Source organism: Anaerosalibacter bizertensis (assembly GCF_009696605.1).
Taxonomy (GTDB): Bacteria; Bacillota; Clostridia; order Tissierellales; family Sporanaerobacteraceae; genus Anaerosalibacter; species Anaerosalibacter bizertensis.
In genome coordinates, this window is the sequence record NZ_VULR01000001.1 from 230,686 (window position 1) to 287,527 (window position 56,842).

A 56,842-nucleotide genomic window follows, 5' to 3' on the forward strand; every position below is an offset into this window, starting at 1 on the left:
TAAGTTTTAATGCACCCTGTACTGTTTCTTCTCGTTGATAAGGATGTATATTTACAAATCCGTCTAATCTTGCCATATCTTCATTGATCTTTGGATTATATTTCATAGTACAAGAACCTAATGGATAGAAACCTGTGTCTACTCCATAATTTTTGTTTGCTAGATTTGTATAATGTCTAATTATATCTACTTCGCTTACTTCTGGAAAATCTATTTCTTTTTCATTTAAATATTCTTCAGGAATAAGTTCTTTCAAATCTATTTCTTCCACGTCTATTTCTGGAAGTTTATAGGCAGTCCTTCCTTCTTTTGAAAGTTCAAATATTAATTTATCATACTCTCTCATATTATCCCCTCCAATACACTTGCTAATGTATCTATCTCTTTTTTAGTCCTCTTTTCTGTCACACAGTATAATACTCCATTTTCATATTGGGGATAACTATTTTCTAGAATAAATCCACCTAAAATATTTTCTTTTAATAATTCATCATTTATTTTTTCACCCGATACATTACTAGTTATCGCAAACTCTTTAAAGAAAGGTTTGTCAAATAGTGGTTTATACTTTCCTGTAGCTGTAATTTTATCATAAGCATAGTGGGCCTTGGTTATACTTTGAGTTGCTACTTCTCTAAGTCCTTTTTTACCTAAGGTCACCATATACACTACACTTGCCAATACATTTAAACCTTGATTTGTACATATATTTGATGTTGCCTTGTCTCTTCTTATGTGCTGTTCTCTAGCCTGAAGTGTAAGAACAAAGGCCCTCTTTCCATCTACATCTGTAGACTGGCCAACGATTCTTCCTGGCAATTTTCTCATATGTTTTTTCTTAGTTGCTATAAATCCCAAATAAGGTCCTCCATAACTTAGTGGAATACCTAATGATTGTCCTTCTCCTACTACTATATCGGCTCCTAATTCTCCAGGAGATTTCAATATTCCTAAAGATATAGGATCTACACTTACAACAAGCATAGTCTTCTTTACACTATGAGTTATCCCTTCTACAGCTTCTATATCTTCAATTATTCCAAAGAAGTTTGGACTTTGAACTATAACTGCTGCAGTATTTTCATTTATCTTTTCTTCTAACTGTTGTAAATTTGTAGTTCCATCTAATTCATCTATCTCAATTAATTTTAAACCTTGTACATGAGCATAAGTCTCTAATACTCTTCTGGAATCAGGGTGTACAGTTTTAGAAACAATTATTTCATCTTTTCTCGTTATATTAGATGCCATAATAGAAGCTTCTCCCAGAGCTGAGCCTCCATCATATAAAGAAGCATTTGACACATCCATACCAGTTAAATTTGATATGAGTGTCTGATATTCAAAAATATATTGTAAGGTTCCTTGGCTTATTTCTGCTTGATATGGAGTATAAGAAGTATAAAATTCGCTTTTAGATATGATATGGTCTACTATTGAAGGTATATAGTGGTCATAGGCTCCTGCGCCTAAAAAACATGTAAGATCGTTTATGGTTTTATTTTGTGTAGCAAGATTTATAAGATATTTCTTTACTTCTATTTCTGACATAGATTTGTTTAAATTTAATTCTCTATTAAGTTTTACTTCTTCTGGAATATCGTTAAATAGTTCTTCTATAGAGTTAACCCCTATAGATTCGAGCATTTTTCTTTCATCATCATTGGTATTAGGAATGTATGGATACATACCTATACCTCCTCTTCTAAGAACTTTTCATATTCTTCATGATCCATTAATTCATCAAGTTGTGACTTGTCTTCTAATTCTACTAAGATCATCCAGTTTTCATAAGGATCTTCATTTACAAGACTTGGATCATCTTCTAACTCTTCATTTATCTCCAATACTCTTCCATCAACGGGTATATAGATATCTGCTGCAGCTTTAACAGATTCTACAACTGCAAATGAATCTTCCATTTCAAACTCATCATCTATATCTGGCAATTCTACATATACTATATCGCCTAATGAGTCTTGAGCATAATCTGTAACCCCTATATAAGCTTTATCTCCTTCTACTTTTATCCATTCATGATCCTTTGTGTAAAGTAAACCTTCTAAAACTTTCATAATATATACCTCCCCTTATCTTTTATAAAATCTTTTATTTATTATTTCAGCCTTAACAGGCTTCTTTCTTATAAGTATTTCAATTTCATTTCCAAGTTTTGCTTCACTGGAATCTATTAAAGCCATGCCTATATTTTTCTTCAATGTAGGTGAAAAATATCCAGTAGTTACATGACCTATTTTATTTCCATTTTTGTAAACTTCATATTCCTCTCTTGGAACCCCTCTTCCTTTTAATTCAAACCCAACTACTTTTCTTTTTAGGTTTTCATTTTGTTTAACTAGAGCTTCTTTGCCTATAAAATCTTCTTTGTCCAATTTAACAAAAAACTTTTGATCTCCTTCTAGTGGTGAAATAGTTTCTGATATTTCATGGCCATACAATGGAAGACCAGCTTCAAATCTTAAAGTATCTCTACAGCCTAATCCAGCGGGTGCTACTCCATATTTTTCTCCCACTTCTAATATACTATTCCATACTTTTTTTATACCTTCTAGTGAAGTATATATTTCAAATCCATCTTCTCCTGTATAACCTGTTCTAGAAACTAAACATTTTGTATCTGCTACTAATATGTCTTTTTTAAAGTAAAAAGGCTTTATTTCTGATAAATCTTCTTCTGTTAATTCACTAAGTATTTTCTCTGCTAATGGCCCTTGAAGTGCAACCTCTCCTATTTTTTCAGAAACGTTTTCAAGTATTATATTATATCCTTCTTTATTATCAATCATCCATTTAAAATCTTTATCTGTATTAGCTGCATTTGGAACTAACATGTATTCATCTTCATCAATTTTATAAACTAAAAGATCATCAACTACTCCTCCATCTGGATAACACATGAAAGTATACATTATCTGTTGTTTTTTTAGTTTTGATAAGTCGTTGGTAAAAATATGTTGTAAGTACTCTAAAGCTTCTTTTCCCTTTACTATAATTTCCCCCATATGAGTAACATCAAATATACCTGCTTTGCTCCTAACTGCCTCATGCTCTTTCATAATGCCCGCATACTGTACTGGTAGAGCCCAACCTGCATAGTCTACCACTTTCCCCCCAAGTTTTATGTGCTCATCATATAAAGGGGTCTTTTTTAATTCCATACATTCCAACTCCTTTCTTGTGGATATATATATATGCATATTGTATTTTTATTACATATATGCATATTGTGTATTTATTACCCTTTTAATTTAATAATAAACATTTTTTTATAAATAGGAAGCTAGTCCTAAATTCCTATTTATATCTATTTTCTATCTAAATTTATATTCTTTATTTCAAATATATTTATAGAACCATCTTCATTTTTTTCAAAAGCCTTTTTCCCATATTTATCTAATTCATTTTTATCTTTTGGTGCATGATGTAAACTTGCAGGTCCTGAAATACATCCACCCTCACAAGCCATTCCTTCTATAAAGTTTCCATTTAATCTATTTACTTTTGCCATTTTTAAAGCCTTATCGCAGTCCTTTATTCCATTACATTTTACTGGTTTTAATTCAATATCTATTTCTTCTGATTCAATTACATGCTCAACTGCTTCTGTAACTCCTCCACTTCTAGCAAATATTCTTCCATAATAAGAAGCATTATTTAGTTTTCCATCATTACATTTATTCAGATCTATTTCCAAAGCATCAAGCATAGCTGCTAATTCTTCAAAAGTTAATACATAGTCTATATCATCTTTCAGTTCATCTTCCATTGCCTCAGCTTTTTTAGATACACAAGGCCCTATGAAAACTACTCTAGCCTTTGGATCCATTTGTTTTATAAATCTTGATGTGGCTATCATAGGTGAAACAGTATTTGATATTTTATCTTCTAATTGTGGATAATTTTTCTTTATATAAGATACAAAAGCAGGGCAACATGATGTAGTAACTATATTCTTTTCTTCTATAGTCTCTGCAACCTCTTTAGCCTCATGAAGTGCAACCATATCTGCACCTAAAGCAACTTCTAATACATCATAAAATCCTAATTTCTTGATTCCACAAATAACTTGTTCAATATCTGCATAGGTAAATTGACTAGCTATTGCTGGTGCTATAGTTGCATATACATGAATATCTTTATTTTTCTTAGCCTCTTTCAACAGATCTATAACATCTGTAATATAAGATTTATCCATTATAGCTCCAAAAGGACATTGTATAATACAAGCTCCACACTGAATACATTTTTCATTATCTATAACAGCTTTTCTTGTATCATCAAAGGATATAGCTCCTGCACTACAAGCCCTTCTACAAGGTCTAATAACATCTGCTATAGCATTATAAGGACATGCTTGTTTACATCTTCCACATTCAATGCATTTATCTTGATCTATATAAGCCCTTCCACCTACATGATAAATAGCCCCTCTTGGACAAGCTTCTGAACATCTATGTGCAAGACAACCCCTACAAGCTTCCGTTATAAAAAATCTATTTATTGGACATTTGTCACAAGCTACATCTATAACTTCAATTATATTTTTATTCTCCCTATCCCCCCCCATAGCCAACTTAATTCGGTCCTTTGTTATTTCCCTCTCCTTATATATACAACATCTTGTACGTGGTTCTGGTCCTGGATCTACTATGAAAGGAATAGTATCAGCCTTGTCTTCTAAAGTTCCTTCCATGCTCAATCTAGCCACTTCTCTCAAAACTTCATATTTAATAAGCTGAACATCACTTTCAAATTTCCTAGTATCACTCATTATACTTAATCACCCCTTATTCTATTATTTTTATTGGTTTATTATTTGAATTCTTTTATAAATAGTATTGGAGTTTGATATGATTTGTCATTTTGAAAAGTAGTTTTGTATAAAATTTGAAATATTGATTTTATATTGCCTTTATAATAAGTATACAATTATGTTATTTTTTTATCAATTATAAATTGGTTTTTATTTATTAAATATATTTAATTTATCTTTAAATCTTATTGATCTACGTTTAGATTTTCAATTTCATTGAAATATCTTATTATTCCTGAATATATAGCCCAAGCAATTTTTTCTTGATATTTATCATTTTGAAGTAACTTCTCTTCATCTGGATTTGATAAAAAACCACATTCTATTAATATAGAAGGTACTTCTACTTCCCTTAGCAAATAAATATTTTCCTTTGATTGTGGAATTCTTTTATTATTCTCATCTAACACTTTTCTAAGTTCATCTTGAACTATATAAGCTAATTTTTTGCTTTTTTCACAACCTTCTTTGTAAAAAGTTTGAGCACCATAGTATTTAGATTGAGGAAAACTATTAAGATGTATTGTTAAGAAAATATCACAATTATTTTTATCTATTATCTTTTTTCTATTTCTTAAATCTTCATTTTTCTTTTCTTTAATTGTTTTAGATTCCTCCGTATAAAGTCCACTATTATCATTTCTAGTTATAACAACTATTCCTCCACTTTGTTCTATTATTCTTTTCAACTTTAAGCCAATAGCTAAATTTATTTCACTTTCACTTACTCCACTTTTCCCTGAAGCTCCTGAATCTATACCACCATGGCCTGGATCTATTCCTATTATTTTATTTCCTATTGGTAAATAGGTTGGAATAACTAAACTACTTATTACAAATTTTGATATTATTAATCCAATAAATATAGCCAATATAATGTATAGATATTCTTTCCTTATATATATAACTTTCATTACAATTCCCTCCTTTACATTCAAAATATATTGGCTTATATTTGTCCATATTACAAAAAACAAAAAACACTGGATTTTCCAGTGTTTTTGTATAATATATTGACTATCTCTTTGAAAATTGTGGTGCTTTCCTAGCTTTCTTAAGACCATATTTCTTTCTTTCTTTCATTCTTTGGTCTCTTGTTAAGAAACCTTCTTTCTTTAATACTGGTCTTAGTTCTCCATCAGATTCTAATAAAGCTCTAGCTATGCCATGTCTTATTGCACCAGCTTGACCAGTATATCCGCCACCATGTACATTTACAAACACATCATATTTATCTGATGTTTCAGTAACAGTTAGAGGTTCTCTAACAATAACTTTCAATGTATCATAATCAAAATATTCATCTAAATCTCTTTTATTAACAACTATTTTTCCAGAGCCAGGAACTAATCTAACCCTAGCAATAGCATTTTTTCTTCTTCCTGTTCCAAGATATTGTACTTTAGCCACTTACAATCCTCCTTTCCTCAAAAACTAGAATTCATAAACTTCAGGTTTTTGAGCTTCATGATTATGTTCAGGTCCACTATATACTTTTAATTTTCTAAACATTTGTCTGCCTAAACTATTCTTTGGAAGCATACCTTTAACTGCCAATTCAATAACCTTTTCAGGTTTTTCTCTTAGCATTCTATCATAAGATATCTCTCTTAATCCACCTGGATGTCCAGTATGGTATTTGTAACTTTTTTGTTGTAGTTTTTTCCCAGTTAAAACAATCTTGTCTGCATTTATTACAATTACATAATCACCAGTATCTACATGAGGTGTATATATAGGTTTATTTTTTCCACTAAGTATTTTACTTACTTCAGTTGCTAATCTTCCTAATACTTTTCCTTCAGCGTCTATTACATACCATTTTCTTTCAACTTCATTTGGTTTTGCCATGTAGCTTTTCATCAATTTCCCTCCTTACTACAGAGTTGTATAGTATTTATATGATAAAATCCGGGGCTAGTGGATTTTAAATTCAAACACTCTTATATATTTTAATACAAGGAGCCTAGTGTGTCAAGAATTATAGTCATATTAATAGCAAACTTTTTCTAAATATAATCCTTCAGGTGGTGCAGTATGTCCTGCACTTTTTCTATCCCTTGATTTTAATATATTAATAATATCATGTGGGCTTATCTTTCCAATTCCTATATCTACTAGTGTACCTACTATAATTCTTACCATATTATATAAAAAACCATCTCCATAGATTTCAAAAACAATAATATTATTGTAGGTGTTTAAAGAAGCATAATAAATGCTCCTAACAGTATCTTCTACATTACTTCCTGAAGCCATAAAAGCTGCAAAATCATGTTTACCTATAAAATAATCCTTAGCTTCATTCATCTTTTCAAAATCAAGCTTATACGGCACATAATAGGTGTAATTTCTTAAAAGAGGAGATTTAATAGGAGCATTGTATATTAAATATTTATACTTTTTGCCTAAAGCGTCATATCTTGAATGAAAGGACTTTTCTACCTCTTTTGACTCTATTATGGCGATATCTTCTGGAAGATATCTATTTATAGCATATTTAAATTTTGTACCTGGAATTGAAGAATCTGTAATAAAGTTAGCTACTTGTCCTTTCCCATGTACTCCACTGTCTGTTCTACCAGCACCTATTATTGTGATTTTTTCACCTATAGCATTTGCAATGGCTTTTTCTATTTCCTCTTGAATTGTATTTGCATTAGGCTGCCTTTGCCATCCAGAATAATTTGTTCCATCATATTCAATTGTCAATTTAATATTTTTCATATGTATCCCTCTATATATATCTAGTAGATATTAAGAAACCAAAAAATATTGTCATTATAATCATAGCAATATAATCTATTCTTTCAATTTTAATTTCATTGAGCCTTGTTCTATGTTCTCCACCTCTATAACATCTAGCTTCCATTGCCATAGCAAGTTCATCTGCTCTTCTAAAAGAGTTTACAAATAAGGGAACTAATAAGGGAACCAAGTTTTTTGCCCTATTTAGTATATTTCCACTTTCAAAATCAGCACCACGAGCCATTTGAGCTTTCATTATTTTATCTGTTTCTTCTAATAGCGTAGGAATAAACCTTAAAGCGATAGTCATCATCATAGCCAATTCATGTGCAGGCAACCCTATAACCTTTAGTGGATTTAATAATTTTTCAATACCATCTGTCAATGATATAGGGGAAGTAGTCAATGTAAGTAATGAAGTCCCCATTATTAAAAATATTAGCCTAAGAGCCATAAATATAGCTTGGTTTAAACCTTCTCTAGTCACCTCTAGAGGTCCTATATTAAATAACACTACACCTTTAGTCATAAATACATTTATAACAAAAGTAATTATTAAAATGAATCTCAACGGTTTTAAACCCTTAAGCACATATTTAAATGGTACTTCTGAAAGTTTAATTGTAGTTAATATAAAACCAAGAATAAATATATATGGATAAAATTTATTTATAAAAAATAAAGAAATTATAAAAACAAATGTAATTAATATCTTTACTCTTGGATCTAGTTTGTGAACAATTGTATCTCCTGGGAAAAATTGTCCTATAGTTATATCTTTAAGCATTGTCTTTTCTCCTTAAATATTTTAATAATTCTACTTTAGCTTCCTCTATGGTTAAAATATCATCTGACACTGGATTGCCTTTTGACTTGAATTTTCTCATGAAATCAGTTACTTGTGGAATTCCAAGTCCTAACTTTTCTAACTCTTTTCCATTTTTAAATACTTCTCTAGGAGTTCCTTCCATGGCTATTTGTCCACCGCTCATTACTACAATTTTATTCACTAACTTAGCTATATCTTCCATGCTATGAGAAACTAATATAATGGTTATTCCTTCTTTTTTATATAGGTTTTGGATTTCTCCTAATATCTCATCCCTACCCTTAGGATCTAATCCTGCTGTAGGTTCGTCTAATATTAAAACTTTTGGCTCCATAGCTACTACCCCGGCTATAGCCACCCTTCTTTTTTGCCCTCCACTTAATTCAAATGGAGATCTATCTCTCATGTTTTCAAAATCTAAACCTACCAATTCCATAGCTTTCTTAACTCTACTGTCAATTTCTCCTTCATCCAATCCTAGATTCCTAGGACCAAAAGCTATATCTTTGTACACTGTTTCTTCGAACAATTGATATTCTGGATACTGAAAGACTAGTCCTACCTCTTGTCTTACAGTTCTAAGTTTAGTTTCTTTAGCAGTTATATCTAGTCCATCAATAATAATCTTACCTTTTGTAGGTCTTATAAGGCCATTTAAATGTTGAACAAGAGTAGATTTTCCAGAACCAGTATGCCCTATTAGTCCTACAAAGTCTCCATTTTCTATCTCCAAATTTATGTTATCTAATGCTTTAGTTTCAAAGGGACTCTCTGGATTGTATACATAACTTAAATTTTCAATTTTAATTATCATAAGGCCATCACCAATTCTTCAACAGTTAATATATCGCTAGGTATATCTATACCTTCTTTTCTCAATTCATAAGCAAGCTCTGTTACTTGAGGTACATCTAAACCGATTTCTTTCATTTCTTTAACTTTACTAAATACTTCTCTTGGAGTTCCTTCCATAATAATTTGTCCTTTTTCCATTACTACAATTCTATCAGCTTCTACTGCTTCTTCCATATAGTGAGTTATATGAACAATAGTTTTATTTTGCTCTTTATTTAACTTTTTTATAGTATCCATAACTTCTTTCCTACCTATTGGATCTAACATAGCAGTAGGTTCATCTAATATAATACAATCTGGATTCATAGCAAGAACTCCTGCTATAGCTATACGCTGTTTTTGTCCTCCTGAGAGTAAATGTGGAGCATGTTTTTTATATTTGCTCATTTCTACGATTTCTAAAGCCTGGTCTACTCTTTGTCGTATTTCTTTAGGATCTATTCCTTGATTTTCAGGTCCAAAGGCAACATCTTCCTCTACTATAGTGGCAACTAATTGATTGTCTGGATTTTGAAAAACCATACCTGCACTCTGTCTTATATCCCAAAGTTTTTCTTCATTCTTAGTGTCCATTCCCTTTACATAAACATTTCCACTAGTAGGCAATAAAAGTGCATTCATAAGTTTAGCCAATGTAGATTTTCCCGAACCATTATGCCCCAATACTACTAGAAATTCCCCTCTATTTACTGTTAAGTTTACATCCTTAAGAGCCGTAAAACCTTGTTCATCTATAGTTGAATACTTATAAGTAGCATTTTCGATATTTATCATTTCATTCGACATTATTACCCCTCATTTTTTATATATTTCCATTACTAATAATAACACAAGGAATTTTAAGAATCAATGAAATTAAATAAGTTAGATAGTTAAAAGGGACTAAGTTATAAAACTTAATCCCCCACTATCTACAATAATTCTATTATCGCCATTTCTGCACCGTCTCCTCTTCGTGGACCCATCTTTAAAACCCTTGTATATCCACCATTTCTTTCAGAGTATTTTGGTGCAATTTCATCAAACAACTTTGTTACTACATCTTCGTCATATATATATGCTAAAACTTGTCTTCTCGCATGTAAATCTCCTCTTTTTGCAAGAGTGATCATTTTTTCAGCCATTCTTTGTGTTTCTTTTGCTCTAGCATGTGTAGTTTCAATTCTACCATAAGCTAACAATTTAGTCACTTGATTTCTTAGCATCGCTTTTCTGTGATCTGTAGGGCGACTAAGTTTTCTTAATTGAGCCATCCTATTATCCCTCCTTCACTCCTTGTTACTCATCGCTTTTTCTAAGGCTTAATTCTAAATCAGCTAATTTATTTTTAACTTCTTCAAGGGATTTCTTACCCAAATTTCTTACTTTCATCATGTCTTCTTCAGTTCTCTGAGTTAATTCATCTACTGTATTTATTCCTGCTCTCTTCAAGCAATTATAACTTCTTACTGAAAGATCTAATTCTTCTACAGTCATTTCTAAAACTTTTTCTTTCTTGTCTTCTTCTTTTTCAACCATTATTTCTACATCATTTACATGTTCAGTCAAATCTATAAATAGATTTAAGTGTTCAGTAAGTATTTTTGCACCAAGGGATGTTGCTTCGTCTGCTTTTATAGTTCCATTAGTCCATACTTCCAATATAAGTTTATCATAGTCTGTTATTTGACCAACCCTTGTATCTTCTACAGTAAAATTAACTTTTTTTACTGGGGTAAATAGTGAGTCTACTGGAAGCATTCCTATTGGTTGTTCTTCTTTTTTATTTCTCTCAGCAGTTACATAGCCTCTACCTTTTACCATTTCTAATTCCATATAAAGTTCTCCATCTTCATTTACAGTAGCGATATGAAGATCTTTATTCAATATCTCTACATCTGGATCAGTTATTATATCTCCAGCAGTAATTTCCATTGGGCCTTTAGCCTCTATTCTCAATATTACTGGCTCGTCAGAGTACATCTTGGCTGCAATATCTTTGATATTTAATATTATTTCTGGAACATCTTCAAATACTCCTGGAATAGTACTAAACTCATGAAGAACTCCTTGAATCTTAATTGATGATACAGCTGCACCAGGTAATGAAGAAAGAAGTACCCTTCTAAGGCAGTTGCCTAGGGTAGTTCCATACCCTCTTTCCAATGGTTCTAAAACAAATTTGCCATAACTATCATCTTCACTCAATTCAACTATTTCTATTTTAGGCTTTTCAATTTCTATCATTAACAATAACCCTCCCCATATTTAAATATTTCAAGATTCCGAGGGCAACTGATTCTAAATAATAAATCATTATTTGGAATACAACTCAACTATTAAGTGTTCTTGAATTGGTAAATCTATTTCTTCTCTTGATGGTTCAGATACTATTCTACCCTTTAATTCTTCAGGACTTACTTGAATCCATTTTACAGTAGTACCTCTATGTTCTTCTACCATTTCTTTAAATCTTGAACTACTTTTACTTTTTCCTTTAACTTCTATTTCATCTCCTACTTTAGTTAAATAGGATGGTATATCAACTTTTTTACCATTTATAGTAAAATGTCCATGAGTAACAAGTTGTCTTGCTTCTGCTCTAGATGCAGCGTAACCCATTCTATAAACTACATTATCAAGTCTGGATTCTAATATTTTAAGCAAGTTTTCACCTGTAATTCCTTTCATCTTATCTGCCATGTTGAAATACTTCAACATTTGTGATTCTTGTATACCATAATATCTACGAACTTTTTGTTTTTCTCTTAATTGTAGTCCATACTCAGTTAATTTCTTTCTTGATTGTCCATGTTGACCTGGAGCATAATTTCTCTTTGCTACAGGACATTTATCCGTATAACATTTATCTCCTTTTAGATAAAGTTTTTGTCCTTCTCTACGACATAATCTGCAAACAGGACCTGTATATCTTGACATTCTCTATGCACCTCCTATTGATTAAACTCTTCTACGTTTTGGTGGTCTACAACCATTATGTGGTATTGGTGTTACATCTTTAATTAAATTAACTTCCAATCCTGTTGCTTGAAGAGAACGAATAGCTGCTTCCCTTCCAGCACCTGGTCCTTTAACGTATACTTCTACAGTTTTAAGACCATGTTCCATAGCTTTCTTTGCTGCTTCTTCGGCAGCTTGTTGTGCTGCAAAAGGAGTAGATTTTCTTGAACCTCTAAATCCTAATTGTCCAGCACTTGCCCAAGAAAGAACATTTCCTTGAGTGTCTGTAAGTGTTACTACTGTATTATTAAAAGTAGATTGAATATGAGCTTGACCTCTCTCTATATTCTTACGTTCTTTTTTTCTTCTTACACGAGTCTTAGCACCTTTTTTAGTTGCCACTTAAAATCCCTCCTTTTACTATCTACTCTTCTTACTTGCTACCTTACGTGGACCTTTTCTAGTTCTTGCATTAGTCTTTGTATTTTGTCCTCTAACTGGCAGCCCTCTTTTATGTCTAATTCCTCTATAACAATTGATTTCTTTAAGTCTCTTAACATTCATTGCTATTTCTCTTCTTAGATCACCTTCAACAGCATATTCATCAACAATACTTCTTAACTTAGCTATTTCTGATTCAGTTAAATCTTTAACCCTAGTGTTTCTATCTACGCCTGCTTTTTCTAATATTTCATTAGCTCTTGATCTACCTATACCAAATATATAAGTTAAACCAATTTCAACTCTTTTATCCCTTGGTAAGTCAACACCAGCAATTCTAGCCATTAATGTTCACACCTCCTAATATACTCCTATATAAAATTTCTAACAAGTAGCTGCATTACTATCAATATACTTTCCTTTAATTCTATATCAAAAATTATCCTTGTCTTTGCTTATGTTTTGGATTTTGGCAAATAACCATTACTTTTCCTTTTCTTCTTATGATCTTACATTTTTCACACATCTTCTTAACTGATGGTCTTACCTTCATTCCAATCCCTCCTATGCTACTTTTTTCGCCATGTAATTCTCCCTCTTGTCAAATCATAAGGTGACAGCTCAACAGTAACCTTATCTCCTGGAAGTATCCTTATAAAATTCATTCTTAGTTTACCAGATATATGAGCAAGTATTTCATGCCCATTTTCTAGTTCTACTTTAAAAATAGCGTTTGGTAGAGCATCTGTTACTGTACCCTCTACCTCTATAATATCTTTTTTAGACATTAAGTTATCGAACCTCCTGTTCAACAAACCAAAATTTATAATTTTATCTTGAAAGGTTCTAATAATTTCCTTATATAAGCGTTGTTTATTTTGGTTCCATTTTCAATTTTTTCTTTTAGTTCTGGAACTATTGTATTATAAATAATTAAATGTTTAACTTTCTTCTTCTTTGGATTATCCAGTTTTCTAATATCTCCATCTACAACATATAGATATTTATCATCAATTATATCCAAAACTAAAAATATATTACCTTTATCTCGACCAGCTCTTGACTTAACCACCTGACCAACGGTTATGTCGCTAGTTGAATCCATTTACTTCACCTCTTTATGGGCTTTTGTAAGCTGTCTTGTCAATCGGAGAAAGGCAGAGCCTTTCTCAACATATAACTATTCTAAAGATTTGACAATATCTTTAAATACATCTTCAATGGCTTGCTTACCGTCTACACTAAATATTATACCCTTTTTAGTATAGTAATCTACTAGTGGTTTAGTTTCTTTTAAGTAAACCTCTATACGGTTAGCAACAGTTTTTTCTGTATCATCATCTCTTTGATAAAGTTCTCCACCGCATACGTCACATTCTTCTTCTTTTTTTGGAGGGTTAAACTCTATATGATAAGTTGCACCACAATTTTTACAAATTCTTCTTCCTACTGCTCTTTTTATTAGTTCATCACTTTCTACATCAATATTAATTACATGGTCTAATTTTAATTCCATCTTTGTAAGTTCTTCATCTAATGCCTCTGCTTGTTTCACTGTTCTTGGAAAACCATCTAAAAGAAAACCATCTTTACAATCATCTTCCAATAACCTATCTTTTACAATTGAAACAACAAGTTCATCTGGAACCAATTGTCCTTTATCCATATAAGCTTTTGCTTTTTTCCCAAGTTCCGTACCTTTTTTTATATTTGCTCTAAAAATATCTCCCGTAGATATATGGGGAATATTATATTTTTTAATAATAGCTGAAGCCTGAGTTCCTTTTCCTGCTCCAGGTGGCCCTAACAACACCAACCTCAAGAAAATCATCTCCTAAAATTATTTTAAAAATCCTTCGTAATGTCTCATAAGCATTTGAGCTTCTATTTGCTTTACAGTTTCTAATACAACACCTACAACTATAATTAAAGCTGTTCCACCAAAGTTTACATTTAATTTAAATATAGATGATAAAATTATTGGTAGTGAAGCTATAGCAGCTAACGATATTGCTCCAACAAATGTAAGCCTCGAAACAACTTTATTTAAGTATTCCGATGTTGGTCTTCCAGGTCTAATTCCTGGAATAAATCCACCATATTGTTGTAAGTTTTGTGCATATTCTACTGTATTAAACTGTATTGCAGTATAAAAATAAGTAAAGAATATTATTAGAAGAATATTTAATATAGAATATACCCATGCTCCAACAGCACCACCAGGGGTTAAATACTTAGTTATCCAAGCTGATGGCTCTCCTCTAAACATAAGTGCTAATGTTTGAGGAAATGCTAAAAGAGATGTAGCAAAAATAACTGGTATAACTCCTGCCATTGACACTTTGATAGGAATATGTGTACTTTGTCCTCCATACATTTTTCTTCCAACAACTCTCTTTGCATATTGAACTGGAATCCTTCTTTCTCCTTCTTGCAATAGTATAACTACTCCAATAATAACTATTGCAAATACAACAAATAATATCAGCCCAATTATACTTATTGATCCTGCTTTATATAAGCCTATCATCTTTTTTATCTCACTAGGTATTCTTGAAATAATACCTACAAATATAATTAAGGAAATTCCATTTCCTATTCCTTTGTCAGTAATTTGCTCTCCAAGCCACATTAAAAATGCAGTACCTGCTGTTAAAGTAATAATTACTATTGCTACAGGTAAAAAACTCTTTGAAATTAGAGCTCCATTAAAGAAACCTATTGTTATACCTATTGCTTGAATTAAAGCTAGTATAACTGTACCATAACGAGTCATTTGTGCTATTTTCTTTCTACCCTCTTCTCCTTCTTTAGCCATTTCTTCAAGACGAGGAATAGCTATTGTTAGAAGTTGTATAATAATAGAAGCTGTTACATAAGGGTAGATATTTAGTGCAAATATACTAAACTGACTGAAAGATCCTCCGGCCATCATATCTAAAAACTCTAACACTCCACCTTGAGATTTTTCAAATATTTCTTTTATTACTGCCTTATCCATTCCAGGTACAGGTATACTAGATCCTAATCTAAATACAAGAAGCATAAACAAGGTGAATATGATTTTCTTCCTAATATCCGGAACTCTCCATGCATTTTTGAGCGTTGAAAGCATCTAGATCACCTCTACCTTTCCCCCTGCAGCCTCTATTTTTTTAGCAGCAGATTTGCTAAACTTATGAGCTTTAACGGTAAGTTTTTTATCTAAATCTCCATCCCCTAGTATTTTAACTCCATCATTTAACTTTTTAATTAATCCTTCCTCTAATAATAATTCTGGTGTTATAACAGTATTTTCATCAAATCTATTTAAATCTACAATATTTATAATTGAATATTTTGTTGCAAAAATATTTGTAAAACCTCTCTTTGGAAGTCTTCTATACAAAGGCATTTGACCACCTTCAAATCCTGGTCTCACGCCACCACCTGAACGAGCTTTTTGTCCTTTATGTCCTTTCCCAGAAGTTTTTCCTAGACCTGAACCATATCCTCTTCCTACTCTCTTTGGTGATCTGCTTTTTGCACCTTCACTAGGTTTTAGATCATGTAGTTTCATAGGTACACCTCCTCTTATCTTCAATATCGATACTATTCTACTACCTCAACCATATGTTTTACTTTTTCAATCATACCTCTAATTTGAGGAGTATCTTCTTTTTCTATAACTTGACCAACCTTTTTTAGTCCAAGAGCTTCTACTGTTCTTCTTTGAGCTTCTGTTTTACCAATATAGCTCTTAGCCAATTTGATTTTAATTTTAGCCATATTTACTCCCCCCTAACCTATTATTTCATCTACTGATTTTCCTCTTAATTTTGCTACATCTTCTACTTCTTTAAGTTCTTTTAAACCTTGCATAGTCGCATTTACTATGTTTCTAGGGTTACTTGTTCCTAAAGATTTAGTTCTTATGTCTCTAATACCTGCTAACTCACATACAGCACGCACAGGTCCTCCAGCAATAACTCCTGTACCTTCTCTTGATGGTTTAAGAAGTACTTTTCCTGCACCAAATTCTCCTAATATTTCATGAGGTATTGTAGTTCCTACAAGGGGAACTCTTATTACATGTTTACGTGCATCTTGTATAGCCTTCCTTATAGCTTCCGGTACTTCAAGAGCTTTTGCCATTCCAACTCCTACATGCCCATTTTCATCTCCAACTACTACCAATGCACTAAATCTAAAGTTTCTACCACCTTTAACTACTTTAGCTACACGATTTATACTTACAACTCTCTCTTTCAAATCTAATTCACTTGGATCTACATATTGACGTTGCATTTATTCCCCTCCTTCCTTAAAATTTCAATCCTGCTTCTCTTGCTGCGTCAGCAAGTTCTTTAACTCTTCCGTGATAAATATATCCGCCTCTATCAAACACTACTTCTTTAATTCCTTTTTCTTGAGCTCTTTTAGCCACTAACTTACCTACAAGTTTTGCCGCTTCTTTATTACTTGTTTTATCTAATTTATCTTTTAATTCCTTATCTAGTGTTGAAGCTGAGACAATTGTATTGCCTACAGTATCGTCTATAACCTGAGCATAGATATGGTCTAGGCTTCTATAGACATTCAATCTTGGTCTTTCAGGAGTACCAGTTAATTTTTGTCTAGCTCTCATATGCCTTTTTTTTCTTTTTTCATTTCTATTAATTTGTTTAAGCAACTATATCACTCCCTTCTATTTACCAGTCTTACCAACCTTACGTCTAACCATTTCACCTTCATATCTTACACCTTTACCTTTATATGGTTCTGGTTCTCTGTAAGATCTAATTACAGCAGCATAATTTCCTACTTTTTGTTTGTCTATTCCTTTAATAACTATCTTATTAGGTTGTGGTACTTCTACCACTATACCTTCTGGATCTTCCATTTCTATAGGATGAGAAAATCCAAGATTTAACACAAGTTTCTTACCTTGTTTTTGTGCACGGTATCCAGTTCCTTGAATTTCTAAAGTCTTAGAAAACTCTCCCACAACTCCATCTATCATGTTTGCTATAAGTGTCCTTGTTAATCCATGTAAGGATTTATGTTTTTTATTTTCAGTTGGACGACTAATAGTTATTATATTATCTTCTATTTTTATGCCCATTTCAGGACTTAATTGTTGCTCAATTTTTCCCTTAGGCCCTTTTACTTCAACAAAATTTTTATCATCTATTTTAACTTCTACTCCATTTGGAATAGTTATTGGTTTTAATCCTATTCTTGACATAAGTGCACCTCCTGTCCCTTTAAATTACACATGATATATTACCAAACGTAACAAAGAACCTCTCCACCTATTTTTTCTACTCTAGCTTCTTTATCAGTCATAATGCCTTTTGAAGTGGAAAGTATAGCTATACCAAGTCCTCCTAACACTCTAGGAATCTCATCGTTTTTAACATATACTTTCAAGCCAGGTTTAGATATTTTCTTTATTCCGCTAATAACTTTTTCATTATTATTACCATATTTTAGTTGAACTCTTATAAAACCTTGTTTTCCATCATCAATTACATCAAAACTCTTAATGAAACCTTCATCTAGTAATATTTGAGCTATATCTTTTTTAATATTTGATGCTGGAATATCTACAGATTCATGTCTTGCATTGTTACCATTTCTAATCCTTGTAAGCATATCCGCAATTGGGTCAGTCATCATAATTTGCTACCTCCTTTCAACACATTACTTACTACCAGCTAGCTTTTCTAACACCAGGAATTTGTCCTTTATATGCTAATTCTCTAAAACAGATACGGCAAATACCATATTTTCTTAAATAAGCATGAGGTCTACCGCAAATTTTACATCTATTATATTCTCTAGTACTAAACTTTTGTTTTCTTTTTTGTTTAGCCACTTTTGATTTCTTAGCCAAAATATCTCCCTCCTTATTCTACTTTTTAAAAGGCATTCCCATAACTTCTAAAAATGTTTTTGCCTCTTCATCAGTTTTAGCAGTAGTAACAATTATTATATCAAGCCCTCTTATGGCCTCCACGTTGTCATATTCAATTTCAGGGAAGATCAATTGTTCTTTTATACCAAGAGCATAGTTTCCTCTACCATCAAATGATACAGGGCTCACCCCTCTAAAGTCTCTAACTCTTGGTAGTGATATATTCATTAATTTATCTAAAAAATCATAAGCTCTTTCTCCTCTTAATGTTACTTTTGTACCAACAGGCATTCCCTCACGTACTTTAAAGTTAGCTATAGATTTTTTAGCCTTTGTAACTATAGGCTTTTGTCCAGAAATCAAACCTAATTCTTCTACTGCACTTTCCAATAGTTTAGGATTTTCTTTTGCCTCTCCAACTCCCATATTTATAACTATTTTTTCTAGTTTAGGTACTTCCATCACACTGCTATATTGAAATTTTTCCATTAAAGCCGGAACAACTTCATTAACATATTTTTCTTTTAATCTGGAAGTCATATCTGCTACCTCCTTTCAATTGTCCATTATTAGTCTAATTCTTCTCCACAAACTTTACAAATTCTAACTTTATCTCCGTTTTCTAAAAATTTATATCCAACTCTTACGCCTTTTTTATCTTTATCACAATAATACATAACATTTGAAGCATCTATAGGACCTTCTTGATGGATTATACCACCTTCTTGCATTGGGCCTGTAGCTTTTTGATGTTTTGTAAGCATATTAACGCCTTCAACTATAACTCTATTTTCTTTAGGAAAAGCTGTTAAGATTTTTCCTTTTTTTCCAATGTCTTTTCCAGATATAACTATTACTGTATCTCCTCTTTTAATTTTCATAACATACACCTCCTCTTATAGTACTTCAGGTGCCAATGATATAATTCTCATATAGTTTCCGCTTCTTAATTCCCTTGTAACTGGTCCAAATATACGAGTTCCTGTTGGCTGTTTGTCATCTTTTATAATAACAGCTGCATTTTCATCAAATTTAATATAGCTTCCATCATTTCTTCTAACACCTTTTTTAGTTCTAACTATAACCGCTTTTACTATCTCACCCTTTTTAACAACACCACCAGGTGTTGCACTTTTAACAGAACAAACTACCGTATCTCCAATATTTGCATATCTTCTATTGGAACCTCCAAGTACTTTAATAACTAAAAGTTCTCTTGCACCTGAGTTGTCAGCCACCTTAAGACGGCTTTCTGTTTGAATCATGAGATTACCTCCTTTCCACACCTAGGGACTATTTTGCTTTTTCAATTATACTTACAAGTCTCCAGTTTTTATCTTTGCTCAATGGTCTAGTTTCCATAATCTTAACCACGTCTCCAACCTTACATTCATTATTTTCATCATGTGCTTTAAATCTTGTAGTTTTTTTAATTTGCTTTTTATATAAAGGGTGTGTAACAAATGTTTCTACTGCTACTACTACAGTTTTATCCATTTTGTCGCTTACAACACGTCCTACTCTTTGTTTTCTATTTCCTCTTTCCATTTGAAACTAAACCTCCTTTCCTATCCCTAGTTCTCTTTCTCTTGATACTGTTTTAACACGAGCAATATCTTTTCTTATAGCTTTTATTCGCTTTGGATTATCAAGCTGGCCTGTAGCTAATTGAAATCTCAAATTGAATAATTCGCTCTTTAATTCTAATAATCTATTATTTAATTCTTGATCTGTTAATTCGCGAATTTCATTAGCCTTCATTAGCTTCACCACCCTTTTCCTCTCCATCTTCACGAGTGACAAACTTCGTCTTTATAGGTAATTTATATGATGCCAGTCTCATAGCTTCTCTTGCTACTTCTTCTGAAACTCCGCCCATTTCGAACAGAATTCTTCCTGGTTTTACAACTGCAACCCAATATTCTGGTGATCCTTTACCTGATCCCATACGAGTTTCAGCTGGTTTTTCAGTAACTGGTTTGTCTGGGAATATTTTTATCCAAACATTTCCGCCTCTTTTTACGTATCTAGTCATAGCTCTTCTCGCAGCTTCTATTTGATTTGAAGTAATCCATGCTGGTTCAAGTGCTTGCAAGCCATATTCTCCATAAGTTATTTTATTGCCACGATTAGCTTTACCTTTCATTCTTCCTCTATGAACTCTACGATATTTAACCCTTTTAGGCATTAACATTTTACCTTCCTCCTTCCTACAAATGTAATCAAACTATTTGTTTCTTTTGTTATTTCTTTTTTTTCTATTGTCAACATTGGATTCTTTTTCTTCTTTACCACTTTTTTTAGTAGGAAGAACTTCTCCTTTGTACAACCATACTTTAACCCCTATTTTTCCATAAGTTGTATCTGCTTCTGCAAATCCATAGTCAATATCTGCTCTTAGTGTTTGTAGAGGTATAGTTCCTTCATTGTAACCTTCAGTTCTCGCCATATCAGCTCCACCAAGTCTTCCTGATACTGATGTTTTAATACCCTTTGCTCCTGCTCTTCTTGATCTTTGAATGGCTTGTTTCATAGCCCTTCTAAAAGAAATTCTTCTTTCAAGTTGAGAAGCAATATTTTCAGCTACAAGTTGTGCATCTAATTCTGGTATTTTAACTTCTTCAACATTTACTATCACATTTTTTCCTGTTATTTTTTCTAATTCTTTTCTTAATCCTTCTACTCCTTTTCCACCTTTACCTATAACCATTCCTGGTTTAGCTGTATAAACGGAAATTTTAATTCTATTTGCAGCTCTTTCTATTTCAATATTTGAAATACCAGCAATGTACATTTTGTTTTTTATATATTTTCGAATTTCGTAATCTTCAACTAATAAATCGCTAAAATCATTTTTATCTGCGTACCATTTGGAATCCCAATCCTTAATGATACCAACTCTTTGGCCATGTGGATTTACTTTTTGACCCATTTACCATCCCTCCTTTTCTATTCTCTTTCCTTAACTACGACACCTATGTGACTCGATCTCTTGAGTATAGGATAAGCTCTTCCTTGAGCTCTAGGTCTCCATCTTTTCATAGTTGGTCCATCATTGGCATAAGCTTCCGCTACATAAAGGGAATCTCTATCTAAACCAAAATTATTTTCCGCATTTGCAATAGCTGAATTTAAAACTTTTTGAAGCTCTCTTGCACCTTTTTTAGGTGTGAACTCTAATATTGCAAGAGCTTCATCTACATTTTTACCTCTTATTTCTCTAGCAATATAGTTAACCTTTAAAGGTGATATTCGTATATATTTTGCTATAGCTCTAGCTTCCACCCTAAACTCCCTCCTTTAATCTTATTTTAACGTGGTTGATTGTTCAGTTTTTTCACCGTGTCCTCTAAATATTCTAGTTGGAACAAACTCTCCTAGTTTGTGGCCAACCATATCTTCAGTTATATATATAGGTACATGTTTTCTACCATCATGAACCGCTATAGTATGACCTATCATTTGAGGAAAAATTGTTGAACGACGTGACCAAGTTTTTACTACTTTTTTTTCATTTTTATCATTTAACTCATCGATTTTCTTTAATAAATGATCATCACAAAATGGTCCTTTCTTTAAGGATCTACCCATGAATCTTCCTCCTCTCTTATACTGGTTTTAAACTATCTGCTCCTTCTTCTCACAATATATTCATTAGATTTCTTGTTTTTCTTTCTAGTCTTATAACCAAGAGTTGGTTTACCCCATGGTGTTACTGGACTAGGCATACCAATAGGTGTTCTACCTTCTCCACCTCCATGTGGGTGATCATTTGGATTCATTGCACTACCTCTAACTGTCGGTCTAATTCCTAAATGTCTGCTCTTTCCTGCTTTTCCTATAGTTATATTTTCATGTTCAACATTTCCTACTTGACCAATAGTTGCTTTACAATCCAATCTAATAAGTCTAGTCTCTCCTGAAGGAAGCTTTACCATCCCATATGAACCTTCTTTTCCCATAAGTTGAGCTTCTGCTCCTGCAGTTCTAACAAGTTGTGCGCCTTTGCCAGGTTTTAACTCTATATTATGAATAGTAGTTCCTACAGGTATATATCTCAATTGCAATGCATTTCCAGTTTTAATGTCTGCATCTTGACCTGATTCTATTGTATCTCCTACCTTTAATCCATTAGGAGCAATAATATATCTTTTTTCTCCGTCAACATAATATATAAGTGCTATATTTGCAGTTCTATTTGGATCATATTCAATAGCAGCAACTTTTCCTGGTATACCATCTTTATCTCTTTTAAAATCTATTATTCTATATTTTCTTTTAGCACCGCCGCCTCTATGGCGAATTGTTATTTTTCCATGAGCATTTCTTCCAGCTTTCCTATTTGAACTAGTAACCAATGACTTTTCAGGTCTCTTCCTAGTTATATCTTCAAATCCCGAAACAGTCATATGTCTAATAGCTGGTGAAGTAGGTTTGTATTTTTTCATACTCATTATTATTCCCTCCTTCTACTATTATTTTCTATTCCATTCCTTCAAAGAATTCAATTCCTTTGCTATCTTCACTAAGTGTGATAATTGCTTTTTTCCAATTAGGTCTTCTACCTACATGAACACCCATTCTCTTTTCCTTACCCATAATGTTTATAGTATTTACTTTATCCACCTTAACGTCAAATATTTCCTCTATAGCTCTTTTAATTTGGCTCTTATTTGCTTTTTTATCTACTACAAATGTATATTTTCCATCTGCCATAGCGTCCATACTTTCCTCTGTTATTATAGGCTTAACGATTATATCGTGTGGAATACGCACTATGCATACACCTCCTCCACTTTTCTTACAGCAGCTTTTGTTATGATGAAGGAATCATATTTTAAAATATCATATACATTTAAAGTATTTGCTATTGTAACTTCAACATTAGGAATATTCCTAATTGATTTCATTACATTTTCATTCGATTCATCCATAACAATTAAAGCTTTCTTGTTTGCTTTAATACTATCTAATATTTTAACCATTTCTTTAGTCTTAGGTTCTTCTATATTTAACTCATCTAAAACTATAATCTCATCATTTAACACTTTTGAAGTAAGAGCACTTTTAATAGCAAGTTTTCTTACTTTCTTAGGTACTCTATAGCTATAATCTCTTGGCTTAGGTGCAAATGTAACGCCGCCACCTTTCCAATGAGGAGCTCTTATACTACCTTGTCTAGCTCTACCAGTACCTTTTTGTCTCCAAGGTTTTCTTCCTCCACCTCTTACTTCTGTTCTAGTCTTAACCGATTGAGTTCCTTGTCTTCTATTTGCAAGATGATTTTTAACCATTTCATACATAGCAGTTTCATTTACTTCTACGTCAAATATATCATCCTTTAAATCTATATCTTCAACCTGTTCTCCCAATATATTATATACATTAACTTTTGGCATAGGGTTTCCTCCTTTCTAACAAAACTATTTGGATACTTTAACACTCTCTTTTATTGTAAGTAGTCCACCTTTAGGGCCTGGTACTGCTCCTTTTATCAATAATAAATTCTTTTCAACATCTACTTTAGCAATTTCTAAGTTTTGAACTGTTACCTTTTCATTTCCCATATGACCAGCTAATTTTTTACCTTTAAACACTCTTCCTGGATAAGCTGCTGCTGCCATAGCTCCAGGTGCTCTATGATATTTTGATCCATGAGTTTCTGGTCCTCTTCCATGTCCATGTCTTTTTATAGGTCCTTGAGTTCCTTTGCCTTTTGAAATTCCACTAACATCAACTTTATCGCCTAATTCGAATATATCTGCTTTAATTTCTTGACCTATCTCATATTCATCTAAACTTTCAACTTTGAATTCTTTTAAATACTTTTTATATTCAACTTGTGCTTTATCAAAGTGACCTTTTAAAGGCTTATTTACTCTGTTTTCTTTAACGTCTACATATCCTACTTGAATAGAATTATACCCATCTTTTTCTAAACTCTTTTTTTGAACAACCTTTACTGGTCCTGCCTCAACTACTGTAACTGGGGTAACCACACCATTTTCATCGAATATTTGGGTCATTCCTATTTTTCTTCCTAAAATTTTTTTCATCCTTTTGCACCTCCTAAATCTTACAGCGGATTACATTTTGTAATCATTCTAAGAAATTATAACTTTATTTCAATATCTACTCCTGCTGGTAAATTAAGCTTCATTAAAGAATCAACAGTCTTTTGATTTGGATTTAATATATCAATTAGACGTTTGTGAGTTCTTTGCTCAAATTGTTCTCTTGAATCTTTATATTTATGAACTGCTCTAAGTATTGTAACAACTTCTTTTTCAGTTGGCAATGGTACTGGACCTGAAACTGTAGCTCCTGTCCTCTTAGCAGTTTCTACAATCTTTTGAGCTGAAACATCTAAAAGCTCATGATCGTAAGCTTTCAATCTGATTCTTATTTTTTGTTTTCCATTTCCTTTGTTTGACATGTAATTCCCTCCTTCTATCGCATGCTTTTTTACATGCGACTAGAACTGCCTATACACTCAACCGGGTGTGTTGTATTATTTTTTTATAAGGTTGAGCTTAGCAATTCAAGTCGCCCAGTTTAGAAACCGGACATTCTCAGCGAAAATTCCCTGAAAACAGCAACCTTTCACCTCATCGCAATGTCAAAAATTACACACTCATTTATTTTATAGCATATCAACAAAAAACTCAAGCCTTTTTTACATTTTTTCATGATTTTTAATTTTTTTTATTATATTAGTATTAAAGGAAGGGTAAAAGCCCTTCCTTTAATACTTTTTAATCTTATTCAATAACTTTAGAAACAACTCCTGCTCCTACAGTTCTTCCACCTTCACGAATCGAGAATTTTAATCCTTCTTCTATTGCTACTGGTGTAATAAGTTCTATAACGAACTTTGCATTATCTCCAGGCATTACCATTTCTGTTCCTTCTTCTAATTCTATATTTCCTGTTACGTCTGTTGTTCTAAAATAGAATTGTGGTCTATATCCATTGAAGAATGGTGTGTGTCTTCCACCTTCTTCTTTTGTTAATACATATACTTCAGCTTCGAATTTTGTATGTGGTGTAATACTTCCTGGCGCTGCTAATACTTGGCCTCTTTCTATTTCTTCTCTTTGAACTCCTCTTAATAGTGCTCCTATATTATCTCCTGCTTGTGCTTCATCTAATATCTTTCTGAACATTTCTATTCCTGTTACTACTACTTTTCTTGAGGATTCACTTAACCCAACTAGTTCTACTTCGTCACCAGTTTTTAATTGTCCTCTTCCTACTCTTCCTGTTGCTACTGTTCCTCTTCCTGTTATACTAAATACGTCTTCTACTGGCATTAGGAATGGTTTGTCTATATCTCTTTCTGGTTCAGGAATTTTCTTGTCTACTTCTGCCATTAATTCTATAATCTTGTCTCCCCATTCACTATCTGGTTCTTCTATTGCCTTTAATGCTGATCCTACTACTATTGAAGCATTGTCTCCATCAAAATCATATTCGCTTAATAGTTCTCTTACTTCCATTTCTACTAATTCTATTAATTCTTCATCATCTACCATATCTGCTTTGTTTAAGAATACTACTATTTCTGGTACTCCTACTTGTCTTGATAGTAGTATATGTTCTCTTGTTTGTGGCATTGGACCGTCTGCTGCTGATACTACTAATATTGCACCGTCCATTTGTGCTGCTCCTGTGATCATGTTCTTTACATAGTCAGCGTGACCTGGACAATCTACGTGTGCATAGTGACGGTTTTCTGTTTCATATTCTACGTGGGATGTGGAAATTGTTATTCCTCTTTCCCTTTCTTCTGGAGCTTTGTCTATATTGTCATAGCTCATTACTTCTCCTGATCCTGATCTTGAGTTTAATACTGTTGTTATTGCTGCTGTTAATGTTGTTTTACCATGGTCTACGTGACCTATTGTTCCAATATTAACATGTGGTTTTGTTCTCTCAAATTTTGCTTTTCCCATTTTTCTTCCTCCTTAATATCAGAAATAAAATTATTTATCACCTAATACTTTTTCAGCTATACTACTTGGTACTGGTTCATAATGATCAAATTGCATTGTATAATTACCTCTACCTTGAGTATTTGATCTTAAGTCAGTTGCATAGCCAAACATTTCTGAAAGTGGAACATATCCATTTATTACTTGAAGTCCGTTCCTGCTTTCCATACCTTCAATTCTACCACGTCTGGAATTTATATCTCCCATTACATCACCCATATATTCTTCTGGCACTGTTACTTCTACTTTCATAATAGGTTCTAAAAGTACAGGGTTAGCTTTTTGCATTGCTTCTTTAAAGCCCATAGAACCTGCTATCTTAAACGCCATTTCTGATGAGTCTACATCGTGGTAAGAACCATCATATAATGTTACTTTCATATCTAATACTGGATATCCACCTACTACACCACTGTGCATTGCTTCTTGAATCCCTTCATCAACAGCTGGAATGTATTCTTTAGGAATAACTCCTCCAACTATTTTATTAACAAATTCATATCCTTTTCCTTCATTTGGTTCAACTCTAAGTTTTACATGGCCATATTGTCCACGTCCCCCAGATTGTTTTACATATTTTCCTTCAGCTTCCGCTGTAGTAGTAATACCTTCTTTGTAAGCTACTTGAGGGTCTCCAACATTTGCTTCTACTTTAAATTCTCTAAGAAGTCTATCTACAATAATCTCTAAGTGAAGCTCTCCCATTCCTGCAATTATAGTTTGACCTGTTTCTTCATTTGTATGGGTTTTGAATGTTGGGTCTTCTTCAGCAAGTTTTGTTAAAGCTACGCTCATTTTTTCTTGACTAGCCTTGGTTTTTGGTTCAATAGCTACATCTATTACTGGTTCTGGGAACTCCATAGATTCAAGTATTATTGGATGGTCTTCATCACATAGTGTATCACCTGTAGCAGTAGCCTTTAGCCCTACTGCTGCTGCAATATCTCCTGCGTGAACTTCATCAACTTCTTCTCTTTTATTAGCATGCATTAAGAGAATTCTTCCTACTCTCTCTTTTTTACCTGTTGTTGCGTTATATACATAGCTTCCTGATTTTAAAGTTCCTGAATAAACTCTAAAGAAAGCTAATTTTCCTACATAAGGATCTGCCATTATCTTAAATGCTAATGCTGAAAATGGCTCATCATCTGAAGCTTTTCTTTCTCCTTCTTCATCTGTACCAACTTCTATACCTTTGATTGGTGGTATATCTAATGGTGAAGGCATATAATCAACTATTGCATCAATTAATGGTTGAACACCTCTGTTTTTATATGATGAACCACATAAAACAGGAGTTATTTCAACTTTTATTGTAGCTTTTCTTATAGCTCTTTTAATTTCTTCAGGTGTAAGTTCTTCACCTTCAAGATATTTAACCATAAGTTCATCATCATGTTCTGCTATTTTTTCTATCATGTTTTCTCTATATTCATTTGCTAAATCTTTCAAATCTTCTGGTATATCTTCTATTTCAAATTGTGATCCTAATTCATCTTTATAAACTCTAGCATTCATTTCTATAAGGTCTACAACTCCTATGAAGTTATCTTCTTTTCCTATAGGGATTTGTAGTGGAACTGGTGATCCATGTAATCTATCCTCTATCATGTCAACTGCTCTAAAAAAGTCTGCTCCTAAAATGTCCATCTTATTAATAAAAGCCATACGTGGTACATGATATTTATCTGCTTGACGCCATACTGTTTCAGATTGTGGTTCTACTCCGCCTTTAGCACAGAAAAGCGCTACTGCACCATCGAGAACACGAAGAGATCTTTCTACTTCAACAGTGAAATCCACGTGTCCTGGTGTGTCTATAACGTTAATCCTATGACCTTGCCAATGACATGTAGTCGCAGCAGACGTTATAGTAATTCCTCTTTCCTGTTCCTGTTCCATCCAATCCATTTGAGCTGAACCTTCATGAGTTTCTCCTAATTTATGAATTTTCCCGGTATAGAAAAGTATTCTTTCTGTGGTAGTAGTTTTACCAGCATCTATATGAGCCATTATACCTATGTTACGAATTTTGTCTAATGAAAATTCTCTAGGCACAGTACTCCTCCTTTCTGTATATATCTCCAAATTTTTAAAATTATTTTCTTACCATCTGTAATGTGCAAAAGCTTTATTTGCTTCAGCCATTTTATGAGTTTCTTCTTTCTTTCTAACACTAGCACCAGTATTGTTTGCGGCATCTAGTATTTCTTTTGCTAATCTTTCAGTCATAGTTTTTTCGCCTCTAGCTCTTGAATATCTAACTAGCCAACGAAGACCTAGTGTTTCTCTTCTTTCTGGTCTAACTTCAATTGGTACTTGATAAGTTGCTCCTCCAATTCTTCTACCTTTTACCTCTAATACTGGCATAATATTATTCATTGCTTTATAAAAAACTTCTAATGGTTCTTCACCTGTTTGTTCTTTTATATAGTCAAATGCTCCATAAACAATATTTTGAGAAATACCTTTTTTACCATCTAACATTACTTGATTTATTAGTTTAGTAACTACCTCATCATTATATAATGGATCTGGCATAACATATCTTTTTGATATATGTCCTTTTCTTGGCACTTCGCTTCCCTCCTTAACCATAAAATAGTAGATTCATAGGTACTCGACAAGATTTCTTGCCGTCGTGCCCAAAATGCATCTATCTATAAATTAATGGAATAAATCCAATGCATTTCCAGCACAAATTATTTCTTCTTAGGTTTCTTAGCACCATATTTAGATCTTGATTGCATTCTATCTTCTACACCTGCAGCATCAAGTGCTCCTCTTACAATATGATATCTAACACCTGGTAAGTCTTTAATTCTTCCACCTCTTACTAAAACAACACTATGTTCTTGTAAGTTGTGTCCAATTCCTGGAATATAAGCTGTAACTTCCATTCCATTTGTTAACCTAACCCTAGCAACCTTTCTTAAAGCTGAGTTTGGTTTTTTAGGAGTAACAGTTTTAACTGATGTACAAACTCCTCTTTTTTGTGGTGAATTAACTGTAGTAGTTCTCTTTTTAAGAGAGTTAAAGTTCACACCTAATGCTGGTGATTTTGATTTATCAGCAACATCTTTTCTGCCTTTTCTTATTAATTGGTTAATTGTTGGCATTTAGGCACCTCCTTTTGCGCTGTATATTTATTTTAACAGTGCAGCACTTGCTGCACTGACTTCAATGCCACATGCATTACCTAGTTCCTTCATTGTATCAACATAGATTATATCTACAGATTTTTCTTCACATAGCTGTTCTACATCTTTTATAACTTTATTTTCTGCATCTTTTGCTATAAAAACTGTATTTACACTTTCATTTAATATAGCTCTTTTGACTTGTTTCGTACCTACAATTTTACTCTCAGTATTTAATTTTGATAACATAAAGCTTCCTCCTTCATTCAAACATCTTAAAATTATGTGGGAGAAAATCTCCCACATAATTTTAAATTTTTAAGAGTCCACTTATATTTACACACTCCTACATTTTAGCATTAGTTTTTTTCACTGTCAACAACATTTTCAATTAGTTTTTCATCAATCTCTTCAATATTAGGTGAAACCTCTACATCTCTATACCTTCTCATGCCAGTACCTGCTGGTATAAGTTTACCTATTATTACATTTTCTTTAAGGCCTAATAAATTATCTTCTTTGCCTTTTATAGCTGCTTCTGTAAGAACTCTAGTAGTTTCTTGGAATGAAGCGGCAGATAAGAAAGAATCAGTTGCAAGAGAAGCTTTTGTTATTCCAAGAAGAGCCCTTCTTCCAACAGCTGGCTTTCCGCCTTCACTCTCTATCTGTGCATTTGTATATTCAAAATCATTTATGTTCACTAAACTTCCTGGTAATAAATCTGTATCTCCAGAATCTTCTATTTTTACCTTGCTCAACATTTGTCTAACTATTATTTCAATATGTTTGTCATCTATATCTACACCTTGAAGTCTATATACTCTTTGAACTTCTTTTACTAAATAATTTTGTACTCCATGAACACCTTTGATTTTTAATATATCATGAGGATTTACAGATCCTTCCGTTATTTCATCTCCTGCTTCTACAAAGTCTCCATTTCTAACTTTAAGTCTTGAACCATAAGTTATGCCATAACTCTTTGATTCTCCATTTTTTGCAGTCACTACTACTTCTTTTTTCTTCTTGGTTTCATTTATTGAAATTTCTCCAGATATTTCACTTATTACAGCTAAACCTTTAGGTTTTCTTGCTTCAAATAACTCCTCAACTCTAGGTAAACCCTGAGTAATATCTGCTCCAGCAACTCCACCTGTATGGAAAGTACGCATTGTAAGCTGAGTTCCTGGCTCTCCAATAGATTGAGCAGCTATAGTACCTACAGCTTCACCTACATTAACTTTTTGTCCATTAGCTAAATTTCTACCATAGCATTTTGCACATACGCCATAGTGGGCTTTACATCCAAGTACCGATCTTACTTTTACCTCTTTAATTCCTGCTTCTTTTATTTGATCTGCCATATCTTCTGTTATCAATTCATCTTTCTTCGCTAATACTTCTTCCGTTTCAGGATCTATTACATCTTCAAATGGATATCTTCCAATGATTCTATCTCTTAGTTCTTCTATTATTTCTTTTCCATCTTTAAAATCTTTAGCAACTATATATTGATCTGTACCACAATCTTCTTCTCTTACAATAACATCTTGACTGACATCTACAAGTCTTCTTGTTAAGTATCCTGAATCCGCAGTTCTAAGTGCTGTATCAGCAAGACCTTTTCTTGAACCATGAGTGGAAATAAAGAATTCCAATACACTTAATCCTTCACGGAAGTTAGCTTTTATAGGGATTTCTACAGTTTTACCAGAAGCATTAGCCATAAGACCACGCATACCTGCAAGCTGTCTTATTTGGTTTTTACTACCTCTAGCCCCTGAATGAGCCATTATATATATATTATTTAATCTATCCAACCCACCCATTAACTCTTCAGTTAATTTTTCTGTAGTTTCATTCCATATTTCGATTACTCTTTCATATCTTTCTTCATCAGAAATAAGTCCTCTTCTATAGGATTTTTCAAATTTATCTACTTCTGTTTCAGCTTTTGATATAAGTTCTTCTTTTTTATCAGGTACTATTACATCTCCCATACTAACAGTTACTGCCCCTATAGTTGAGTAATGATATCCTACTTCCTTTATATGGTCAAGAACTGTTGCAGTTACTGTATTTCCATGTTTTCTGTAACATCTTTCAATTATTTTACCTAACATACCTTTATCTACAAGAGTATCTATTTCAAGAGAATATTTATCTTTACTTCTATCTACAAACCCTAGATCTTGTGGGATGTGTTCATTGAATATAAATCTTCCCACCGTACTTTCTACAAGTTTTCCATTGTCATTTTCATCTAATCTTCTTCTTATTCTTACTTTAGCATGTATTTCAACTTCATCATTATAATATGCTAGAAGCATTTCTTCATAATCTTTAAATATTTTACCTTCACCTTTTTCCCCATCGCCTTCCACAGTTAGATAATAACTTCCTAATACCATATCTTGCGTAGGTGTAGTTATTGGTTTACCATCTTTTAGCGCTAATATATTATTAACCGATAGCATTAAAAGCCTTGCTTCAGCTTGAGCTTCAGTTGAAAGGGGTACGTGTACCGCCATTTGGTCACCGTCAAAGTCTGCATTGTAAGCTGTACAAACTAATGGATGAAGTTTTATAGCTTTACCTTCTACTAATACAGGCTCAAAAGCTTGAATACCAAGTCTATGAAGAGTTGGAGCACGGTTTAAAAGCACAGGATGATCTTTAATAACAGTATCCAATACATCCCATACAACCGGTTTTACTCTCTCTACCATTCGCTTAGCACTTTTAATATTATGGGCATGACCTTCTGCTACAAGTTCTTTCATTACAAAAGGTTTAAATAATTCTAATGCCATTTTTTTAGGCAACCCACATTGATAAAAACTAAGCTCTGGACCTACAACTATTACTGATCTACCAGAATAGTCAACTCTCTTTCCAAGTAGATTTTGTCTAAATCTACCTTGCTTACCTTTAAGCATATCAGATAACGATTTAAGAGGTCTATTTCCTGGTCCAGTTACTGGTCTACCTCTTCTACCGTTGTCAATTAGTGCATCTACTGCCTCTTGAAGCATCCTCTTTTCATTTCTAACTATAATATCAGGAGCTCCTAAGTCTAAAAGTCTCTTAAGCCTGTTATTTCTATTTATTACCCTTCTGTATAGATCATTTAAATCTGAAGTTGCAAATCTTCCTCCATCTAACTGCACCATAGGTCTTAAATCTGGTGGTATAACTGGAATTACATCAAGGATCATCCACTCTGGCTTATTCCCTGATTTTCTAAAAGCTTCTACAACTTCTAATCTTCTAATAATCCTTATTCTTTTTTGTCCAGTTGCATCTCTAAGTTGCATTCTTAAATCTTTTGCTTCTTTATCTAAATCTATTCTTTCAAGAAGTTGTTTTATAGCTTCTGCTCCCATTAAAGCTAAGAATTTGTTTCCATATTTATCTTGTGCTTCCCTATATTCTGCTTCTGTTAACAGCTGTTTCTGAGATAATGGTGTGTCACCTGGATCTACGACTATATAAGAAGCAAAGTAAAGAACTCTCTCTAATGATCTTGGTGACATATCAAGCATAAGGCCCATTCTACTTGGTATTCCTTTAAAATACCATATGTGAGACACTGGGGCAGCTAATTCAATATGCCCCATTCTTTCTCTTCTAACCTTAGCTTTAGTAACTTCTACACCACATCTATCACATACTACGCCTTTATATCTTACTCTCTTATATTTACCACAGTGACATTCCCAGTCCTTTGTTGGTCCAAATATTTTTTCGCAAAATAATCCTTCTTTTTCAGGCTTCAAAGTCCTATAATTTATAGTTTCAGGTTTTTTTACTTCTCCTTTTGACCATTGTCTTATTTTTTCTGGAGAAGCTAAGCCGATTTTTATTGAATCAAAATTGTTAAGTTCAAACAAGGAGCTTTCTCTCCCTTCCATAGTAAAGTTTTAGATATTATTTAAAAAATATCTTTACCTTAAAATACTACAATTTTATTTGCTTTTTTCCATTTCTTCTTCTGTTTCTTCTTCCCCAATCATTTCTAAATCTGTAATACCATCGTCTACTGATTCTTTTATTTCAATTTCTGCATCTTCTTCCGTAAGAACTTTTACATCAAGAGCTAAACTTTGTAATTCTTTAATTAATACTTTAAATGATTCTGGTACTCCTGGCTCTGGTATGTTTTCTCCTTTAACTATTGCTTCATAAGTTTTTACACGTCCAACTACATCATCTGATTTTACTGTTAATATTTCCTGTAGAGTATGGGACGCACCATAGGCCTCTAGAGCCCAAACTTCCATCTCTCCAAACCTTTGGCCACCAAACTGAGCCTTTCCACCTAATGGTTGTTGAGTTACTAGTGAATAAGGTCCAGTACTTCTTGCGTGAATCTTATCATCTACAAGGTGATGAAGTTTTAACATATACATGTAACCTACTGTAACAGGATTGTTGAAATATTCTCCTGTACGTCCATCTCTTAACATTATTTTACCGTTTCCAGGATATCCTGCTTTAGTAAGTGCGTCGATTATATCTTGTTCATTGGCTCCATCAAATACTGGTGTAGCTACTTTCCAGCCAAGTTTTTTAGCTGCCAATCCTAAATGAACTTCTAAAACTTGACCTAGATTCATACGTGAAGGAACTCCTAACGGGTTTAATACTATTTCTACTGGAGTACCGTCAGGTAAATAAGGCATATCCTCTTCTGGAAGGATTCTAGAAATAACACCTTTGTTTCCATGACGTCCACACATCTTATCTCCTACGTTTATTTTTCTCTTAGTAGCTACATAAACTCTTACCATTTGATTTACACCTGGAGGAAGTTCATCTCCATTTTCTCTTGTAAATATCTTAACATCTACAACTATTCCAGTCTCTCCATGAGGAACCCTTAAAGATGTGTCCCTTACTTCTCTAGCTTTTTCTCCAAAAATAGCTCTTAAAAGTCTTTCCTCTGCTGTAAGTTCTGTTTCACCTTTTGGAGTTACTTTTCCAACTAAAATATCCCCTGATTTAACTTCTGCTCCAATCCTTACTATACCTCTTTCATCTAAATCTTTTAACATATCTTCTCCAACATTTGGAATGTCTCTAGTTATTTCTTCAGGTCCTAGTTTTGTATCTCTTGCTTCTGATTCATACTCTTCTATATGAACAGATGTTAGCGTATCTTCTTTTACTAATTTTTCACTTATAAGTATAGCATCTTCATAATTATATCCTTCCCAAGTCATAAATGCTATTAGAAGATTTTTTCCAAGAGCTATTTCTCCAGTATCTGTACTTGGTCCATCAGCAATAACAGCTGCTTTTTCCACTTTTTCACCTTGTTCAACAATAGGTCTTTGATTTATACAGGTTCCTTGGTTAGAGCGTTTAAATTTAAGTAGTCTATATCTATCTATTTGTCCATCTTTATCTCTTTTAATGAGTATCTCATTTGAAGATACTTTCTCCACAACGCCGCTATTTTTAGCTAATACTACAACACCTGAATCTCTTGCTGCTTTGTATTCTATTCCTGTTCCTATAACCGGAGATTCAGTTTTTAAAAGCGGAACTGCTTGACGCTGCATGTTAGCACCCATTAGTGCTCTATTAGCATCATCGTTTTCTAAGAAAGGAATCATAGCAGTACCTACAGAAACTATTTGCTTTGGTGAAACGTCCATATAATCTACATCTTTACTAGGGAATATATCTATAACCCCTTCTTTACCTCGTGCTATAACCCTCTTATTTAAAAATCTACCTTCTTCGTCTAAAACTTCATTAGATTGGGCTATAATAAATCCATCCTCTAGATCTGCTGTTAAATACTCTATTTCTTCAGTTACAACTCCTCTTTCCTTGTCTACCTTTCTGTAAGGTACTTCAATAAATCCATATTCATTAATCCTTGCATAGGTTGTTAATGATGTTATCAAGCCTATATTTGGCCCTTCAGGGGTCTCTATAGGACACATTCTTCCATAATGAGAATGATGAACGTCCCTAACTTCAAAACCTGCTCTATCCCTACTTAACCCGCCAGGTCCTAGGGCAGACATTCTTCTTTTATGGGTTAGTTCTGCTAGTGGATTTGTTTGATCCATAAATTGTGATAATTGGCTGCTACCAAAAAACTCTTTAATAGAAGCCACTACAGGTCTAATATTTATAAGGGCTTGTGGAGTTGCTACATCTATATCTTGAATAGTCATTCTTTCCCTTACTACTCTTTCCATTCTGGATAAACCAATTCTAAATTGATTTTGAAGAAGTTCACCAACAGAACGAAGTCTTCTATTACCTAGATGATCTATATCATCTGTATTTCCTACTCCAAAAAATAAATTAAACTCATAACTAATACTTGCAATAATATCATCTTTAATAATATGTTTTGGTGAGATTTCTTTTATTCTATCTTTTATAGCTTCTTTTAACTCATCTGGATCTTCATAAGTATCTACTAGCTCTTTCATAACAGGATAATAAACTTTTTCTTTAAGTCCCAACTCTTTAAGAGAAAAAGGAAGATCAAATGCTTCTGCTTCTACAAAGTTATTTCCTACTACTCGTACAACTTTATCTTCTCCAACTAGTAAATCCACTCTTTTAATTCCCTTGTTTTCAATTTCTATAGCTTTATCTAAACTTATTTTTTCTCCTTCTTCTGCAAGAATTTCTCCTGTTTCTGGATCAACTATATTTTCTGCGCTAATCATTCCTACAATTCTATTTCTTAAAGCTAATTTTTTATTGAATTTATACCTACCTACTTTTGCTAAATCATACCTTTTAGGATCAAAAAACAAACTATTTATAAGAGATTTTGCACTCTCAACAGTAGGTGGTTCTCCAGGTCTTAATCTTTTATATATCTCTATAAGGGCTTCATCCTCAGTTTTTGTGTTATCCTTCTCTAAGGTTTTTAAAACTTCCTCCGTTTCTCCTAAAAGCTCTATTATCTCCACGTTACTACTATATCCTAATGCTCTTAGTAATGTAGTTATTGTAAGCTTCCTTGTTCTATCAACTCTAACATAAACTATATCATTAGAGTCGGTTTCATATTCAAGCCATGCACCTCTATTTGGAATAACTGTTGCTGAATAAAGTTTTTTACCAACCTTATCAATTTCAAAATTATAATATACGCTAGGGGATCTAACAAGCTGACTTACTACTACTCTCTCAGCACCATTGATTATAAATGTTCCTTTTTCTGTCATTAAAGGGAAATCACCCATAAATACCTCTTGTTCTTTTACCTCTCCAGTCTCTTTATTAATAAGTCTAACTTTTACTTTTAAAGGTGCAGAATAATTGGCGTCCCTTTCTCTTGCCTCATCTTCATCATATTTAGGATCATCTCCTATATAGTAATCTACAAATTCTAAAATTAAATTACCTGTATAATCTTGTATAGGTGAGATGTCCTGAAATACTTCTTTTAATCCTTCATTTAAAAACCATTCATAAGAACTTTTTTGTACTTCAATTAAATCTGGTAAATCTAGTACTTCATCAATTCTTGAATAACTCATCCTAACACTTTTCCCGTATGTTACAGGATGCACCATATAATTTTCACCCCTTATTAAAACTAAAATAGCCAAAAGTATATGTACTTTTGGTAGTTATTGGCATTTTTTCCGGAAGTGTATCTATTATAGCATTGCCATTTTTAAAAATTATTATTCACATCATTCATAATTTCGATTATTATGCATCTTGTTATGCTAACACACAACTTTAAATATGTCAAGAAATTTTTCGATTTATGTAATTTTAAAATAAATTTAAAAAAAGGCCCTCTTAGATGAAAGCCTTTTTAAATTCATTACTTTAATTCTACAACTGCTCCAACTTCTTCTAGTTTAGTTTTGATTTCTTCAGCTTCTTCTTTAGCTGCTCCTTCTTTAACAGCTTTAGGTGCTGAGTCAACTAACCCTTTAGCTTCTTTTAATCCTAATCCAGTTATATCTCTTACAACTTTAATAACTTTGATTTTTTCAGCTCCAACTTCTTTTAAAACTACATCAAATTCGCTTTTTTCTTCTGCTGCTGGTGCTGCTCCGCCTGCTGCTGGTGCTGCTGCAACTGCAACTGGTGCTTGAGCACTAACTCCAAATTCTTCTTCTAATTCCTTAACTAATTCTGATAATTCTAAAACAGTAAGGTTTTTTACTTCTTCAATTAAATTTTGAACTTTTTCGCTTGCCATTTCAAAAATCCCTCCATATAGTTTTTATTTTTATTAAGCTTCTTGTGCTTCTTGATTTTCTTTAATTGCATTTAATGCATATACAAGATTTCTAAGGTTACCTTGTAATACATTGACAAATCCTGAAATTGGACCATTAAGTCCTCCAAGAGTTTGTGCAATAAGTACTTCTCTTGATGGTAAGTTAGCTAACTCTTTAATTTCATTAATATCAATAATATTACCATCAACTATACCTGCTTTTATTTCTAAATTATCATGTTCCTTTGAAAATTCATGAATAATCTTAGCCGCTTGTACTGGATCATTATATCCAAAAGCTACTGCATTTGGTCCTGCTAAAAATTCATTAAAATCTTCAAATCCTGATTCTTTAAAAGCAAATCTCATTAAAGTGTTTTTATACACTTTATAATCTACTCCAGCTTCTCTACATTTACTTCTTAGCTTATTTAGTTCATCTACCTTCAATCCTCTATAGTCTACTAATACTACTGATTGAGCTTTATCAACTTTTTCTTTAATTTCTTCTACTATTCCTTTTTTTCCTTGAAGTACTTGTTCTCTCACAAGCTTCACCTCCTTAAGATGCACATATAAAAAGTCTCTCCGTAGACACAGAGAGACATTGATTTCATAATTTATGATTTATAAATCAAAATTCTCACCTCGGTAGGAATATTTAAACCCTATAGGTTCCTACGGTCTACGGCAACTATATTTAATTAACAATATATATTATATCACTATTATTCTTCGTCGTCAACAAGTGCATCTAAAATTCTTTGGGAACTAATCTTTATTCCTGGTCCCATAGTGCTAGATAATACAACGCTCTTTAAATATTTTCCCTTTGCTGCTGCTGGTTTAGCTTTAATGATAGCATCCATAATAGTTGCAAAATTTTGTCTTAACTTTTTAGTTCCAAAAGAAACTTTTCCTATTGGTACGTGAACTATACTATTTTTGTCAACCCTATATTCAACCTTACCTGCTTTGATTTCTTCAACAGCTTTTCCTACTTCAAATGTAACTGTACCAGATTTTGGATTTGGCATTAATCCTTTAGGTCCTAAAATCCTACCTAATTTCCCTACAACACCCATCATATCAGGAGTTGAAACAACAACATCAAAATCAAGCCAATTTTCATTTTGAATCTTTGCTACATATTCTTCTCCACCAACATAGTCTGCTCCTGCTGCTTCTGCTTCTTTAGCCTTTTCTCCTTTTGCAAACACTAGAACTTTTCTTGTTTTGCCAGTTCCATGTGGTAAAACTACTGCTCCTCTAACTTGTTGATCTGCATGCTTAGGATCTACTCCTAATCTTACTGAAAGTTCTACAGTTTCATCAAAATTTGCTTTTGCAGTTTTTTGAACAAGCTCAATTGCTTCTATTGGTTCATAAAGTTTATGTCTATCTACAAGTTTTATACTGTCTTGATATTTCTTACCTCTCTTTGCCATAAAACATACCTCCTTGTGGTTTTATCGGAAAATCCTCCCACTTAACTTTTATTTATGCATAGAATTTATTCTTCAACTACAATTCCCATGCTCCTTGCAGTTCCTGCTACCATTCTCATAGCAGCTTCAATACTACCCGCATTTAAGTCAGGCATTTTTATTTCTGCAATTTCTTTAACTTTGTCTTTTGATATTTTAGCAACCTTAGTCTTATTTGGTTCTCCAGAACCTAGTTCAACTCCAACAGCCTTCTTTAACAAAATTGATACAGGTGGAGTCTTTGTAATAAATGTAAATGATCTATCTTGATAAACTGTAAGAACAACCGGAATTATCATACCAGCTTGAGCTGCAGTTTTCGCATTAAACTCTTTTGTAAATTGCATAATATTTACACCATGAGGTCCTAATGCTGTACCTACTGGTGGTGCCGGTGTCGCCTTTCCTGCTGGAATTTGTAATTTAACTACGGCTATAACTTTCTTTGCCATCTAATTCCACCTCCTCATTACTCTGTGGTTTTGCGGGATAATCCCTCCCACTAAAACAGATCTATTTTAAAAAGCTATTAGCTTTTATAAGCTTAGTTAAAGTTTTTCTATTTGCTCAAAATCTAGTTCAACCAAAGTTTCTCTGCCAAACATAGAAACAAAAACTTTTACTTTCTTCTTTTCTAAATTTATATTGTCAACAGTTCCCATGAAATTTTCAAAAGGTCCTGATATAACCTTAACAGAATCCCCTTCTTCTAAATCAATATTTGGTGAAATTGTCTCTTGTACACCTAGAGCCTTAACTTCACTATCTGACAATGGAACAGGTTTAGACCCTGGTCCAACAAATCCAGTAACTCCTCTTGTGTTTCTAACTAAGTACCAAGACTCATCATTGATTATCATTTTTAAAATAACATATCCTGGGAACATCTTTCTTTCTTTAACTTTCTTCTTCCCAGACTTTGTTTCAATGTACTCTTCTGTGGGAACTATTACTTCAAATATGTCATCTTTCATACCTCTATTCTCAACCATTTTTTCAATATTAGCTTTAACTTTATTTTCATGGCCAGAATAGGTATGAACTACATACCATTTAGCTTTTTTAGCTCTCTCTAATCTACTTTCATCCTTCTCATTTCTATCCATCATAAGTATGGGGACCAATTTTGGTCCTTCCCTCCTTCATATCACTTTATTATAAAAGATAACAATCGATGGATTCCTAAGTCTAAAACCCAAACTACCAATCCAAATATTACGCACATAAATATTACTACACCTATATAATTAACAGTCTCTTTTTTGGTAGGCCATATGACTTTTTTAGTTTCAGCTTTTACCCCTCTGAAATAGTTGCCCATTTTACCTTTTTTAGTACTAGTTTGAGCAGACATTCAATTCACATCCTTACCTTTTTTCTCATACATTACCTAGTTTCTTTATGTAATGTATGCTCCTTACAGAACTTACAGTACTTTTTAAGCTCTATTCTTTCGCTATTATGATTCTTATTCTTAGAAGTAGTATAATTTCTTTGTTTGCATTTAGTACAAGCCATTGTTACTCTATCTCTCAACTGGAACACCTCCTAAATAAAAGTGTATATATAAACATAAGGTAGATTCCGGGTACAAAAACCCACTATCAACTCATTACTTAATATAAACTATCACAAATTAAATACTATGTCAATAAAAATTTAACAAGATAAAAGCCTATAATATATATAAGTTTATGTGCTTTTTCTATTATTTATCCACTTCTATCCTTAGATTTTATCTTTAAAAAAGACTAGGCCAAAAAGACCCAGTCTTTTTAATCTTATTCAATAACTTTAGAAACAACTCCTGCTCCTACAGTTCTTCCACCTTCACGGATTGAGAATTTTAATCCTTCTTCTATTGCTACTGGTGTAATAAGTTCTATAACGAACTTTGCATTATCTCCAGGCATTACCATTTCTGTTCCTTCTTCTAATTCTATATTTCCTGTTACGTCTGTTGTTCTAAAATAGAATTGTGGTCTATATCCATTGAAGAATGGTGTGTGTCTTCCACCTTCTTCTTTTGTTAATACATATACTTCAGCTTCGAATTTTGTATGTGGTGTAATACTTCCTGGCGCTGCTAATACTTGGCCTCTTTCTATTTCTTCTCTTTGAACTCCTCTTAATAGTGCTCCTATATTATCTCCTGCTTGTGCTTCATCTAATATCTTTCTGAACATTTCTATTCCTGTTACTACTACTTTTCTTGAGGATTCACTTAACCCAACTAGTTCTACTTCGTCACCAGTTTTTAATTGTCCTCTTCCTACTCTTCCTGTTGCTACTGTTCCTCTTCCTGTTATACTAAATACGTCTTCTACTGGCATTAGGAATGGTTTGTCTATATCTCTTTCTGGTTCAGGAATTTTCTTGTCTACTTCTGCCATTAATTCTATAATCTTGTCTCCCCATTCACTATCTGGTTCTTCTATTGCCTTTAATGCTGATCCTACTACTATTGAAGCATTGTCTCCATCAAAATCATATTCGCTTAATAGTTCTCTTACTTCCATTTCTACTAATTCTATTAATTCTTCATCATCTACCATATCTGCTTTGTTTAAGAATACTACTATTTCTGGTACTCCTACTTGTCTTGATAGTAGTATATGTTCTCTTGTTTGTGGCATTGGACCGTCTGCTGCTGATACTACTAATATTGCACCGTCCATTTGTGCTGCTCCTGTGATCATGTTCTTTACATAGTCAGCGTGACCTGGACAATCTACGTGTGCATAGTGACGGTTTTCTGTTTCATATTCTACGTGGGATGTAGAAATTGTTATTCCTCTTTCCCTTTCTTCTGGAGCTTTGTCTATATTGTCATAGCTCATTACTTCTCCTGATCCTGATCTTGAGTTTAATACTGTTGTTATTGCCGCTGTTAATGTTGTTTTACCATGGTCTACGTGACCTATTGTTCCAATATTAACATGTGGTTTTGTTCTCTCAAATTTTGCTTTTCCCATTTTTCTTCCTCCTCAATTTTGATTTGATAAGAAAACTTAGCCTGGTGTTTCCTAGCCGCTAATAATAAATAGTACTACAAAAAAATATATTTTGGAGCCCATGACCGGATTTGAACCGGTGACCTCTTGCTTACCATGCAAGTGCTCTACCTTCTGAGCTACATGGGCATTTATAACCACTGTAAATAATTTTACTATCTAGTCATACTAATGTCAATAGTAAAAAATATTAATCCTCTCTCAATTCTAAATACCTTTCTAATTTCCTCTTCACTCTTTGCAATGCATTATCAATACTTTTAACATGTCTATTTAATTCTTCTCCAATTTCTTGATAAGATTTTCCTTCTAGATATGCCATAAGCACTTCCCATTCAAGATCGCTTAATATTTCACCAATTTTACTTTCCATATTATTTAATTCTTCTCGACTTATAATAAGTTCTTCTGGATCTGTAATCTTAACTCCTGATAATACGTCTAAAAGAGTCCTATCTGATTCTTCATCATAAATAGGTTTATTTAAAGATACATAAGAGTTTAAAGGAATATGTTTCTGTCTTGTAGCTGTTTTTATAGCAGTTATTATTTGTCTAGTTATACAAAGCTCTGCAAAAGCTTTAAAAGATGTAAGCTTGTCCTTGTTATAGTCTCGAATAGCCTTATACAGCCCTATCATTCCTTCTTGAATAATATCCTCCCTATCCGCTCCTATTAAAAAATAAGATCTAGCTTTTGCCCTTACAAAGTTTTTATACTTAGTTATAAGATACTCTAATGCTTGAAAATCACCTTTCTTAGCTTCCTCAACAATATCCTCATCTTCTAAACTATCACAATCTATAATGTCTAATTTATTGTACAGACCTATGCCCACCAAGTATCCCCTCCAGAAAGTGTTGAAACATTTCATTTTACTTACTTCAACTAATTAAATTATAATTAATTAATATTTAATAGTCAAGATTATTCCTGTTCCTTTCTCCAATTTTCTAACTTTTTAATAATTTTTTCATCTAATCTACCAATTATTAAATCATTTATTTGGTTTTTTCTCTTATTTTTTTTATTGATGAGCTTTTTTTGATTTTCTATTTCTACTTCCAATTCTCTTGCAGAGATTCTTGTTCCTCCTCTTCCTAAAACAACCTGTTGTTCCATCCAGTCAGATGTAGCTACTCTAACCTTTTTTACTCTTCCTATATCATCTAAAGTTTTTTCAATGTACTGATCTGCTGTTTCATCTTCTTTTGTATATACTACCTCAATATCTTTTATTATTTCTTTTCTTCCACTACTACCCTTTACCATATGTGCATCAAATACTACTATTACTTTTATTTTAGTATAGTATTGATATTCAACCATAATATCTATTAATTCATTTCTGGCCACCTCTAAATCTATTTCGCTTAATGAGCGTAATTTTTCCCAAGAATTTATAATATTGTACCCATCTACAAATAAATACTCTTTGGATTTCGAACCATTATTTGACATATCTCTCTCTTACCACTTCATATATTAATATAGAGGCAGCATTGGATGCATTTAATGAAGATATTTTTCCTAGCATAGGTATTTTTATTAAAAAATCACAATTTTCCTTTACTAATCTAGAAATTCCTTTCCCTTCATTTCCAATTACTAAAACTTTTGGACCACTAAAATTTCTTTGAAAATAATACTCTTTCCCGTCCATATCTGCACCGTACACCCACAATCCTTTTTCCTTAAGTTCTTTCAATGTATCTGTTATATTTGTTACCTTGGATATTAACATATGCTCTACAGCTCCAGCTGAGGACTTAACTACCGCTTGTGTTATTGTAGCGGATCTTCTTTTAGGAATTATGATACCATGTACTCCTCCACACTCTGCCGTTCTTATAATAGAACCTAAATTGTGTGGGTCTTCTATTTCATCAAGAACTATTATAAATGGATCTTCTTCTAAGCTTTTAGCTTTATTTAAAATATCATCTATAGAAGCATAAGTATAAGGAGTGACCAATGCTGCCACTCCTTGATGAGTGTTCCCTTTAGAAATTGTATCTAAATGCTTCTTATCTACATGCTGTATTGGAATTTTTTTATCTTTAGCCATTCCAACAATCTTATTAACTGAACCTTTCAATTGGCCTTTAGATATTAATATTTTTTCAACTTGCCTGTTGTTTTTTAAAGCTTCTAGCACTGGGTTTCTGCCTACTATATAGTCATTATAGTCATTTTCCATTTTTATCACTCCTTATCTATACTGCCTACCAATTTGATGGCAACCAATATAGCAACATAAACATAATTTTACTCTATTTAGCATAATTATAACCTTTTAAATCTTTCTCTTACATTTTCTATTTCTCCACAAGTCATCTTGCCTTCTGGACATGGACCTGTTAAACAGCCTGGACCAATATTTTTAAAAAGAATTGGATAAACTCTTTTAACTTCCTTTAACATTTCTGTAGCTAAGTTCCTTATTTCCCATTGAGCCCTATTACAACATCTTAATCTAAAGAAATTAAAAAGACTTCTAGTATTCATAGTAAATACAATTTTAGTTTCACATGCATTTGGAAAAATATATCTTGCATCTTCAATAGACATTTTCTCCGCCATAGACATTGCTTTCTTCTCATTATATCCTTTTTTTAGAAATTTTTCAAAATGTTCTTCATACAATATATCAGTAATCTCATTATAATACTTTTGATCTTCTTCCATAGCCTTTATATACATTTCTTTAGCTTTCGGAATGTTTTCAATAGATGGGGGAATTATATAGTCAAATTGTTCAAGTTTCACATAACGTTGAGATTGTTGAGAAAAGCTTGCTATTCTATGTCTTACTAGTTGATGAGTTAATACTCTTGAAACTCCCTCTACACCAAAAGTAAAGGTTACATGTTCAATTGGCGATTCATGGCCTAAATCCATAAGCATATTTAGAAATTTATCCACTTTTTCTTCATCTAAATTTTCTTCTATTTTATCAATACCTATAGGAGAATAACAGAGTTTAGCAGCGGAAGCTACTAATTTTTCTCCTTCTGGCGTATATCTTAAAAGTTCAACTTTAAGTTTACTATTCAAAATATCATCCTTCCTTAAGCTATATTTTTTCACTTTAACTTGTTTTATTAAGAAATTATCTCATTAAATAATTGGAACATTCTTTTTTCTTGATTTGTTAAATATAAAAAACCTACTAAAGCTTCAAATCCTGTAGCATATTTATAATCAGTTATACTTGCATTTTTAGGAGATGAATGGTTTTTTGAATTTCTTCCTCTTTTTACAATGTTTTTTTCTTCCTCTGTAAGCATATTCTCTAAAGAATGTATTATATCTGATTGAGCCTCTGCTTTTACATATTGAACTGCTTCTTTATGTAATTCGTGAACCGGTAAATTCTTTTGTAGTAAATATGTTCTTATAAAAAGCTCATATACTGCATCTCCTATGTAAGCTAATTGTAAGGGAGAAAGCATGGAAGCTTCCCTTACAGTTAGCTTTATATTATTAAAACATTCATATAAGTTTTTATCCATATTCTATACCCTCTTCCACTTCACTCCATCTTTTGTATCTTCAATTATTATACCTTTTTCTTTTAATTCATCCCTTATACTGTCTGCCAATTTAAAATCTTTATTTTTTCTAGCTTCAGATCTTTTTTCTATTAATTCAACTATTTCTTCTTCCAATATCTCTTCTTCTTTAGATAATATTCCTAAAACTTTTGAAAGCTCCATTAATGTATCATAGATATGTTCAATTAATTTTCTAGATGACTTTTCATCTAATTTTGTGTTTGAAGTCTTAACTATTTCAAAAAGAGAAGCAATTCCATCAGCTGTATTTAAGTCATCTTCCATACTCTTCTTAAAATTAGCCTTAAATCCATCAATTTCAGCAAATATTTTCTCCTCTTCTCCTGTCAACTCTTTTTCTTCTGACTTTTCAATCAAATATTCTAAATTCTTCTTTCCATTATACAATCTTTCTAATCCATGTTTAGCCTGATTTAAAAGTTCTTTACTGAAGTTTATAGGACTTCTATAATGGGCTGACAATAAGAAAAATCTTAATATTTCTAAATCAAACTCTTCTCCTATTTCTCTTACTGTGAAAAAGTTGAATTCAGATTTTGACATCTTCTTATTTTCTACATTTATCATTGCATTGTGAAGCCAATAATTTGCAAAAGTCTTTCCAGAAAGTGTTTCACTTTGGGCTATTTCATTTTCATGATGTGGAAATTGTAAATCCTCCCCACCAGCATGTATATCAATAGTTTCTCCTAAAAATTCTTTTGCCATTACTGAACATTCTATATGCCAACCAGGCCTTCCTTTTCCCCATGGACTTTCCCAAGATGGCTCCCCTTTCTTTTCTTTCTTCCATAATGCAAAATCCATAGGATTTTTCTTTTCTTTACTAACTTCAATTCTAGCTCCACTTACAAGTTCTTCAATGTTTTTTTTAGAAAGCTTTCCATAGTCTTTAGCTGCTGATACATTAAAATAAACATTTCCATCTACATTATAGGCACTACCACTATCTATTAGCCCCTGAATAAAATCTATTATTTCTTCTATATGTTCTGTAGCTCTTGGATGAATAGTTCCAGCTTCATCTAAAAGAAGTCCATCTGCATCTATATGATATTCATCAATAAATCTATCAGCTATTTTTTTAACTGTTGTATTCTCTTCTTCAGCCTTCTTTATCATCTTATCATCAATATCTGTGAAATTAACTAAATACTTTACTTCATATCCAATATACTTAAAATATCTTCTCAATGTATCAAATACTACTAATGGCCTAGCATTTCCTACATGCATATAATTATATACTGTAGGTCCACATACATACATAGTTACTTTCCCATCTTCAATAGGTTTAAATTCTTCTTTTTTTCTTGTTAATGTATTATATAATTTCATCATTTACATCTCCTTTCCTTTCATATATATATCTTTCTAATTCTGATATTCTTTTTCTTAAGCATTCTAGCTCTTGAAAAACAGGATCTGGCAATTTTATTTGATCTAAATCTATTTCATTATTTGTTTTAACGCATTTAAGCCTTTTGTTATTCTTCACTACTATCCTTCCAGGTACTCCTACTACTGTACAGTTAGGCGGAACTTCTTTCAATACTACGGAGCCTGCACCTATTTTTGAATTATCCCCTACAGTAAAAGGTCCCAATATTTTAGCTCCTGAACTTATAACTACATTATTTCCAATAGTAGGATGCCTCTTTCCTTTCTCTTTTCCTGTACCACCTAATGTAGCACCCTGATATATAGTTACATTATCTCCTATCTCCGTAGTTTCGCCTACTACTACACCCATTCCATGGTCTATAAATATACCCTTTCCAATTTTGGCACCAGGATGTATTTCAATTCCTGTGAAAAACCTGCCAATATTAGATATGATTCTAGCCAATAAATACAATTTTATATTGTAGAAAAAATGGGCAATTCTATAAAAGAAAAGAGCATGTAATCCAGGATAACAAAGAATAGCTTCAGCCCAACTTCTAACAGCAGGATCTCTTTGTCTTATAGCTTTTATATCTTCCTTTATAGTTTCCCACATAATAATCCTCCTTTTTTATAATAAAAAAAACCGCCTCAAAAACAGAGGCGATTGTTATCGCGGTTCCACTCTGATTGAAAAGAAATAAACTTTCCTTCCAACTCTAAAACGATAACGGTGTAAACCGGTTAACCCTACTTGTTTTTCAGGCAACAGTTCAAAGGTGCACTTCGATCTAATAGGAACCTAGGATTTCTCTCAGCTAGGTAAAAATCCTTCTCTGTAAGTATATTAGATCTACTTTCCCTTTTCACAACATTTAAATTATTATATTTTATAATACACTATTCTTGTTTATTATTCAAGTTCTATTTTAAATAATTTTCTTCTATATAGTCTATGCGTTTAAGTATATTTTGTTTACCTAATACATAAATAACATCTGCTAATTCTGGTCCATGTAAATTTCCTGTAAGAGCAGATCTAACAGGCATAAATAAGTTTTTGCCTTTTATTCCTGTTTTCTTCTGTATTTTCTTCATTAATCTCTTGCTAAATTCTTCATCTAGCTCTTCTACACTATCTAATTCCTCTCTTAAAGCAGCAAATAATGTAGGAACTTGTTCCCCCTTTAATACTTCTAATACTTCTTCATTTTCAAGTTCTACTTCTTTTCCAAAGAAAATATCAACTTTATCCGGAACTTCTTTTATTGTAGATAAGCTTTCTTGTACTGTAGATACCATAGTATTTATCCAATCGTACCTATTTTCAACATCTTCTTCTGTTATATAACCTGACTCTATTAAATAAGGTATAGCTAAATCAGTAATTCTTTCAGTACTTGATTTTCTAATATAGTGACCATTTACCCAATTAAGTTTATTTTTATCAAATATTCCTCCAGTTTTTGATACTCTTTCAAAAGAAAATTGTTCAATTAAATCTTCCATAGATAATATTTCTTCATTACTTTCTGGACTCCATCCTACCAATGCAAGGTAGTTTATTAGTCCTTCTGGAAGATATCCGCTTTCTCTAAAATCTTCTACAGAAACATCACCTTGTCGTTTGCTTAGTTTTTTTCTGTCCTTGTTTAAGACTGTAGGAAGATGGACATATTCAGGTACCTCCCAGCCAAAAGCTTCATATAAAAACACATGCTTAGGGGCTGAAGCTAACCATTCTTCTCCTCTAACTATATGAGTTATATTCATTAAATGATCATCAACTACAACTGCCAAATGATATGTTGGATATCCATCAGACTTTAAAAGCACTTGATCATCTATATCATCTGTATTGATAGTTATATTCCCTCTTACTAGATCATAAAATTTAATATCTTTATTTAGAGGAAGTTTAAGTCTAACTACATATTCTTCTCCATTTGCAATTCTTTTCTTTGCCTCTTCAATAGGAATATTTCTACAAAATCCATCATATTTAGGTATAAGTCCCTTTATTTTTTGCTCTTCCCTTACTTCATCAAGCCTTTCTTTGGAACAAAAACAATAATAAGCATATCCATTTTCAATTAATTCATCTACATATTTCTTATATATATCCAATCTCTCTGATTGAATATAAGGGCCGTACTCTCCCTTTTGAGTGATTTTTCCATCTTCCATAACTACTCCTTCATCAATGTCAATACCAGCCCACTCTAAGGAATTAATCAAATTTTCAATAGCTCCTTCTACATATCTAGTCCTATCTGTGTCTTCTATTCTCAATATGAATTTGCCTTTATTGTTTCTTGCAAATAAATAATTATATAATGCAGTCCTAAGTCCACCAATATGTAAATATCCTGTTGGACTTGGTGCAAACCTTACTCTAACATTTTCCAACTACTGCCACCTCCTAAATAGACTACCAATATATTATATACCACCTATTTATGAGTATCAACAAATAATAGATTATATACTATCCAAATAACTTACTAAAAAATTCTCCTATATAGTCAACTATTCTTTGAAGGAATGACTTTACCTCCTCATTTTGATTTACTATCTTATCTATTTTACCTGATATATCTTTTAATTGGGTTTTTATATCGTCAAGATTTAGATCTAGTTTGGAAATTTTTCTCATCAAATCAACAATTTCATTTATTTGTTCTTCTGTAAGTTGTATTTGTAATTCATCTGCTGCTGATTCTACAGCTTCTTTTATATCTTTTTTACTCTTCTTATTATTTGCAACTACATCAACTTTTACATTTTCAATAAGCTCACTAGCTTCGTCTTTACCTATTTCATTGCCAAGCATTGCAGTTTTTACTATCTCTTCACTTGCTACTTCTTTTTCTTTTTTAGATATATCTTCACCAGTAATATCTTCAAAAGCTTTTATAATACCTGTTAAAGCTGCAGTACCTGATACATTTATAGGACTAGCTACCACTACCTTTGCATCCTTTATTCCTGCCGTAATCAACGCATTTTCATACATGTCCTTAGTTACCCAAGATATATTGTGAGTATCTACAGAAATACCTGACCCTTCATCTAATTTTTCTACATAAGCACAAGACAATGATCTAGTTCCCAATAATTTATCGTCTATATACTTACCTAAATATTCTCTTTCCTCTGCATTAGTAACTTCTACAATGTCCACGTCATTGCTTACGCCAAAATAATTTAACATTGAACTTCTTTGCTCATTGGTTAAATTTTTTCCCAAACTCACAACCACATTTCTTCCCATTTCTGCATCTGCTATTGCTAAGCTTGACATGTTTGATACAAGTAATAACATTATTAAAATAATAGAAATTGTTTTCTTAAGCATAATTATCCCTCCAAGTTTATTAATAATACATTATAATCTATCAGCTTATAAAATAGAATAACTTATTATCAGATTTTTTACAAGAAAAAAATTGCTCTAGTTATAACTAGAGCAATAACCTTTCCATGCTTTTTTCGTTTTTTTCTAACTTTTCTAAAAATTCTTTTTTCTCTTTTAGATGTTCTGAATATTCCTTATTAGTTATCTTCCCTTCCTCTTTTAAAAAATCTAATAATTTTATTGTTTCTATACAGAAAACTTTCAATTCATTTTGTATGAAATTTTCCAATTTTCTCCCCCCAATATCTTTACTTTCTCCTCATACCCTTTTCTTTCTATATATATTATCTATATCCTTCCGTTTTTTCTAACTGGTCCTTTTTTATGTCTAAGTGGTCCCTTTTGGCGTCTAACTGTCCATAAAAAAGGATATACTTTTAGATTAAGTATATCCTTCAAAAAATATTATAACGTCAAATTTTCAATTTTTTCCCTAAATTCTTTAAATCCACTTCTACTCATTAAAGCTACTTTATCACTATTTAGAAACTCAATTTGATATACTCTTTCCCCAATTTCTGTTATTTTTTTTATTTTCTCCTCATTTACAATATAGGATTTGTGCACCCTTAAAAATTTATTTCCGAGTTTTTTCCCTAGTTCTTGTAAACTATCTTGTACACTATAAGTATTTTTGCCATCATGTATAACTGTATCTCTATCCAATCTTTCAGCATAAAGTATATCCTTTACAGATATAAAGAACATTTCTCCTCCACTTTTAACTACAATCCTATTTATCCCTCTATTTTCATTAGAAGAATTTTTAGATACATAATTTGTTAAGGTAACTATTGTTTCAATAAGTCTTTTCACATTTATAGGTTTTAAAATATAGTCATAAGGATGAACGTCAAAAGCAGAAACTGCATATTTAGAATGGCCAGTAATAAACACTATTTTAGTTTCTGGACTTATCTTGTGTATAATCCTTGCTATTTCAAGACCATTAAAATCTTCACCTTCTAGCTCCACATCTAGCATAGCTATTTCCGGTAGATATTCTCTTGCTAAACTTATTGCCTCTTTTCCACTTGATGTATCAAAAATTTGCGGCGAAGAAGAATTTTCTAGTACTATTTTTTTTATAAATCTTCTGGTATAGTCTTCATCTTCTAAAATGAGGATTTTCACCAACTATTATCAGCTCCTACTTTTTTAAAGATTCTGGTATTTCCGGTTCATAGTATATTAATACACTACATGTACTAGCTCCTGTACTAGCAACTAGTCCTAAAAATGATGCAATTGCTGTAAGAAGGCCTTTCATCTACTTCACCTCCTCATATTTGACTTTAGTTTTGTCTAAAATATTGTCTATACTGGTTATAAACCAGTATCCTAAAGGTGTTATAAATATAAAGCTTGTAAGTGCACCTAGTATAATAGGTAAAATATACTTAAAACTATTTAAACTAATTAAAATTTGAACTATTATAATCCAAAGGATTAAAACTATTGTAGTTTTAATCTTTTGTTTTTTTCTGTCTTCTTTATCCTTTATTGGCTTTATTTCCGTATCTCCAGGGACCCATTTTATAATAGTTAAAATCCCTAAAAATAAAGTTACAAAGAACAATAAACTGTAATTAGACATATTGCCCTTCATATTAGATATGCTTCCTAGAATCAAAAACTTAATAACCCCAAAAGTTAAACATCTTAAATAAGTACTAAAATGCACCCCGCCTCCAAAACAACGAAAAACTGCAAAGGTAATCAAAGTTAAGATAGTTGGTTTAAATATTCCAAAACTAGCTGATAATCCAGCTATAAGTCCAAATTTAATAGTTCCATTTAATAATAACTCTAATCCATAAGCCCATATTTCTACATCTTCACTACTCCCATCTAAACTTTTTGATAACAAAATAGATAACCTTTTTGAAAGTTTTTTAATCATTCCTATTACCTTCCCCTTTTGGAAGTATTATTTTAAACAAAGTTTTATCTGTAGAATAAACTTCTATACTACCCTTGTACTTATCTAAAAGATTTTTTATTAAAAATAATCCATATCCTCTTCCTACAGATTCTTTTGTAGTATAACCAGGTTCAAATAGCTTGTCCATTTGATCTTTAGATATTTTAGCTCCATTATTTGATACTTCCATTATGTAAGTTCCTTCAGAACAATCTATATCCAATTTTACCAATCTATGGTGTTTCTCTTTCCTTACAGCTTCAAAAGCATTATCTAAAAGGTTCCCTAATATACTACATAAATCCCAAGAATCAATTTTCAATTCACCTAAACTACAATTAATAGAAAACTTAAAATCTATATTGCTTATCTCTGCCACTTTCCTCTTCCCATTTATTAGAGCAGTTAAAGCCATATTCTCTACATATATTATGTCATCAGTATAACTATATCCCTCACTAAGGCCATCAATATATTCCTTTGCAGATGCTATTTCATCTAAGTAGACCATAGCCTGAATAGTTTGAATATGACGTTTGTGCTCATGGCTTTGAACCCTTAAAGCTTTAAATAAATCTTCAATTTGTTCTAAATGGGTTTTTAAAAGACTCATTTCAACTTTGTCTTTTATATCATCTCCAAGTCCTTTTATAGAAAATAACACCAAAATAGTAAATACACTAATGATTATATTTATTATTGTATATTCAATTCCGCCTAAAACATATGTTTGTTGTGAAAGATAAAATGTCTGATTCATAACTGTTATAAATATGCCTTGAATTAAAACCGTAAATAAAACCAATAGAGATTTATCTTTAAACAAATATTTTGCATCATTTTCATATATCTTTAAATCAAATAGAAAAACCTTTCTTTTCTTTATAAATATATATAGTAAAAACATTAATAATCCACTAGGAATAAATAAAACAATATTAAGCCAAGGACTTGTTATTAATCCTTCTGGAGCACTTTGAAACAAACTTAATAAAACAGGAGTTAGTATGCTTTGCAATAAGCCATCTATTAACAAACTAGTTACAATACATATAAACGAGTAAGCTATATTCATTTTTAATATTATCCTTATAAGAATCAAAGAAAAAAATATAAAAATTACTGTATGAAACCCATATACACTAGCAAATTTTCTCACAATATATACAATTATAGAAATCAATAAAGATACTAATAAAGTTTTTTTGAAATTTACATCTATATTAAATAATTTAAATCCTAAAATTATTAAAAGAAACATTTCAGGTATAGACTGAAATAAAACAACATACCAAGGTATTGAGTACAACATAGACATTCACCTATTTTTTATATTTGCTACACTATTACACTTTCTATACTTTAAGTGAATATCCTTTATTTTTTCCTGATTTTCGTATTACAATTTATATCAATATTCGTCTTTTGCTGAAATATATTATATAAACTATAATAATTTTTTATCACTATACCATATTTAAACTGTATTTAATATATTTCTTCAATATAAATATAAATCCTTCTAAAAAAACTAACTGTCCAGTTTTAGTGTCTAACTGACCCTTTTTCATGTCTAAACAGTCCATTTTCATGTTTAAACTGCCATTAGATTTTATACTAAGTAAATATTATATTAATAATATTTATATCTAAAGAATTAAGCCTATCTTTATATTTAAATATAATAGAAATAGAGTAGTAGGGAGTTAACTCCCTACTACTCTATTAAAATAACAACTGGTATTGTTAGTTTTAAATATATAACTAATATACAATATTTAAATAACATTTTCTATATAAAACGTCTAACTGTCCACTTTCATGTATCAACTATCCATTTTGAAAGTCTAATTTACCATTAAATACTTTCTATTTCCAATTCCTCTTTCTTAAATTCTTCTTTAATTTTTTCTTTTACTTCATCAATATTTATTTCAATCTTTTCATCATTATTTCTTAAAGAATATTCTACTATATTTTCTCCAGCTTTTTTTCCAACAGTTATTTGAATTGGTATACCTATTAAATCCCTATCATTAAATTTCACTCCAGCTCTTTCTTTTCTATCATCTAAAAGCACCTCTATACCCATATCTTTTAATTCATTATATAGTTTCTCTCCTAATTCAATTTGCTCTTCTTTTTTAGTGTTTATTACTGTTATTATAGCATGGTATGGTGCTACTACTAATGGCCAAACTATTCCTTTATCATCATGATATTGTTCTACTATAGCAGACATACTCCTTGATACCCCTATTCCATAAGAACCCATCACAAAATATTTTTCTTTTCCATCTTCATCTAAATAAGTTGCTTCTAAACTTTCACTATATTTTGTTCCCAACTGGAATATATTTCCTACTTCTATCCCTCTTTCCATTTTTAATGGTTTACCACATTTTGGACAGATATCTCCCGCTTCAACTAATAATAAATCTTCAATTACTTCTCCTGTAAAGTCCCTTCCATAGTTTACATTTTTAATATGATGATCAGTTTCATTAGCTCCTACAATAAGGTTTTTCATTTTTGTTATTCTTTCATCAACTAAAAGCTTCACTTCCTTTTTAAGATTTATAGGTCCAGTAAATCCTGGTTCTGCACCTGTTACTTCCCTTATAGTCTCTTCATCTGCAATTTCTAATTCATGCTCCCCTATATTTAGATAGTTACAAAGTTTTATTTCATTTAACTCTCTATTTCCAGGTACTAATGCAATAATTACTTCATCATTAACTTTATATATTACAGCCTTAGCAAATCTATCTTCTTCTATATTAAAGAAATCAGCTAAATCTTCTATAGTTCTCACATCTGGAGTATGAACTTTTTCACATTCAAGTTCTTCTAAATCTATATTATCCATGTTATAAATTACTTTTGCTTTCTCATCAGTTGCTGCATAATCACAATCATCACAATATGCTACCAAGCTTTCACCTATATTAGATACAGCCATAAATTCATGAGATTTTCTACCTCCCATATTTCCTGAATCTCCTTCAACTACTCTAAATTTAATTTTAAGTCTTTCAAATACATTTTCATAAGCATCCCACATGATTCTATAGGATTCTTTTAGACCTTCTAAATCTTTGTCATAACTATAAGCATCTTTCATAATAAACTCTCTACTTCTAATAAGTCCAAATCTTGGTCTTTTCTCATCTCTATACTTAGTTTGAATTTGGTAAAGATTTAATGGAAGTTGTTTATAAGACCTAACTTCATCTTTTATAAGGTTTGTAAAATATTCTTCATGAGTTGGTCCTAAACAAAATTCTCTTTCATTTCTATCATGTAATTTAAACATTTCTGGTCCAAAGTTATCCCATCTATTACTTGCTTGCCAAATTTCTTTTGGTTGTATAGCAGACATTAGAAGTTCTTGAGAGCCTGCTTTATCCATCTCTTCTCTAACTATTTGCTCTATTTTCCTTATAACCCTATGACCTAAAGGTAAATAAGAATATACTCCTGATACTAATTTTCTCATCATGCCAGCCCTAACCAATAATTGATGACTTGGAATCTCTGCCTCTGCTGGAACTTCCCTTAAAGTAGGTAAATATAATTTTGACATTTTCATATTTTTTTCCTCCTTAATTTTTCATATAACAATAGTCTAATCAATCTAAAATGTAAAAAACCTTCATCTCAGGATAGAGACGAAGGTTTGTTTCGCGATACCACTCTAATAGACTTATAAAAATCATAAGTCCACTCGAAAGTTATAACGGTGCCACCGTATAGACCTAATTTATTTCAGTCTAGAAGCTCAGGAACGGGTTCAACATTAAGTGGGCCAAAAGTCTTTCACCACAAGGACTTCCTCTCTAAGACCATTAATATTTACTATTTTCCCTCAACGCATATATATATTTACTAAAATGATACTAGAAAAAAACTACTATGTCAACTTTTAATTTCTAAATATAACTGTTTCTTTCTCAAACATTTTCACAGTTACAATCAAGAATAAAGCTATGTATACTAAATTCCATCCAGTAGTTATTAATATATGTTTGAAATCATATACAGATACTATAACTTCTTTAATAATTCCTATAGTGTTTATTATAGGAATATGAAAATAATATTCTGGTACAGCCCTTCCATCTACAAACA

75 protein-coding genes, 1 tRNA gene and 3 other annotated features (2 of these 79 running past the window's edge) are annotated in these 56,842 nt (G+C 32.0%); all 76 genes read right to left on the reverse strand.

The genetic code is table 11. From position 1 onward, the window contains the following. Positions 1-346, reverse strand: the beginning of a protein-coding gene (gcvPB, locus tag FYJ27_RS01110) for an aminomethyl-transferring glycine dehydrogenase subunit GcvPB (RefSeq protein WP_154481812.1). 1,109 nt of this gene lie to the left of the window's left edge; 346 of the gene's 1,455 nt are visible here — the first part of the coding sequence; the start codon lies at positions 344-346; its stop codon lies beyond the left edge, outside the window. Then, the gene (gene gcvPA / locus FYJ27_RS01115; RefSeq protein ID WP_154481815.1) at positions 343-1,689 is read right to left on the reverse strand and encodes an aminomethyl-transferring glycine dehydrogenase subunit GcvPA; all 1,347 of its coding nucleotides are present in this window, start codon (positions 1,687-1,689) and stop codon (positions 343-345) included. The genes gcvPB and gcvPA overlap by 4 nt, the downstream gene beginning before the upstream one ends. Before the next feature lie 2 nt (positions 1,690-1,691). Continuing rightward, on the reverse strand, positions 1,692-2,075 hold the full coding sequence (gene gcvH, locus FYJ27_RS01120; protein ID WP_154481818.1) for a glycine cleavage system protein GcvH: 384 nt from the start codon (positions 2,073-2,075) through the stop codon (positions 1,692-1,694). A 15-nt stretch (positions 2,076-2,090) separates the two neighbouring features. Further along, positions 2,091-3,179 carry a glycine cleavage system aminomethyltransferase GcvT gene (gcvT, locus tag FYJ27_RS01125; RefSeq protein ID WP_154481820.1) on the reverse strand — a complete coding sequence of 363 codons (1,089 nt, stop codon included), beginning with the start codon at positions 3,177-3,179 and terminating at the stop codon, positions 2,091-2,093. A 146-nt stretch (positions 3,180-3,325) separates the two neighbouring features. Further along, the gene (locus FYJ27_RS01130) at positions 3,326-4,792 is read right to left on the reverse strand and encodes a 4Fe-4S dicluster domain-containing protein (protein ID WP_154481822.1); all 1,467 of its coding nucleotides are present in this window, start codon (positions 4,790-4,792) and stop codon (positions 3,326-3,328) included. Between the two features lie 227 nt (positions 4,793-5,019). After that, positions 5,020-5,748 carry an N-acetylmuramoyl-L-alanine amidase CwlD gene (gene cwlD, locus FYJ27_RS01135; RefSeq protein ID WP_154481824.1) on the reverse strand — a complete coding sequence of 243 codons (729 nt, stop codon included), beginning with the start codon at positions 5,746-5,748 and terminating at the stop codon, positions 5,020-5,022. Positions 5,749-5,851: 103 nt separating this feature from the next. After that, the gene (rpsI, locus tag FYJ27_RS01140; protein WP_216384414.1) at positions 5,852-6,244 is read right to left on the reverse strand and encodes a 30S ribosomal protein S9; all 393 of its coding nucleotides are present in this window, start codon (positions 6,242-6,244) and stop codon (positions 5,852-5,854) included. A gap of 24 nt (positions 6,245-6,268) precedes the next feature. After that, positions 6,269-6,697 (reverse strand): 50S ribosomal protein L13, encoded by a 429-nt coding sequence (rplM, locus tag FYJ27_RS01145; protein ID WP_154481826.1) that lies wholly within the window; start codon positions 6,695-6,697, stop codon positions 6,269-6,271. Between the two features lie 129 nt (positions 6,698-6,826). Continuing rightward, on the reverse strand, positions 6,827-7,561 hold the full coding sequence (gene truA, locus FYJ27_RS01150; RefSeq protein WP_154481828.1) for a tRNA pseudouridine(38-40) synthase TruA: 735 nt from the start codon (positions 7,559-7,561) through the stop codon (positions 6,827-6,829). Between the two features lie 10 nt (positions 7,562-7,571). Further along, a complete protein-coding gene (locus FYJ27_RS01155) occupies positions 7,572-8,369 on the reverse strand; it encodes an energy-coupling factor transporter transmembrane component T family protein (RefSeq protein WP_154481831.1) in 798 nt (265 codons plus the stop codon). After that, on the reverse strand, positions 8,362-9,225 hold the full coding sequence (locus FYJ27_RS01160; RefSeq protein ID WP_154481834.1) for an energy-coupling factor transporter ATPase: 864 nt from the start codon (positions 9,223-9,225) through the stop codon (positions 8,362-8,364). The genes FYJ27_RS01155 and FYJ27_RS01160 overlap by 8 nt, the downstream gene beginning before the upstream one ends. Continuing rightward, positions 9,222-10,052 (reverse strand): energy-coupling factor transporter ATPase, encoded by an 831-nt coding sequence (locus FYJ27_RS01165; RefSeq protein WP_154481837.1) that lies wholly within the window; start codon positions 10,050-10,052, stop codon positions 9,222-9,224. The genes FYJ27_RS01160 and FYJ27_RS01165 overlap by 4 nt, the downstream gene beginning before the upstream one ends. Before the next feature lie 125 nt (positions 10,053-10,177). Further along, complete coding sequence (gene rplQ / locus FYJ27_RS01170) at positions 10,178-10,519, reverse strand: 50S ribosomal protein L17 (protein WP_154481840.1); 342 nt, start codon at positions 10,517-10,519, stop codon at positions 10,178-10,180. A 25-nt stretch (positions 10,520-10,544) separates the two neighbouring features. Further along, positions 10,545-11,492 carry a DNA-directed RNA polymerase subunit alpha gene (locus FYJ27_RS01175; RefSeq protein ID WP_154481843.1) on the reverse strand — a complete coding sequence of 316 codons (948 nt, stop codon included), beginning with the start codon at positions 11,490-11,492 and terminating at the stop codon, positions 10,545-10,547. A 69-nt stretch (positions 11,493-11,561) separates the two neighbouring features. After that, on the reverse strand, positions 11,562-12,185 hold the full coding sequence (gene rpsD / locus FYJ27_RS01180; RefSeq protein ID WP_154481846.1) for a 30S ribosomal protein S4: 624 nt from the start codon (positions 12,183-12,185) through the stop codon (positions 11,562-11,564). A gap of 21 nt (positions 12,186-12,206) precedes the next feature. Next, positions 12,207-12,608: a 30S ribosomal protein S11 gene (gene rpsK / locus FYJ27_RS01185; RefSeq protein ID WP_216384408.1), complete on the reverse strand. Its 402-nt coding sequence runs from the start codon at positions 12,606-12,608 to the stop codon at positions 12,207-12,209. Positions 12,609-12,626: 18 nt separating this feature from the next. Continuing rightward, entirely contained in the window at positions 12,627-12,992 is a 366-nt protein-coding gene (gene rpsM / locus FYJ27_RS01190) for a 30S ribosomal protein S13 (protein WP_154481849.1), read from the reverse strand. A 94-nt stretch (positions 12,993-13,086) separates the two neighbouring features. Beyond that, the gene (gene rpmJ / locus FYJ27_RS01195; protein WP_154481852.1) at positions 13,087-13,200 is read right to left on the reverse strand and encodes a 50S ribosomal protein L36; all 114 of its coding nucleotides are present in this window, start codon (positions 13,198-13,200) and stop codon (positions 13,087-13,089) included. A 16-nt stretch (positions 13,201-13,216) separates the two neighbouring features. Next, positions 13,217-13,435 carry a translation initiation factor IF-1 gene (gene infA, locus FYJ27_RS01200; RefSeq protein ID WP_154481855.1) on the reverse strand — a complete coding sequence of 73 codons (219 nt, stop codon included), beginning with the start codon at positions 13,433-13,435 and terminating at the stop codon, positions 13,217-13,219. 35 nt (positions 13,436-13,470) lie between these two features. Beyond that, complete coding sequence (locus tag FYJ27_RS01205; RefSeq protein WP_154481858.1) at positions 13,471-13,752, reverse strand: KOW domain-containing RNA-binding protein; 282 nt, start codon at positions 13,750-13,752, stop codon at positions 13,471-13,473. Positions 13,753-13,827: 75 nt separating this feature from the next. Further along, positions 13,828-14,469, reverse strand: a complete 642-nt coding sequence (locus tag FYJ27_RS01210) for an adenylate kinase (RefSeq protein ID WP_154481861.1) — start codon at positions 14,467-14,469, stop codon at positions 13,828-13,830. Between the two features lie 18 nt (positions 14,470-14,487). Continuing rightward, positions 14,488-15,762: a preprotein translocase subunit SecY gene (secY, locus tag FYJ27_RS01215; protein WP_154481864.1), complete on the reverse strand. Its 1,275-nt coding sequence runs from the start codon at positions 15,760-15,762 to the stop codon at positions 14,488-14,490. Further along, the gene (gene rplO / locus FYJ27_RS01220; RefSeq protein ID WP_154481867.1) at positions 15,763-16,206 is read right to left on the reverse strand and encodes a 50S ribosomal protein L15; all 444 of its coding nucleotides are present in this window, start codon (positions 16,204-16,206) and stop codon (positions 15,763-15,765) included. A 32-nt stretch (positions 16,207-16,238) separates the two neighbouring features. Then, complete coding sequence (gene rpmD / locus FYJ27_RS01225; RefSeq protein ID WP_154481870.1) at positions 16,239-16,415, reverse strand: 50S ribosomal protein L30; 177 nt, start codon at positions 16,413-16,415, stop codon at positions 16,239-16,241. Between the two features lie 12 nt (positions 16,416-16,427). Next, positions 16,428-16,934 (reverse strand): 30S ribosomal protein S5, encoded by a 507-nt coding sequence (gene rpsE, locus FYJ27_RS01230; protein WP_154481873.1) that lies wholly within the window; start codon positions 16,932-16,934, stop codon positions 16,428-16,430. A gap of 16 nt (positions 16,935-16,950) precedes the next feature. After that, positions 16,951-17,319, reverse strand: coding sequence for a 50S ribosomal protein L18 (gene rplR, locus FYJ27_RS01235; protein WP_154481876.1), 369 nt, complete (start codon positions 17,317-17,319; stop codon positions 16,951-16,953). Positions 17,320-17,334: 15 nt separating this feature from the next. Next, entirely contained in the window at positions 17,335-17,874 is a 540-nt protein-coding gene (gene rplF, locus FYJ27_RS01240; RefSeq protein WP_154481879.1) for a 50S ribosomal protein L6, read from the reverse strand. Positions 17,875-17,912: 38 nt separating this feature from the next. Beyond that, positions 17,913-18,308, reverse strand: a complete 396-nt coding sequence (gene rpsH / locus FYJ27_RS01245; RefSeq protein WP_154481882.1) for a 30S ribosomal protein S8 — start codon at positions 18,306-18,308, stop codon at positions 17,913-17,915. Positions 18,309-18,339: 31 nt separating this feature from the next. Next, the gene (locus tag FYJ27_RS01250) at positions 18,340-18,525 is read right to left on the reverse strand and encodes a type Z 30S ribosomal protein S14 (protein ID WP_154481885.1); all 186 of its coding nucleotides are present in this window, start codon (positions 18,523-18,525) and stop codon (positions 18,340-18,342) included. A gap of 18 nt (positions 18,526-18,543) precedes the next feature. Further along, entirely contained in the window at positions 18,544-19,086 is a 543-nt protein-coding gene (gene rplE, locus FYJ27_RS01255; protein WP_154481888.1) for a 50S ribosomal protein L5, read from the reverse strand. 29 nt (positions 19,087-19,115) lie between these two features. Beyond that, on the reverse strand, positions 19,116-19,427 hold the full coding sequence (gene rplX, locus FYJ27_RS01260; protein WP_154481891.1) for a 50S ribosomal protein L24: 312 nt from the start codon (positions 19,425-19,427) through the stop codon (positions 19,116-19,118). 15 nt (positions 19,428-19,442) lie between these two features. Next, positions 19,443-19,811 (reverse strand): 50S ribosomal protein L14, encoded by a 369-nt coding sequence (rplN, locus tag FYJ27_RS01265; RefSeq protein WP_154481894.1) that lies wholly within the window; start codon positions 19,809-19,811, stop codon positions 19,443-19,445. 28 nt (positions 19,812-19,839) lie between these two features. Further along, the gene (rpsQ, locus tag FYJ27_RS01270) at positions 19,840-20,094 is read right to left on the reverse strand and encodes a 30S ribosomal protein S17 (protein ID WP_154481897.1); all 255 of its coding nucleotides are present in this window, start codon (positions 20,092-20,094) and stop codon (positions 19,840-19,842) included. Positions 20,095-20,100: 6 nt separating this feature from the next. Next, positions 20,101-20,307, reverse strand: a complete 207-nt coding sequence (gene rpmC, locus FYJ27_RS01275) for a 50S ribosomal protein L29 (RefSeq protein WP_154481900.1) — start codon at positions 20,305-20,307, stop codon at positions 20,101-20,103. Then, complete coding sequence (gene rplP / locus FYJ27_RS01280) at positions 20,297-20,740, reverse strand: 50S ribosomal protein L16 (RefSeq protein WP_154481904.1); 444 nt, start codon at positions 20,738-20,740, stop codon at positions 20,297-20,299. The genes rpmC and rplP overlap by 11 nt, the downstream gene beginning before the upstream one ends. Before the next feature lie 33 nt (positions 20,741-20,773). Further along, a complete protein-coding gene (gene rpsC, locus FYJ27_RS01285) occupies positions 20,774-21,478 on the reverse strand; it encodes a 30S ribosomal protein S3 (protein WP_154481907.1) in 705 nt (234 codons plus the stop codon). Between the two features lie 17 nt (positions 21,479-21,495). Next, entirely contained in the window at positions 21,496-21,831 is a 336-nt protein-coding gene (rplV, locus tag FYJ27_RS01290) for a 50S ribosomal protein L22 (protein ID WP_226808207.1), read from the reverse strand. Positions 21,832-21,852: 21 nt separating this feature from the next. Next, a complete protein-coding gene (gene rpsS, locus FYJ27_RS01295) occupies positions 21,853-22,137 on the reverse strand; it encodes a 30S ribosomal protein S19 (protein WP_154481910.1) in 285 nt (94 codons plus the stop codon). Positions 22,138-22,169: 32 nt separating this feature from the next. Continuing rightward, complete coding sequence (rplB, locus tag FYJ27_RS01300) at positions 22,170-23,000, reverse strand: 50S ribosomal protein L2 (RefSeq protein ID WP_154481913.1); 831 nt, start codon at positions 22,998-23,000, stop codon at positions 22,170-22,172. A 28-nt stretch (positions 23,001-23,028) separates the two neighbouring features. Next, positions 23,029-23,322: a 50S ribosomal protein L23 gene (gene rplW, locus FYJ27_RS01305; RefSeq protein WP_216384393.1), complete on the reverse strand. Its 294-nt coding sequence runs from the start codon at positions 23,320-23,322 to the stop codon at positions 23,029-23,031. Then, complete coding sequence (gene rplD, locus FYJ27_RS01310) at positions 23,322-23,945, reverse strand: 50S ribosomal protein L4 (RefSeq protein ID WP_154481916.1); 624 nt, start codon at positions 23,943-23,945, stop codon at positions 23,322-23,324. Before rplD ends, rplW begins: the two co-directional genes overlap by 1 nt. Positions 23,946-23,969: 24 nt before the next feature. Next, positions 23,970-24,602 (reverse strand): 50S ribosomal protein L3, encoded by a 633-nt coding sequence (gene rplC / locus FYJ27_RS01315; RefSeq protein ID WP_154481919.1) that lies wholly within the window; start codon positions 24,600-24,602, stop codon positions 23,970-23,972. A 56-nt stretch (positions 24,603-24,658) separates the two neighbouring features. After that, positions 24,659-24,982, reverse strand: a complete 324-nt coding sequence (gene rpsJ / locus FYJ27_RS01320; protein ID WP_042679565.1) for a 30S ribosomal protein S10 — start codon at positions 24,980-24,982, stop codon at positions 24,659-24,661. Positions 24,983-25,307: 325 nt separating this feature from the next. After that, positions 25,308-26,501 carry an elongation factor Tu gene (gene tuf / locus FYJ27_RS01325; protein WP_154481922.1) on the reverse strand — a complete coding sequence of 398 codons (1,194 nt, stop codon included), beginning with the start codon at positions 26,499-26,501 and terminating at the stop codon, positions 25,308-25,310. A 30-nt stretch (positions 26,502-26,531) separates the two neighbouring features. Further along, positions 26,532-28,598 carry an elongation factor G gene (gene fusA / locus FYJ27_RS01330; RefSeq protein ID WP_326831017.1) on the reverse strand — a complete coding sequence of 689 codons (2,067 nt, stop codon included), beginning with the start codon at positions 28,596-28,598 and terminating at the stop codon, positions 26,532-26,534. Between the two features lie 48 nt (positions 28,599-28,646). Beyond that, complete coding sequence (gene rpsG / locus FYJ27_RS01335; RefSeq protein WP_226808376.1) at positions 28,647-29,117, reverse strand: 30S ribosomal protein S7; 471 nt, start codon at positions 29,115-29,117, stop codon at positions 28,647-28,649. 125 nt (positions 29,118-29,242) lie between these two features. Continuing rightward, on the reverse strand, positions 29,243-29,659 hold the full coding sequence (gene rpsL / locus FYJ27_RS01340) for a 30S ribosomal protein S12 (protein ID WP_154481928.1): 417 nt from the start codon (positions 29,657-29,659) through the stop codon (positions 29,243-29,245). Between the two features lie 27 nt (positions 29,660-29,686). Beyond that, positions 29,687-29,929 (reverse strand): ribosomal L7Ae/L30e/S12e/Gadd45 family protein, encoded by a 243-nt coding sequence (locus FYJ27_RS01345; RefSeq protein WP_154481931.1) that lies wholly within the window; start codon positions 29,927-29,929, stop codon positions 29,687-29,689. Between the two features lie 110 nt (positions 29,930-30,039). Beyond that, on the reverse strand, positions 30,040-33,573 hold the full coding sequence (gene rpoC, locus FYJ27_RS01350) for a DNA-directed RNA polymerase subunit beta' (RefSeq protein ID WP_154481934.1): 3,534 nt from the start codon (positions 33,571-33,573) through the stop codon (positions 30,040-30,042). A gap of 75 nt (positions 33,574-33,648) precedes the next feature. Next, the gene (gene rpoB / locus FYJ27_RS01355; RefSeq protein WP_154481937.1) at positions 33,649-37,239 is read right to left on the reverse strand and encodes a DNA-directed RNA polymerase subunit beta; all 3,591 of its coding nucleotides are present in this window, start codon (positions 37,237-37,239) and stop codon (positions 33,649-33,651) included. Positions 37,240-37,499: 260 nt separating this feature from the next. Then, positions 37,500-37,883 carry a 50S ribosomal protein L7/L12 gene (gene rplL, locus FYJ27_RS01360; RefSeq protein WP_154481940.1) on the reverse strand — a complete coding sequence of 128 codons (384 nt, stop codon included), beginning with the start codon at positions 37,881-37,883 and terminating at the stop codon, positions 37,500-37,502. 33 nt (positions 37,884-37,916) lie between these two features. Further along, a complete protein-coding gene (rplJ, locus tag FYJ27_RS01365) occupies positions 37,917-38,453 on the reverse strand; it encodes a 50S ribosomal protein L10 (protein ID WP_226808378.1) in 537 nt (178 codons plus the stop codon). Between the two features lie 18 nt (positions 38,454-38,471). After that, positions 38,472-38,613: a sequence feature (ribosomal protein L10 leader region), on the reverse strand. Between the two features lie 19 nt (positions 38,614-38,632). After that, positions 38,633-39,352: a 50S ribosomal protein L1 gene (gene rplA, locus FYJ27_RS01370; protein WP_154481946.1), complete on the reverse strand. Its 720-nt coding sequence runs from the start codon at positions 39,350-39,352 to the stop codon at positions 38,633-38,635. A gap of 65 nt (positions 39,353-39,417) precedes the next feature. Beyond that, positions 39,418-39,843: a 50S ribosomal protein L11 gene (gene rplK, locus FYJ27_RS01375; RefSeq protein ID WP_154481949.1), complete on the reverse strand. Its 426-nt coding sequence runs from the start codon at positions 39,841-39,843 to the stop codon at positions 39,418-39,420. 96 nt (positions 39,844-39,939) lie between these two features. Continuing rightward, a complete protein-coding gene (nusG, locus tag FYJ27_RS01380) occupies positions 39,940-40,497 on the reverse strand; it encodes a transcription termination/antitermination protein NusG (RefSeq protein ID WP_154482150.1) in 558 nt (185 codons plus the stop codon). Between the two features lie 41 nt (positions 40,498-40,538). Beyond that, on the reverse strand, positions 40,539-40,745 hold the full coding sequence (secE, locus tag FYJ27_RS01385) for a preprotein translocase subunit SecE (protein WP_154481952.1): 207 nt from the start codon (positions 40,743-40,745) through the stop codon (positions 40,539-40,541). 32 nt (positions 40,746-40,777) lie between these two features. Continuing rightward, positions 40,778-40,927 (reverse strand): 50S ribosomal protein L33, encoded by a 150-nt coding sequence (rpmG, locus tag FYJ27_RS01390; RefSeq protein WP_154481955.1) that lies wholly within the window; start codon positions 40,925-40,927, stop codon positions 40,778-40,780. A 245-nt stretch (positions 40,928-41,172) separates the two neighbouring features. Continuing rightward, complete coding sequence (gene tuf / locus FYJ27_RS01395) at positions 41,173-42,366, reverse strand: elongation factor Tu (protein WP_154481922.1); 1,194 nt, start codon at positions 42,364-42,366, stop codon at positions 41,173-41,175. 92 nt (positions 42,367-42,458) lie between these two features. Further along, positions 42,459-42,534: transfer RNA gene (locus FYJ27_RS01400), tRNA-Thr, on the reverse strand. Positions 42,535-42,595: 61 nt separating this feature from the next. Next, positions 42,596-43,243 (reverse strand): RNA polymerase sporulation sigma factor SigH, encoded by a 648-nt coding sequence (gene sigH / locus FYJ27_RS01405; protein ID WP_226808649.1) that lies wholly within the window; start codon positions 43,241-43,243, stop codon positions 42,596-42,598. An 89-nt stretch (positions 43,244-43,332) separates the two neighbouring features. Continuing rightward, entirely contained in the window at positions 43,333-43,866 is a 534-nt protein-coding gene (locus tag FYJ27_RS01410; protein ID WP_154481961.1) for an NYN domain-containing protein, read from the reverse strand. Then, the gene (gene rlmB / locus FYJ27_RS01415) at positions 43,856-44,605 is read right to left on the reverse strand and encodes a 23S rRNA (guanosine(2251)-2'-O)-methyltransferase RlmB (protein ID WP_154481964.1); all 750 of its coding nucleotides are present in this window, start codon (positions 44,603-44,605) and stop codon (positions 43,856-43,858) included. Before rlmB ends, FYJ27_RS01410 begins: the two co-directional genes overlap by 11 nt. Before the next feature lie 86 nt (positions 44,606-44,691). Next, positions 44,692-45,462: an FAD-dependent thymidylate synthase gene (gene thyX / locus FYJ27_RS01420; protein WP_154481967.1), complete on the reverse strand. Its 771-nt coding sequence runs from the start codon at positions 45,460-45,462 to the stop codon at positions 44,692-44,694. A 47-nt stretch (positions 45,463-45,509) separates the two neighbouring features. Then, entirely contained in the window at positions 45,510-45,920 is a 411-nt protein-coding gene (locus FYJ27_RS01425; protein WP_154481970.1) for a Mini-ribonuclease 3, read from the reverse strand. A 3-nt stretch (positions 45,921-45,923) separates the two neighbouring features. Then, the gene (gene cysS, locus FYJ27_RS01430; RefSeq protein ID WP_154481973.1) at positions 45,924-47,321 is read right to left on the reverse strand and encodes a cysteine--tRNA ligase; all 1,398 of its coding nucleotides are present in this window, start codon (positions 47,319-47,321) and stop codon (positions 45,924-45,926) included. Next, positions 47,308-47,985: a serine O-acetyltransferase gene (gene cysE / locus FYJ27_RS01435; protein WP_154481976.1), complete on the reverse strand. Its 678-nt coding sequence runs from the start codon at positions 47,983-47,985 to the stop codon at positions 47,308-47,310. Before cysE ends, cysS begins: the two co-directional genes overlap by 14 nt. A gap of 40 nt (positions 47,986-48,025) precedes the next feature. Continuing rightward, positions 48,026-48,248: a binding site (T-box leader), on the reverse strand. A 45-nt stretch (positions 48,249-48,293) separates the two neighbouring features. Continuing rightward, entirely contained in the window at positions 48,294-49,778 is a 1,485-nt protein-coding gene (gltX, locus tag FYJ27_RS01440; RefSeq protein ID WP_154481979.1) for a glutamate--tRNA ligase, read from the reverse strand. A 79-nt stretch (positions 49,779-49,857) separates the two neighbouring features. Then, positions 49,858-50,727 carry a DUF1002 domain-containing protein gene (locus FYJ27_RS01445; RefSeq protein ID WP_154481982.1) on the reverse strand — a complete coding sequence of 290 codons (870 nt, stop codon included), beginning with the start codon at positions 50,725-50,727 and terminating at the stop codon, positions 49,858-49,860. Between the two features lie 106 nt (positions 50,728-50,833). Next, positions 50,834-51,016 carry a hypothetical protein gene (locus tag FYJ27_RS01450; protein WP_154481985.1) on the reverse strand — a complete coding sequence of 61 codons (183 nt, stop codon included), beginning with the start codon at positions 51,014-51,016 and terminating at the stop codon, positions 50,834-50,836. Positions 51,017-51,192: 176 nt separating this feature from the next. Continuing rightward, a complete protein-coding gene (locus FYJ27_RS01455; protein WP_195839053.1) occupies positions 51,193-51,921 on the reverse strand; it encodes a LytR/AlgR family response regulator transcription factor in 729 nt (242 codons plus the stop codon). Positions 51,922-51,937: 16 nt separating this feature from the next. Further along, positions 51,938-52,057: a cyclic lactone autoinducer peptide gene (locus FYJ27_RS01460; RefSeq protein WP_154481991.1), complete on the reverse strand. Its 120-nt coding sequence runs from the start codon at positions 52,055-52,057 to the stop codon at positions 51,938-51,940. Next, the gene (locus tag FYJ27_RS01465) at positions 52,058-52,690 is read right to left on the reverse strand and encodes an accessory gene regulator ArgB-like protein (protein WP_154481994.1); all 633 of its coding nucleotides are present in this window, start codon (positions 52,688-52,690) and stop codon (positions 52,058-52,060) included. It lies immediately after the preceding gene. Then, positions 52,683-54,023 carry a sensor histidine kinase gene (locus FYJ27_RS01470; protein ID WP_195839054.1) on the reverse strand — a complete coding sequence of 447 codons (1,341 nt, stop codon included), beginning with the start codon at positions 54,021-54,023 and terminating at the stop codon, positions 52,683-52,685. Before FYJ27_RS01470 ends, FYJ27_RS01465 begins: the two co-directional genes overlap by 8 nt. Positions 54,024-54,177: 154 nt before the next feature. Further along, on the reverse strand, positions 54,178-54,303 hold the full coding sequence (locus FYJ27_RS12855; RefSeq protein ID WP_268234857.1) for a hypothetical protein: 126 nt from the start codon (positions 54,301-54,303) through the stop codon (positions 54,178-54,180). Between the two features lie 266 nt (positions 54,304-54,569). After that, positions 54,570-56,303 (reverse strand): proline--tRNA ligase, encoded by a 1,734-nt coding sequence (locus FYJ27_RS01475; protein WP_154482000.1) that lies wholly within the window; start codon positions 56,301-56,303, stop codon positions 54,570-54,572. Between the two features lie 72 nt (positions 56,304-56,375). Then, positions 56,376-56,592, reverse strand: a binding site (T-box leader). A 44-nt stretch (positions 56,593-56,636) separates the two neighbouring features. After that, positions 56,637-56,842 carry the 3' portion of an ABC transporter permease gene (locus FYJ27_RS01480; protein WP_154482003.1) on the reverse strand. Its footprint extends 967 nt past the window's final position, so 206 of the gene's 1,173 nt are visible here — the last part of the coding sequence; its start codon lies off the right edge, out of view; its stop codon occupies positions 56,637-56,639.

Excerpts from the sequence above, each read along its gene's own strand:
- rpsD (WP_154481846.1), bottom strand. The coding sequence starts at position 12,185 with ATGTCAAGATATACAGGTCCTGTTTGCAGATTATGTCGTAGAGAAGGA.
- rpsJ (WP_042679565.1), bottom strand. The coding sequence starts at position 24,982 with ATGTCAAACAAAGGAAATGGAAAACAAAAAATAAGAATCAGATTGAAA.
- rplM (WP_154481826.1), bottom strand. The coding sequence starts at position 6,697 with ATGAAAAGCTACATGGCAAAACCAAATGAAGTTGAAAGAAAATGGTAT.
- FYJ27_RS01175 (WP_154481843.1), bottom strand. The coding sequence starts at position 11,492 with ATGATAGAAATTGAAAAGCCTAAAATAGAAATAGTTGAATTGAGTGAA.
- rplX (WP_154481891.1), bottom strand. The coding sequence starts at position 19,427 with ATGAAAATTAAAAGAGGAGATACAGTAATAGTTATATCTGGAAAAGAC.
- nusG (WP_154482150.1), bottom strand. The coding sequence starts at position 40,497 with ATGGATAGAAATGAGAAGGATGAAAGTAGATTAGAGAGAGCTAAAAAA.
- rplN (WP_154481894.1), bottom strand. The coding sequence starts at position 19,811 with ATGATTCAAACAGAAAGCCGTCTTAAGGTGGCTGACAACTCAGGTGCA.
- FYJ27_RS01470 (WP_195839054.1), bottom strand. The coding sequence starts at position 54,023 with ATGTTGTACTCAATACCTTGGTATGTTGTTTTATTTCAGTCTATACCT.
- rplA (WP_154481946.1), bottom strand. The coding sequence starts at position 39,352 with ATGGCAAAGAGAGGTAAGAAATATCAAGACAGTATAAAACTTGTAGAT.
- FYJ27_RS12855 (WP_268234857.1), bottom strand. The coding sequence starts at position 54,303 with ATGAAAATGGACTGTTTAGACATGAAAAAGGGTCAGTTAGACACTAAA.
- rpmD (WP_154481870.1), bottom strand. The coding sequence starts at position 16,415 with ATGGCTAAAATTAAAATCAAATTGGCTAAGAGCTATATTGGTAAAACA.
- rplB (WP_154481913.1), bottom strand. The coding sequence starts at position 23,000 with ATGAGTATGAAAAAATACAAACCTACTTCACCAGCTATTAGACATATG.
- rpsQ (WP_154481897.1), bottom strand. The coding sequence starts at position 20,094 with ATGGAAAGAGGAAATAGAAAACAAAGAGTAGGACGTGTTGTAAGCGAC.
- FYJ27_RS01460 (WP_154481991.1), bottom strand. The coding sequence starts at position 52,057 with ATGAAAGGCCTTCTTACAGCAATTGCATCATTTTTAGGACTAGTTGCT.
- rplQ (WP_154481840.1), bottom strand. The coding sequence starts at position 10,519 with ATGGCTCAATTAAGAAAACTTAGTCGCCCTACAGATCACAGAAAAGCG.
- tuf (WP_154481922.1), bottom strand. The coding sequence starts at position 42,366 with ATGGGAAAAGCAAAATTTGAGAGAACAAAACCACATGTTAATATTGGA.
- rplF (WP_154481879.1), bottom strand. The coding sequence starts at position 17,874 with ATGTCAAGAATAGGATTAAAACCAATAACTATTCCAAATGGAGTAGAA.
- FYJ27_RS01445 (WP_154481982.1), bottom strand. The coding sequence starts at position 50,727 with ATGCTTAAGAAAACAATTTCTATTATTTTAATAATGTTATTACTTGTA.
- truA (WP_154481828.1), bottom strand. The coding sequence starts at position 7,561 with ATGAAAAATATTAAATTGACAATTGAATATGATGGAACAAATTATTCT.
- secE (WP_154481952.1), bottom strand. The coding sequence starts at position 40,745 with ATGTCTGCTCAAACTAGTACTAAAAAAGGTAAAATGGGCAACTATTTC.
- gcvPA (WP_154481815.1), bottom strand. The coding sequence starts at position 1,689 with ATGTATCCATACATTCCTAATACCAATGATGATGAAAGAAAAATGCTC.
- tuf (WP_154481922.1), bottom strand. The coding sequence starts at position 26,501 with ATGGGAAAAGCAAAATTTGAGAGAACAAAACCACATGTTAATATTGGA.
- FYJ27_RS01155 (WP_154481831.1), bottom strand. The coding sequence starts at position 8,369 with ATGCTTAAAGATATAACTATAGGACAATTTTTCCCAGGAGATACAATT.
- gcvT (WP_154481820.1), bottom strand. The coding sequence starts at position 3,179 with ATGGAATTAAAAAAGACCCCTTTATATGATGAGCACATAAAACTTGGG.
- gcvH (WP_154481818.1), bottom strand. The coding sequence starts at position 2,075 with ATGAAAGTTTTAGAAGGTTTACTTTACACAAAGGATCATGAATGGATA.
- rplK (WP_154481949.1), bottom strand. The coding sequence starts at position 39,843 with ATGGCAAAGAAAGTTATAGCCGTAGTTAAATTACAAATTCCAGCAGGA.
- cysS (WP_154481973.1), bottom strand. The coding sequence starts at position 47,321 with ATGAAATTATATAATACATTAACAAGAAAAAAAGAAGAATTTAAACCT.
- rpsM (WP_154481849.1), bottom strand. The coding sequence starts at position 12,992 with ATGGCTAGAATTGCTGGTGTTGACTTACCAAGGGATAAAAGAGTTGAA.
- FYJ27_RS01160 (WP_154481834.1), bottom strand. The coding sequence starts at position 9,225 with ATGATAATTAAAATTGAAAATTTAAGTTATGTATACAATCCAGAGAGT.
- secY (WP_154481864.1), bottom strand. The coding sequence starts at position 15,762 with ATGCTTTCAACGCTCAAAAATGCATGGAGAGTTCCGGATATTAGGAAG.
- FYJ27_RS01165 (WP_154481837.1), bottom strand. The coding sequence starts at position 10,052 with ATGTCGAATGAAATGATAAATATCGAAAATGCTACTTATAAGTATTCA.
- rplL (WP_154481940.1), bottom strand. The coding sequence starts at position 37,883 with ATGGCAAGCGAAAAAGTTCAAAATTTAATTGAAGAAGTAAAAAACCTT.
- rpsS (WP_154481910.1), bottom strand. The coding sequence starts at position 22,137 with ATGGGTAGATCCTTAAAGAAAGGACCATTTTGTGATGATCATTTATTA.
- rplO (WP_154481867.1), bottom strand. The coding sequence starts at position 16,206 with ATGAAACTACATGATCTAAAACCTAGTGAAGGTGCAAAAAGCAGATCA.
- rpmJ (WP_154481852.1), bottom strand. The coding sequence starts at position 13,200 with ATGAAGGTAAGACCATCAGTTAAGAAGATGTGTGAAAAATGTAAGATC.
- FYJ27_RS01425 (WP_154481970.1), bottom strand. The coding sequence starts at position 45,920 with ATGGATAAAAACTTATATGAATGTTTTAATAATATAAAGCTAACTGTA.
- rpsE (WP_154481873.1), bottom strand. The coding sequence starts at position 16,934 with ATGCAACGTCAATATGTAGATCCAAGTGAATTAGATTTGAAAGAGAGA.
- FYJ27_RS01475 (WP_154482000.1), bottom strand. The coding sequence starts at position 56,303 with ATGAAAATGTCAAAATTATATTTACCTACTTTAAGGGAAGTTCCAGCA.
- rlmB (WP_154481964.1), bottom strand. The coding sequence starts at position 44,605 with ATGGAAAATGACTATAATGACTATATAGTAGGCAGAAACCCAGTGCTA.
- rplE (WP_154481888.1), bottom strand. The coding sequence starts at position 19,086 with ATGACTTCCAGATTAAAAGAAAAATATGTTAATGAAGTTGTTCCGGCT.
- rpsL (WP_154481928.1), bottom strand. The coding sequence starts at position 29,659 with ATGCCAACAATTAACCAATTAATAAGAAAAGGCAGAAAAGATGTTGCT.
- rpoB (WP_154481937.1), bottom strand. The coding sequence starts at position 37,239 with ATGGTGCATCCTGTAACATACGGGAAAAGTGTTAGGATGAGTTATTCA.
- rplD (WP_154481916.1), bottom strand. The coding sequence starts at position 23,945 with ATGCCAAAAGTTAATGTATATAATATATTGGGAGAACAGGTTGAAGAT.
- FYJ27_RS01205 (WP_154481858.1), bottom strand. The coding sequence starts at position 13,752 with ATGGATTCAACTAGCGACATAACCGTTGGTCAGGTGGTTAAGTCAAGA.
- rpmC (WP_154481900.1), bottom strand. The coding sequence starts at position 20,307 with ATGAAGGCTAATGAAATTCGCGAATTAACAGATCAAGAATTAAATAAT.
- FYJ27_RS01345 (WP_154481931.1), bottom strand. The coding sequence starts at position 29,929 with ATGTTATCAAAATTAAATACTGAGAGTAAAATTGTAGGTACGAAACAA.
- cwlD (WP_154481824.1), bottom strand. The coding sequence starts at position 5,748 with ATGAAAGTTATATATATAAGGAAAGAATATCTATACATTATATTGGCT.
- cysE (WP_154481976.1), bottom strand. The coding sequence starts at position 47,985 with ATGTGGGAAACTATAAAGGAAGATATAAAAGCTATAAGACAAAGAGAT.
- rplC (WP_154481919.1), bottom strand. The coding sequence starts at position 24,602 with ATGAAAAAAATTTTAGGAAGAAAAATAGGAATGACCCAAATATTCGAT.
- FYJ27_RS01465 (WP_154481994.1), bottom strand. The coding sequence starts at position 52,690 with ATGATTAAAAAACTTTCAAAAAGGTTATCTATTTTGTTATCAAAAAGT.
- FYJ27_RS01410 (WP_154481961.1), bottom strand. The coding sequence starts at position 43,866 with ATGTCAAATAATGGTTCGAAATCCAAAGAGTATTTATTTGTAGATGGG.
- rplP (WP_154481904.1), bottom strand. The coding sequence starts at position 20,740 with ATGTTAATGCCTAAAAGGGTTAAATATCGTAGAGTTCATAGAGGAAGA.
- infA (WP_154481855.1), bottom strand. The coding sequence starts at position 13,435 with ATGTCTAAAAAAGATATTATAGAGGTAGAGGGTACAGTAACAGATGCT.
- FYJ27_RS01130 (WP_154481822.1), bottom strand. The coding sequence starts at position 4,792 with ATGAGTGATACTAGGAAATTTGAAAGTGATGTTCAGCTTATTAAATAT.
- rpsC (WP_154481907.1), bottom strand. The coding sequence starts at position 21,478 with ATGGGTCAAAAAGTAAATCCACATGGCCAAAGAGTTGGTATCATTAAG.
- rpsH (WP_154481882.1), bottom strand. The coding sequence starts at position 18,308 with ATGATGACTGACCCAATTGCGGATATGCTTACAAGGATTAGAAATGGT.